The organism is Gordonia otitidis NBRC 100426 (assembly GCF_000248075.1).
Lineage (GTDB): Bacteria > Actinomycetota > Actinomycetes > Mycobacteriales > Mycobacteriaceae > Gordonia > Gordonia otitidis.
This window is the reverse complement of the sequence record NZ_BAFB01000012.1, coordinates 1-42,935: the sequence shown is the minus strand read 5'-3', so window position 1 is coordinate 42,935 and position 42,935 is coordinate 1. Positions and strand designations below refer to the sequence as shown.

General features: G+C 66.2%; 41 protein-coding genes and 1 pseudogene. 25 read left to right on the top strand and 17 right to left on the bottom strand.

Features of this window, described 5'->3' with window-relative positions; genetic code table 11:
- Both GOOTI_RS01860 and alc read right to left on the bottom strand, forming a co-directional pair.
- The coding region (locus GOOTI_RS01860) for an alkaline phosphatase D family protein (RefSeq protein WP_039993117.1) at nucleotides 1-782 on the bottom strand (782 nt) is incomplete at its 3' end.
- A gap of 194 nt (nucleotides 783-976) precedes the next feature.
- Nucleotides 977-1,960: an allantoicase gene (alc, locus tag GOOTI_RS01855; protein WP_007236849.1), complete on the bottom strand. Its 984-nt coding sequence runs from the start codon at nucleotides 1,958-1,960 to the stop codon at nucleotides 977-979.
- Between the two features lie 226 nt (nucleotides 1,961-2,186).
- Here alc and GOOTI_RS01850 point away from each other — a divergent pair, with 226 nt between their 5' ends.
- On the top strand, nucleotides 2,187-2,684 hold the full coding sequence (locus GOOTI_RS01850; RefSeq protein WP_007236848.1) for a MarR family winged helix-turn-helix transcriptional regulator: 498 nt from the start codon (nucleotides 2,187-2,189) through the stop codon (nucleotides 2,682-2,684).
- Nucleotides 2,681-4,372: an MDR family MFS transporter gene (locus GOOTI_RS01845; RefSeq protein WP_007236847.1), complete on the top strand. Its 1,692-nt coding sequence runs from the start codon at nucleotides 2,681-2,683 to the stop codon at nucleotides 4,370-4,372. Before GOOTI_RS01850 ends, GOOTI_RS01845 begins: the two co-directional genes overlap by 4 nt.
- Before the next feature lie 122 nt (nucleotides 4,373-4,494).
- Here GOOTI_RS01845 and GOOTI_RS01840 read toward each other — a convergent pair whose 3' ends face one another.
- Nucleotides 4,495-4,977: an inorganic diphosphatase gene (locus GOOTI_RS01840; RefSeq protein WP_007236846.1), complete on the bottom strand. Its 483-nt coding sequence runs from the start codon at nucleotides 4,975-4,977 to the stop codon at nucleotides 4,495-4,497.
- A 137-nt stretch (nucleotides 4,978-5,114) separates the two neighbouring features.
- Between GOOTI_RS01840 and dacB the strand changes: the two genes are divergently transcribed.
- The 3 genes from dacB to tilS are packed head-to-tail and all read left to right on the top strand — an operon-like array spanning nucleotide 5,115 to nucleotide 8,589.
- The gene (dacB, locus tag GOOTI_RS01835) at nucleotides 5,115-6,521 is read left to right on the top strand and encodes a D-alanyl-D-alanine carboxypeptidase/D-alanyl-D-alanine endopeptidase (RefSeq protein WP_083835824.1); all 1,407 of its coding nucleotides are present in this window, start codon (nucleotides 5,115-5,117) and stop codon (nucleotides 6,519-6,521) included.
- Nucleotides 6,518-7,651 carry an Rv3626c family coenzyme F420 biosynthesis-associated protein gene (locus GOOTI_RS01830; RefSeq protein ID WP_007236844.1) on the top strand — a complete coding sequence of 378 codons (1,134 nt, stop codon included), beginning with the start codon at nucleotides 6,518-6,520 and terminating at the stop codon, nucleotides 7,649-7,651. The genes dacB and GOOTI_RS01830 overlap by 4 nt, the downstream gene beginning before the upstream one ends.
- Nucleotides 7,630-8,589: a tRNA lysidine(34) synthetase TilS gene (gene tilS, locus GOOTI_RS01825; RefSeq protein ID WP_039993112.1), complete on the top strand. Its 960-nt coding sequence runs from the start codon at nucleotides 7,630-7,632 to the stop codon at nucleotides 8,587-8,589. Before GOOTI_RS01830 ends, tilS begins: the two co-directional genes overlap by 22 nt.
- Nucleotides 8,590-8,597: 8 nt before the next feature.
- Here the strand turns inward: tilS and GOOTI_RS01820 are convergent, their stop codons facing one another.
- The 8 genes from GOOTI_RS01820 to GOOTI_RS01785 form a co-directional block, all read right to left on the bottom strand.
- Complete coding sequence (locus GOOTI_RS01820; protein ID WP_007236842.1) at nucleotides 8,598-9,272, bottom strand: DUF3159 domain-containing protein; 675 nt, start codon at nucleotides 9,270-9,272, stop codon at nucleotides 8,598-8,600.
- A gap of 42 nt (nucleotides 9,273-9,314) precedes the next feature.
- A complete protein-coding gene (locus GOOTI_RS01815) occupies nucleotides 9,315-10,970 on the bottom strand; it encodes an FAD-binding dehydrogenase (RefSeq protein WP_007236841.1) in 1,656 nt (551 codons plus the stop codon).
- A 74-nt stretch (nucleotides 10,971-11,044) separates the two neighbouring features.
- Complete coding sequence (locus GOOTI_RS01810) at nucleotides 11,045-12,478, bottom strand: sulfatase family protein (protein ID WP_007236840.1); 1,434 nt, start codon at nucleotides 12,476-12,478, stop codon at nucleotides 11,045-11,047.
- Nucleotides 12,479-12,566: 88 nt separating this feature from the next.
- Nucleotides 12,567-13,526, bottom strand: a complete 960-nt coding sequence (locus GOOTI_RS01805) for a formylglycine-generating enzyme family protein (protein ID WP_039993129.1) — start codon at nucleotides 13,524-13,526, stop codon at nucleotides 12,567-12,569.
- Nucleotides 13,527-13,573: 47 nt separating this feature from the next.
- The gene (locus tag GOOTI_RS01800) at nucleotides 13,574-13,894 is read right to left on the bottom strand and encodes a DUF202 domain-containing protein (RefSeq protein ID WP_007236838.1); all 321 of its coding nucleotides are present in this window, start codon (nucleotides 13,892-13,894) and stop codon (nucleotides 13,574-13,576) included.
- Nucleotides 13,891-14,271, bottom strand: coding sequence for a YidH family protein (locus tag GOOTI_RS01795; RefSeq protein ID WP_007236837.1), 381 nt, complete (start codon nucleotides 14,269-14,271; stop codon nucleotides 13,891-13,893). The genes GOOTI_RS01800 and GOOTI_RS01795 overlap by 4 nt, the downstream gene beginning before the upstream one ends.
- Before the next feature lie 284 nt (nucleotides 14,272-14,555).
- The gene (locus GOOTI_RS01790; protein ID WP_039993127.1) at nucleotides 14,556-15,170 is read right to left on the bottom strand and encodes a TetR/AcrR family transcriptional regulator; all 615 of its coding nucleotides are present in this window, start codon (nucleotides 15,168-15,170) and stop codon (nucleotides 14,556-14,558) included.
- 198 nt (nucleotides 15,171-15,368) lie between these two features.
- On the bottom strand, nucleotides 15,369-16,112 hold the full coding sequence (locus tag GOOTI_RS01785; RefSeq protein WP_233425394.1) for a DUF8020 domain-containing protein: 744 nt from the start codon (nucleotides 16,110-16,112) through the stop codon (nucleotides 15,369-15,371).
- 403 nt (nucleotides 16,113-16,515) lie between these two features.
- Here GOOTI_RS01785 and hpt point away from each other — a divergent pair, with 403 nt between their 5' ends.
- The 14 genes from hpt to lysS all read left to right on the top strand — a co-directional run bounded on the left by hpt (nucleotide 16,516) and on the right by lysS (nucleotide 30,169).
- The gene (gene hpt / locus GOOTI_RS01780; RefSeq protein WP_007236834.1) at nucleotides 16,516-17,091 is read left to right on the top strand and encodes a hypoxanthine phosphoribosyltransferase; all 576 of its coding nucleotides are present in this window, start codon (nucleotides 16,516-16,518) and stop codon (nucleotides 17,089-17,091) included.
- A 232-nt stretch (nucleotides 17,092-17,323) separates the two neighbouring features.
- Nucleotides 17,324-19,762 carry an ATP-dependent zinc metalloprotease FtsH gene (gene ftsH, locus GOOTI_RS01775; protein ID WP_039993107.1) on the top strand — a complete coding sequence of 813 codons (2,439 nt, stop codon included), beginning with the start codon at nucleotides 17,324-17,326 and terminating at the stop codon, nucleotides 19,760-19,762.
- Between the two features lie 11 nt (nucleotides 19,763-19,773).
- On the top strand, nucleotides 19,774-20,412 hold the full coding sequence (gene folE, locus GOOTI_RS01770; RefSeq protein ID WP_007236832.1) for a GTP cyclohydrolase I FolE: 639 nt from the start codon (nucleotides 19,774-19,776) through the stop codon (nucleotides 20,410-20,412).
- Between the two features lie 50 nt (nucleotides 20,413-20,462).
- Nucleotides 20,463-21,326 (top strand): dihydropteroate synthase, encoded by an 864-nt coding sequence (folP, locus tag GOOTI_RS01765; RefSeq protein ID WP_039993123.1) that lies wholly within the window; start codon nucleotides 20,463-20,465, stop codon nucleotides 21,324-21,326.
- Nucleotides 21,319-21,699 (top strand): dihydroneopterin aldolase, encoded by a 381-nt coding sequence (gene folB / locus GOOTI_RS01760; RefSeq protein ID WP_007236830.1) that lies wholly within the window; start codon nucleotides 21,319-21,321, stop codon nucleotides 21,697-21,699. Before folP ends, folB begins: the two co-directional genes overlap by 8 nt.
- Nucleotides 21,696-22,232: a 2-amino-4-hydroxy-6-hydroxymethyldihydropteridine diphosphokinase gene (gene folK / locus GOOTI_RS01755; protein ID WP_007236829.1), complete on the top strand. Its 537-nt coding sequence runs from the start codon at nucleotides 21,696-21,698 to the stop codon at nucleotides 22,230-22,232. Before folB ends, folK begins: the two co-directional genes overlap by 4 nt.
- The gene (locus tag GOOTI_RS01750) at nucleotides 22,229-22,771 is read left to right on the top strand and encodes a DUF3180 domain-containing protein (RefSeq protein WP_007236828.1); all 543 of its coding nucleotides are present in this window, start codon (nucleotides 22,229-22,231) and stop codon (nucleotides 22,769-22,771) included. The genes folK and GOOTI_RS01750 overlap by 4 nt, the downstream gene beginning before the upstream one ends.
- A 90-nt stretch (nucleotides 22,772-22,861) precedes the next feature.
- Entirely contained in the window at nucleotides 22,862-24,313 is a 1,452-nt protein-coding gene (locus GOOTI_RS01745) for a DUF6779 domain-containing protein (protein ID WP_007236827.1), read from the top strand.
- A 161-nt stretch (nucleotides 24,314-24,474) separates the two neighbouring features.
- On the top strand, nucleotides 24,475-25,524 hold the full coding sequence (locus tag GOOTI_RS01740) for a Rossmann-like and DUF2520 domain-containing protein (RefSeq protein WP_039993105.1): 1,050 nt from the start codon (nucleotides 24,475-24,477) through the stop codon (nucleotides 25,522-25,524).
- A 76-nt stretch (nucleotides 25,525-25,600) separates the two neighbouring features.
- Complete coding sequence (panC, locus tag GOOTI_RS01735; RefSeq protein ID WP_007236825.1) at nucleotides 25,601-26,515, top strand: pantoate--beta-alanine ligase; 915 nt, start codon at nucleotides 25,601-25,603, stop codon at nucleotides 26,513-26,515.
- A 116-nt stretch (nucleotides 26,516-26,631) separates the two neighbouring features.
- On the top strand, nucleotides 26,632-27,084 hold the full coding sequence (panD, locus tag GOOTI_RS01730) for an aspartate 1-decarboxylase (RefSeq protein WP_007236824.1): 453 nt from the start codon (nucleotides 26,632-26,634) through the stop codon (nucleotides 27,082-27,084).
- A 10-nt stretch (nucleotides 27,085-27,094) separates the two neighbouring features.
- A complete protein-coding gene (locus tag GOOTI_RS01725; RefSeq protein WP_007236823.1) occupies nucleotides 27,095-27,904 on the top strand; it encodes a type III pantothenate kinase in 810 nt (269 codons plus the stop codon).
- Between the two features lie 208 nt (nucleotides 27,905-28,112).
- On the top strand, nucleotides 28,113-28,544 hold the full coding sequence (locus tag GOOTI_RS01720) for a hypothetical protein (protein ID WP_007236822.1): 432 nt from the start codon (nucleotides 28,113-28,115) through the stop codon (nucleotides 28,542-28,544).
- Between the two features lie 80 nt (nucleotides 28,545-28,624).
- Nucleotides 28,625-30,169, top strand: coding sequence for a lysine--tRNA ligase (gene lysS, locus GOOTI_RS01715; protein WP_007236821.1), 1,545 nt, complete (start codon nucleotides 28,625-28,627; stop codon nucleotides 30,167-30,169).
- Nucleotides 30,170-30,188: 19 nt separating this feature from the next.
- Here lysS and GOOTI_RS01710 read toward each other — a convergent pair whose 3' ends face one another.
- Both GOOTI_RS01710 and GOOTI_RS01705 read right to left on the bottom strand, forming a co-directional pair.
- On the bottom strand, nucleotides 30,189-31,706 hold the full coding sequence (locus tag GOOTI_RS01710) for a bifunctional aminoglycoside phosphotransferase/ATP-binding protein (protein WP_007236820.1): 1,518 nt from the start codon (nucleotides 31,704-31,706) through the stop codon (nucleotides 30,189-30,191).
- Nucleotides 31,703-32,521: a helix-turn-helix domain-containing protein gene (locus GOOTI_RS01705; protein WP_007236819.1), complete on the bottom strand. Its 819-nt coding sequence runs from the start codon at nucleotides 32,519-32,521 to the stop codon at nucleotides 31,703-31,705. The genes GOOTI_RS01710 and GOOTI_RS01705 overlap by 4 nt, the downstream gene beginning before the upstream one ends.
- Before the next feature lie 66 nt (nucleotides 32,522-32,587).
- Between GOOTI_RS01705 and GOOTI_RS01700 the strand changes: the two are divergent.
- Nucleotides 32,588-33,180, top strand: a pseudogene (locus GOOTI_RS01700) (VOC family protein).
- Here the strand turns inward: GOOTI_RS01700 and GOOTI_RS01695 are convergent.
- A complete protein-coding gene (locus GOOTI_RS01695) occupies nucleotides 33,161-34,834 on the bottom strand; it encodes a FadD3 family acyl-CoA ligase (RefSeq protein ID WP_007236817.1) in 1,674 nt (557 codons plus the stop codon). The pseudogene GOOTI_RS01700 and the gene GOOTI_RS01695 sit on opposite strands and share 20 nt — an antisense overlap.
- A gap of 42 nt (nucleotides 34,835-34,876) precedes the next feature.
- Between GOOTI_RS01695 and GOOTI_RS01690 the strand changes: the two genes are divergently transcribed.
- The 5 genes from GOOTI_RS01690 to GOOTI_RS01670 all read left to right on the top strand — a co-directional run bounded on the left by GOOTI_RS01690 (nucleotide 34,877) and on the right by GOOTI_RS01670 (nucleotide 40,456).
- The gene (locus GOOTI_RS01690; protein ID WP_039993103.1) at nucleotides 34,877-36,169 is read left to right on the top strand and encodes an acyl-CoA dehydrogenase family protein; all 1,293 of its coding nucleotides are present in this window, start codon (nucleotides 34,877-34,879) and stop codon (nucleotides 36,167-36,169) included.
- A 130-nt stretch (nucleotides 36,170-36,299) separates the two neighbouring features.
- Nucleotides 36,300-37,130, top strand: a complete 831-nt coding sequence (locus GOOTI_RS01685; RefSeq protein WP_007236815.1) for an SDR family oxidoreductase — start codon at nucleotides 36,300-36,302, stop codon at nucleotides 37,128-37,130.
- Between the two features lie 34 nt (nucleotides 37,131-37,164).
- A complete protein-coding gene (locus tag GOOTI_RS01680; protein WP_007236814.1) occupies nucleotides 37,165-38,322 on the top strand; it encodes an acetyl-CoA C-acetyltransferase in 1,158 nt (385 codons plus the stop codon).
- 132 nt (nucleotides 38,323-38,454) lie between these two features.
- On the top strand, nucleotides 38,455-39,975 hold the full coding sequence (locus GOOTI_RS01675) for an aldehyde dehydrogenase family protein (protein ID WP_007236813.1): 1,521 nt from the start codon (nucleotides 38,455-38,457) through the stop codon (nucleotides 39,973-39,975).
- Between the two features lie 79 nt (nucleotides 39,976-40,054).
- Nucleotides 40,055-40,456, top strand: coding sequence for a DUF7832 domain-containing protein (locus GOOTI_RS01670; RefSeq protein ID WP_233425393.1), 402 nt, complete (start codon nucleotides 40,055-40,057; stop codon nucleotides 40,454-40,456).
- 3 nt (nucleotides 40,457-40,459) lie between these two features.
- Here GOOTI_RS01670 and GOOTI_RS01665 read toward each other — a convergent pair whose 3' ends face one another.
- The 3 genes from GOOTI_RS01665 to GOOTI_RS01655 form a co-directional block, all read right to left on the bottom strand.
- The gene (locus GOOTI_RS01665) at nucleotides 40,460-41,092 is read right to left on the bottom strand and encodes a response regulator (protein WP_007236811.1); all 633 of its coding nucleotides are present in this window, start codon (nucleotides 41,090-41,092) and stop codon (nucleotides 40,460-40,462) included.
- On the bottom strand, nucleotides 41,089-42,396 hold the full coding sequence (locus GOOTI_RS01660; RefSeq protein ID WP_051997833.1) for a sensor histidine kinase: 1,308 nt from the start codon (nucleotides 42,394-42,396) through the stop codon (nucleotides 41,089-41,091). The genes GOOTI_RS01665 and GOOTI_RS01660 overlap by 4 nt, the downstream gene beginning before the upstream one ends.
- On the bottom strand, nucleotides 42,387-42,935 hold a 549-nt coding region (locus GOOTI_RS01655), incomplete at its 5' end, for an ABC transporter permease (protein ID WP_007236809.1). The genes GOOTI_RS01660 and GOOTI_RS01655, both read right to left, overlap by 10 nt.

Here is a 42,935-nt window from a genome sequence, read left to right as displayed (position 1 = left end):
TCATGATTCTCCGCACCGTCTTTGTACGAGTTGTCGGCCGACTCGTGGTCGTCCCACATGCAGATGAAGGGGTGCGCGGCATGTGCACGGGCGAGGTCGGGATCCTGGTGGTATGCGCCCTGCCGGATGCGGTAGTCGGCGAGGGTCACCGTCGCGTGAGTGGGCTCGACCTTGCGCACTGTCTCCCCGAATGCGCCTGTGTAGCCGCCTGATTCGTATTCGTAGGTGTAGTCGCCGAGGTGCAGCACGAAGTCGATGTCGTCGCGATCGGCCATCGCCCGATACGAGATGAAGTGCCCTGCTTCGTAGTTGGAGCACGAACAGACCGCGAACCGGAGCCTGTCGATGTCAGCAGCGGTCGCGGGGGCGGTTGCAGTTCTGCCCACCGGCGACACAGCTCCGGCGGCCGGACCGTCGAGGACGGTGAATCGGTAGAAATAGCGGGTCGAAGGTGCCAGGCCCCCGGCGTCGACTTTGACCGTGTGATCCCGCTGAGCCGACGTCGTCGTGGTTCCGGACGAGACGATGCCGGAGAACGACGCATCGCGTGCGACCTCCCATCGCAGCGTCGACGGGGCGCCGATGCCCGACCCGGGCGTCGCTTGCGGTACCGGGGTCACCCGGGTCCACAGGATCACCCGGTCGGGCAGCGGGTCGCCCGACGCGACCGAATGGACGAAAGCGTTCGTGGCCGGTGTCGCCATCGCAGGGACAGCGGTCGACGCGACGGCCGCCGTACCCGCCGCGACGGACGCCGACCTCAGGAACGTCCTGCGCGACATGTGCGCCGCGGTGGGAGAGAAGGAGGTTTCGACGCTTTTCCGGGGTCTGGGAGCCACGAGGTGTCAGTCAAAACCCGACAGGTGTCCGGATCGGGTGATTCAGGTGAACGCCGGGTGACCACATCCGGCTCTCGCCGACACAACGGAGGGAATGTGTGATCTGGCAGACCCCGCATCCGGCGGTCGGCGCGGGCTCAGGCCTCGCCGCGCTCCCACTGCTCGATGAGTCCCGCCTGGGATTCCTCGGTGAGTAGTCCGTAGAGCTTGAACCGGGCCATGCCGCCGTCGGGGAAGATGTCCATGCGGGCCTCGGTCATCGGTCGGTCGAGATCGATCACGAACCGATGGCGGGTGTCGGGCTGCAGTTCGGTTCGTGGCAGCACGTCGAACCACTCGCCGTCCTCGCCGTCACGTCCGCGGACCGTGGCAGCACCCGGCGCATTGCCGATGAAGTAGCTGGTGTCGAGTTCGACGAGACTGACCCGACCCTGACCGGCGAGACGTACCTGCACCCAGTCGTTGCCGGAGTCACGGCGACGACTGGTCTCCCAGCCCTCACCCATGTGGCGGGCGCGACCCGGCATCAGCAGGTTGTTCGGAGAACTGTAGAACATGTTCGAGCACGCGGTGATCAGGCCGCCGTTCTCCAGCGCCGCGAGGTCGAAGTGACCGTAGCGGAAGAAATGCGGATTGGGCACACCGCGGCCGTGTACGCGGAACCGCGCGATGCCGCCGTCGGGGTGCATGGTCAGCCGGACGTGCGTGAAGCGGTCCTTGGCGTCGACCTTGAACGGGTTACGGGTGTCGCCGTCGACCGGACTCTTCTCGACGATCGTGGTCCACTCGGCGTCGTCGACGAGTTCCTGTGCCGACACCACTCCCTCGACGGCGGTGGCCTCCACCGAGATCTCCGGCGGGTAGTTGCCCTTGAACCACGAGGTGTCGACGACGACGCCGTAGATCACGCCGGGAGCGCCGAGCCGGATGATCGCCTGGTCGACCCCGTCCCGGCGACGCCTGCGGGTTTCCCAGCCGTCGTAGATCTGACCCTTGTGCCCGAACGTGGCCGGACGATATTCGGCCGGACCGGTCGTGATCAGATTCTGCACCTCGGCGAACAGGTCGTCGTTAGTCCACACCACCGCGCCACCGAGGTCACGTAATGCCAGATCGGGCATCGAGGTGAAATGGGGACGACTACCGCTGGGTGGTGGGGGCTGAGGAGTCACGGATGTTCATCCTAGTGGGCTGTTGCCTGGCACCGAATTCGAGCGCATACTTGCGGGCGACATTTACTTGTAACCCGCAACTATTTGCGGAGGATCGCACATGTCTGTTTTGTCCATTCGATACTGCCCACGGGCTTCGAGGGGTCTGCGTGCGTGACGACGACGGTGGGAGAGGATGAGCGTACTCGAGCCGGAGTCAATCGACCAGCTCTTCGATACCCTCGCCCGCTATCTCCGGATACGCGATCGGGCGGTCCACACGACGTTTCGCACGCCGGACGGCGAGTTCGAGACCGCCGCGTTCCGTGGGTTGTTCCACCTCGACCGCCACTCGATGCGGTCGAGTGAGCTCGCCGCAGCGCTCAATGCCGACCCGTCAACCGTCTCACGGCATGTCGCGCAACTCGTCGAACTCGGTCTGGTGCGACGCGAGGCCGACCCCGACGACGGCCGCGCCACCCTGCTGGTGATCACCGACGCCGGCCGGGAGCGGGTGCAGGGCATGCGGTCGATGCGGCGAGAAGCCTTCAACGGCGCGATGTCGGACTGGACACAAGAAGAACTGTCGACGCTGGTCGGATTGCTCGACCGGTTCGTCGACGCCGCGGAGCAGCTCATCGTGCCCGCACATGACGACGCCAAGGGGCACGAGAACGTGAAGGGATCGAGATGACAGACGGGACACAGGCCACGACGCCGTCGGGTGAACTGGCAGGGGCCGGGCTCACACACCGGCAGATCCTCACGATCCTCGCGGGTCTGATGCTCGGCATGTTCCTGGCCGCGCTGGACCAGACGATCGTGTCGACCGCCATCCGCACCATCGCCGACGACCTGCACGGCTACGACATGCAGGCGTGGGTGACGACGGCCTACCTCGTGACGTCGACGATCGTCACGCCGCTCTACGGCAAACTGTCGGATCTCTATGGCCGCAAACCCTTCTTCCTGCTTGCCATTTCGATCTTCGTCGTCGGATCCCTACTGTGCTCGATGGCGACGTCGATGTATGAACTCGCAGCGTTCCGTGCGCTCCAGGGGCTCGGTGCGGGTGGGTTGTTCACCCTGGCGCTGACCACCATCGGAGACATCGTCCCGCCCCGCGAACGAGCCAAGTATCAGGGCTATTTCCTCGCGGTGTTCGGTACGTCGAGCGTGTTGGGGCCTGTCCTCGGTGGATTCTTCGCGGGCCAGTCGTCGATCCTCTGGGTGTCGGGCTGGCGCTGGGTGTTCCTGGTCAACGTGCCGATCGGCATCTTCGCGTTGGTCGTCGTCGCCAAGGTGCTCAACTACGACCAGCAGAAGGGGCAGAACGGCCGCACCGACTACTGGGGTGCCTTCGCGCTCGCCGTCGGTATCGCACCGCTGCTGATAGTCGCCGAACAGGGCCGCACCTGGGGATGGTTCTCGGGATGGTCGTTGCTGTGTTACGCGATCGGCATCTTCGGCATCGTGCTGTTCGTCTGGATCGAACACAAGATGGGCGACGACGCTCTGATCCCACTGCGCGTCTTCAAGAATCCGGTCTTCGCACAGGGCATCGTGATCTCGATGGTCGTCGGTGCCGTGATGTTCGGCGGGATCTCGATGCTGCCGCAGTACTTCCAGGTGCTGCGCGGATCGTCGCCGATGGTCGCCGGACTGCAGATGCTGCCGATGGTCCTCGGCCTGATGTCAGGGTCGATCGCCTCGGGCCAGATGATCTCGCGCACGGGCAGATACAAGGTGTTCACCATCGTGGGTGCCGTGTTGATCACGGTTGCCACGTTCCTGCTGCACCTGGTCTCGACCTCGACGCCGGTGTGGATCGTCATGCTCATGGCGTTCCTGCTCGGCTTCGGTCTCGGCAACCTGATGCAGCCGATCACCCTCGCGATGCAGAACATTCTGCCGCCCAAGGACATGGGCCTGTCGACCGGCACCGCGACCTTCTTCCGTCAGATCGGCGCAACTCTCGGTGTGGCCGTGTTCTTCTCGCTGCTGTTCAGCCTCATGGGTCCGAACATCTCCGACGAGATGGTCTCGGCGGCCAAGACCCCCGAGTACCGGGCTGCAGTCGTCAAGGCCGCGGGCAGCGACGACCCGCAGGTCAGTGGATTCGCCAAGAGTCTCATCGCGGCGTCGCAGAACCCCGACGGTGCGGGCGGGTCGTCGGACTCGGTGATGAGCGATACGTCGATCATCGAGAACCTGCCTGCCGAGCTGGGAGATCCGATCAAGGAGGGCTTCGCGAAGTCGATGGACTCGGTCTTCCTGACCGTGTCCATCGTCTCACTGCTCGCGATCATCGGAACCGTCACGTGGAAAGAACTGCCACTTCGACGCGGGACGCCGACGCGCGAGCCCGCGGCCGGCGAGTGAGCTGAACCGACCCCTGAACCGACGAATCCACCTCATCTGTGTCTATCAACCTTCGGCGGTGCCGAAGGTGACGCGCGACAGATGAGGTGGATTCGCTCGAGGATGTGGCGGCAGTGCGCCGATCAGTGTCCGGGGAACCGATCGACGGCGGCCTGCGCGACCTTCTCGGCCTCGGCCTTGCCGACCCAACCGCCGGGGGTGACCTCTTTGCCGGGCTCGAGATCCTTGTAGTGCTCGAAGAAGTGCGAGATCGCGTTCAGTTCGTACTCCGAGACGTCGCCGACGTCCTGGATGTGATCCCACCGGACGTCCTTGGCGGGAACGCAGAGCAACTTGTCGTCGCCGCCCGCCTCGTCGGACATCGTGTACATGGCAACGATGCGTGCCTTGACCACCACACCCGGGTACACCGACTCGGGGAGCAGGACCAGCGCGTCGAGCGGGTCGCCGTCCTCTCCGAGGGTGTCGTCGATGTAGCCGTAGTCGGCGGGGTAGCCGAAAGCGGTGTAGAGGTAACGGTCCAGGAAGACCTTGCCGGTCTCGTGGTCGACCTCGTACTTGTTGCGACTTCCCTTGGGGATCTCGATGGTCACATCGAATTCCACGGTTCCTCCTTGATCGTGGCGCCTCGGGCGGGAATCGGTGCGCCTTCGGCGGGTGTCGGCAGCCACGGTCCGGCTGCGCGAATCGCCTCAACGATACTGTGGGGCGTCGGAAGAGATCGGGCGAGACCGGAGGTCGAGTGGGCGCGAGGAAGCAGCACGGTCGGGTGCGGGGTCGTCGGCGCGCGCTCGTGTGGACTCTGGTGTCGGTGATCGTGCTGGCCTTGATCGCGTCGAGCGCGTCGTTCGTGGCGTTTCGCATGGACTCCGCCGACGACCTGCCCGCCGGTGTGCCTCCGCGCCCTGCGCCGATCACGGCGACACCCGCGATCAACCCCGTGTCCACGCAGGCTCCGCAACCGACGGCCGACGGAGTGACCAGGCAGATCGCCGCGGCCGCCCGCGCGCCGCAACTCGGCGAGTTCACCGGTCAGGTCAGTGACTCACTGACCGGAGCGATCCTGTGGTCGAAGAGTCCGAACACCCCGCGGGTGCCCGCGTCGAACACCAAGATCCTGACCGCGGCGGCCGCGCTGCTCGGCCTACCCCACGATGCGCGCTTGACGACGAGCGTGGTGGTCGGCTCCGACGGACAGGTCATCGTCAAGGGCGCGGGCGATCCGACGCTCTCGGCTCAGCCGACGCGTGCGCAGACCTTCTACACCGATCCGGGCAGGATCAGCGATCTCGCCGAACAGATCCGTAAGTCCGGCGTCACGGTGACCTCGGTGGCCGTCGACACCAGCGCCTTCAGCGGTCCGACGATGGACAGCAGCTGGAGCAGAGCCGACATCGCCGGCGGCGACATCGCGCCGATCGAATCACTGATGACCGACGGTGCCCGCATCGATGCACTCAACGAGTACTCACCGCGCGTCGACGACCCGGCGATCACCGCGGGAGAGCAACTCGCCAAGGCACTCGACGTCGATGCCCCGGTCCGCAGTGTCACGGCACCAGCGGGCGCCCGGACCATCGCTTCCGTTCGATCGGCACCCCTGGTGACCAGGGTCAACGACATGCTCCGCTACTCCGACAACGTGCTCGCCGAAGCCCTGGGCATCGAATTGTCTGTCGCCCGCGGCGGCCCCGCGACGCTGGCGGGTGGCACGTCGGCCGTCACGCAGACGCTCGCCGACAACAAGTTCGACGTCGCCGACGTGACGTTGCGCGACACGTCGGGCCTCTCGTACCGCAATCTCGTTCCCGCGGCACTGCTCGACAAACTCATGGCCAGCGCGAGTGGACCCACCGGCGCCGACCAGCCCGTCGACACCAAGATCCGGCCGATGCTCGACGGACTGCCAGTCGCAGGCGGCACCGGCACGTTGGCCGATCGGTTCACCGTCGGAGAAAACCCCGGCGCGGGCTGGGTGCGAGCGAAGACAGGAACACTGACCGGCGTCAGTTCGTTGACCGGCATAGTGCAGACGGTCGACGGTCGGGTGTTGTCGTTCGCGTTGATCTCGGGAGGAACTTCTCCCGCGGACGCGCGTCCGGCTCTCGACGCAGTCGCAGGCAAGTTGAGGGAGTGCGGATGCCGATGACCGAGTCGACCGACGACGAGGAAAGTGGTCTCGACGAGCGCGGTGAGTCGATCGGCGCGCGGATCGACTGGTCGCTCGCGGCATCTGTCGGGAAGCGGCTGGTGCGGCCGGGGCCCAGGGTCACCGAGTACACACTGGCAGCCGCTCAGGCCGAACTGGCCGACGCCGCGGTGCGCGCCGAGGCTCCGGTCCGCGAGGTCACCGGACTCGCGGACGGTCTGCAGGTCCCGAGCGCGCTCGTTCTCGACCGTCGCGGCTGGGTCGACGCCGCGTCGCAGTCGATGCGTTCGATGCTCGACGGTGAGAGTGCCTCCGGCGGTGGGCTTTCCGGCAAGGTTGGGGGTGTGCAGGCGGGTGGCCTACTGGCTTTTCTCGCCGGCGCGATCCTCGGACAGTACGATCCGTTCACGTCACACGACCCAGAGCCCGGCGAAGCGGTTGCTGCGGCCGACACCGGTGTGCTGATGCTGGTGACGCCGAATATCATTGCGGTAGAACGCAACCTGCGGGTCGTGCCGTCGGATTTCCGTCTCTGGGTGTGTCTGCACGAGGTGACTCACCGTGTGCAGTTCTCGGCCAACCCCTGGCTGCGGCAGTACATGCTCGACAACGTCGCGGTGCTCACCACCGACGCCGGCGAGTCGGTGACCGACGTCGTCGCACGGATCAATACGGCGGTTCGCGGTGCCGGCGCCGGGAGCGGAGCGAGCGGGCCGAATACTACCGGTGCCAAGCGGGAGAAGGGCATCATCGGTGTGATGCAGATGCTGCAGACGCCCGAGCAGTACGAGGCGTTCACGCGCATGATGATGTTGGGCACCCTGCTCGAGGGGCACGCCGACCATGTCATGGATGCGGTCGGTCCGTCGCAGGTTCCGACGGTCGAGCAGATCAGGGCCTCATTCGACAAGCGACGGACGGCGCCCAGGAATCCGGTGCAGCGCATCATCCGCGCGCTGATCGGGATGGATGCCAAACTGGCGCAATACATTCGGGGTAAGGCCTTCGTCGACGAGGTGGTCGGCACCGTCGGAATGGAGCGCTTCAACACCATCTGGACGAATCCGGAGACGTTACCTCGACCGGACGAGATCGACGAGCCGTCGCGATGGATTGCACGCGTGCTGTGACCCGCGCGGTCGCTGAGTTCGCGACCGCACACCTCGCGGGCGGCACGCAGGTCTGCGTGGGCCTGTCGGGCGGGCCGGATTCTCTGGCACTCACCGCCGCCGCGCTGCGGGCGGGGCTGACGGTCCGTGCGCTCATCGTCGACCATGCGTTGCAGCCGACCTCGGCCGCCGTGGCCGCCGATGCGGCGCGGACCGCTGCGGATCTCGGTGCGTCTGCACAGGTCTTGCGCGTGAGCGTCGGAACCGACGGCGGCATGGAAGCCGCGGCGCGCGACGCGAGGTACGCGGCGCTCGAGGATGCGCGCGACGGGCTGCCGGTACTGCTCGCGCACACCATGGACGACCAGGCCGAGACCGTGCTGCTCGGTCTCGGCCGCGGGTCGGGGGCGCGCTCTCTCGCGGGGATGCGCGCCTGGCGCGCACCCTGGGGACGGCCGCTGTTGGGTGTGCGTCGGTCAGAGACGGTCGGGACCTGCACGGAACTGGGGTTACCCGCGCACGCCGACCCGCACAACCGCGATCCGCGATTCACCCGCGTTCGGTTGCGGGCCGAGGTGATTCCGCTGCTCGACGACGTGCTGCACGGTGGGGTGGTGCAGGCGCTGGCACGTACAGCCACGGCGCTGCAGTCCGACGTCGCGGCACTCGACGAGATCGCCGACGACGCCTTCTCGAGGTCGGCGCGGGGAGGCGGAGCAGACACCGAACTCGACGTCGATTCAGTCGCCCGACTGCCGGACGCCGTGCGAACACGGGTGGTGCGGCGCTGGTTGCTCGAGGTCGGGGCGACCGAACCGACGACGCGGGTGATCGAGGCCGCCGACGACGTGGTGCGCGGGCTACGCGGAGGACAGGTGGCCGTCGGGGGCGGGCCCGACCACCGGCTGGTGGCGGTTCGCGTCGACGACGTCCTGCGGGTCCGCGGCATCACCCGGTGAGCGGGGGGTCAGCGGGTGTTGCCCGACGCGGACGCCGACTTGACACTGGCGCGCACCCAGATTCCGGTACCTGCCACGGCCACGATGAGCGCGGGCTTGTTCAGGATCAGTGCGAGTGCGCCGAGCAGGACCACGTTGTTCGCCAGGTAGACGGGGCCCATGATCAGCACGTGGGCGAGGCAGAACAGTGCCCACACCAGCGTGAGGCGCCGATGGAATCGGACCCGATCGGCGGGGTCGGAGAGTTGACCACTCTGCGGCTCGAGTCGGATCTTGCGGCAGATGGGCAGTGAGAGCGGTGACGGGGTTGCCAGACTGACACCGAAGACTACGGTCAGCGCTGTGTACAGGATCAGCGGCGGCAAGAAGAAGTCTCTGCCCTCGCCGGTGGCTGCGGCCATGGCTGAGAACACGAGGATCAAGCCCGCTGAGATGGCGACGGTCAGGGGCTTGTCGCCATGCCAGAGTCGGAGACCGGCGATGACCGCGGCAGTCACGATGGCCGCGACGATTCCGACAACGATGTTGCCGAGTTGGTAACCGATGATGAAGGCGAGGATGGGTGCGCCACCGTCGATGAGGTGTCGAACGGCGCCCACCTCGCGGATCTTCGTTCGCATCCAACGTAAGGCCCCGATGGTCTCGTCAGTGGTGTCCGGTGGAGGGCTTGCTGCGGCAGTCATGTTGTGTCCTAACGATGGTATGGGAGGGGAGAGAGGGATGGTTCACAGTTGTGCTGCGACTGCGCGGCCCGCAGTCCGGCCGGAGAACAGGCATCCACCGAGGAAGCTGCCTTCCAGAGCGCGATAGCCGTGCATTCCGCCACCGCCGAACCCCGCGACTTCGCCCGCCGCGTACAGGCCATCGACGGGAGTTCCGTCCGTTCGTAGTGCCCGTGCGCTGAGATCGGTGTGGATGCCGCCAAGGGTCTTGCGGGTCAGTAGGTTGAGTCGAACCGCGATGAGGGGACCAGCCTTGGGGTCGAGAAGTCGATGCGGCGACGCAACTCGCGTGATCCTGTCGGGAAGGTATCTGCGCGCGTTGGCAATTGCCGCCATCTGGTGGTCCTTGCTGAACTTGTTGTCGAGTTGACGGTCGCGGGCGGTGACCTCGTCTCGAACGGTCTCCACATCGAGCAACGCCGAGCCGGTGAGGTCGTTCATCGCCGTGACAAGGTCGTCAAGGTTGTCGCGCACCAGGAAGTCGACGCCTCGCCGGGTGAATGCCTCGACAGGTCCGGGAACCCCACCGCGGGCTCGTGTGGTCAAGAGCTTGAGATCTTTCCCGGTCAGGTCGGGGTTCTGTTCCTGGCCGGAGAGACCGAATTCCTTTTCGATGATCTTCTCGGTGCAGATGAACCAGCTGTAGTCGTGCCCGGTGGCCAGAATGGCCTCGGTGGTGCCGAGGGTGTCCGAGCCCGGGTAGATCGGGGCGGGCAGACGTTTGCCGGTGGCGTCCAACCACAGCGACGATGGTCCGGGCAGGATTCGTATCCCGTGGTTGGGCCAGACCGGGTCGTAGTTGGTGATGCCTTCTGTGTAATGCCACATGCGGTCCTGATTGACCAGGCGCGCACCCGCTGCTTCACTGATCTCGAGCATTCGGCCGTCGACATGCGCGGGAACACCCGACAGCATCCGCTCGGGGACGGGTCCGAGCCGTGCGGGCCAGTGTTTCCGGACCAACTCCGGGTTTCCCCCGATACCGCCCGAGGTGACGACGACTGCGTCGGCGCGAAACTCGAACTCCGACACGATGGTCCGGTTGGAAGCGACGCCCCGCGCGGTAGGCGAGTCCGCGAGTACTCGGCCCCGAACGCCGGTCACCGCTCCGTCGCGTGTGGTGATCTCGTCGACGCAATGCCTGTGGGCGAAGCGGATTCGTCCGCCTGACGCCGCGATACGACTGGTGAACGCCTCGACCAGTGCGGGACCGGTGCCCCAGGTGATGTGAAAACGGGGCACCGAGTTCCCCGGCCCCAGTGCCGTTGCGCCACCCCGCTCGGCCCAGCCCACGACCGGAAAGAACGAAATTCCCAACTCGGAGAGCCACTGTCGCTTCTCCTCGGCGGCGAAGTGGACGTAGGCCTCGGCCCAGCGCCTCGGCCACGCGTCCTCGTCCGGCCTGTCGAAGCCGGCGGTGGCCTGCCAATCGGTCCACGCGAGGTCGAACGAGTCGTGGATGCCCACGCGGCGTTGTTCGGGACTGTCGACGAGGAACAGACCGCCGAACGACCAGAATGCCTGGCCCCCGATGTTGGCTGCGTTCTCCTGGTCGAGGATCAGGACGGACTTGCCGGTGGCCGCGATCTCGGTGGCGGTGACCAGACCCGCCAGTCCTGCTCCGACGACGAGGACGTCGGCCTCTGGTGAATGTGTCATGGGATCTCTCTACGTGTGCTCGGTGGTTGTCTGTGTGTGCGAGTCGGGAAGGTCGTCTTGCACACGGTGCGGTGTCAGACCGCGGGCGGCGGGGTCTCGCCGGGGGTACCGAGGGTTGCTGCGACAGCGGGACCACCGAATCGCTCGACGAGTGCGGCCTGGTCGGCTTTGGCCTGTGCGTCTACATCCGTTGGGTTGCAGATGGATTCGATCTCGGCGAGGAGCGCCGCGAGCGTCTCCCGGTAGGCCGGGTCGTGTGCCAGATCCTTCGTTTGGTTCGGATCGGTTGCGACGTCGTAGAGTTCGTCGTCGTACCCCACATAGTGGTGCAGGACGTAGTCGCCCTTGCGCAACAGGAACGCGCCGCTGGCCGCCCCCATCGCGTGGTACTCGCTCATGACGGCACGCTCGGGATCGGGTGACTCGGCGATCTGTAGGAGCGATGTGCCTGGCCGCGGTTCGCCGGTCGCGGCGACTCCGGCGGCGTCGAGGATCGTCGGGTAGAGATCGAGGAGGCTCGTCGGGGTGGAGTTGACCGTGCCTGCTTCGACGCCTGGTCCCGCGATGATCAGCGGCACTCCGGCTGATTCGGTGTAGAGCAACGACTTTCCCCACAGCCCACGGCTCCCGACCATGTCGCCGTGGTCGCTGGTGTAAATGACCAGTGTGTTCTCGGCCTGTCCGCTGGCATCGAGTGCGTCGAGAATGCGTCCGACGTTGTGGTCGAGATAGCTCACCAAACCGTAGTAGGCGGCAGCGGCGCGTCGACGCTCCTCCTCGGTGTTGGCGTCGTCGAGGCCGGGTAGGACTCCTGCGAAGGCCTCGACCCACGGGTGACGGGCGTGACCGTGCTCGGGCCGCATGGTCGGGGTGGGCATGTCGTCGGGGTTGTAGAGTTCGAAGAACTCGGGTGGTGCGAGGTAGGGGAAATGCGGCGCGAGCAGTCCCGAGTACAGTACCCACGGTTCGTCGTGGTTGTGCTCGTCGGCGAGCCACTCGCACGTGCGGTCGGTGACCGCGGCGTCGTAGCGTGTGTAGTCGGATTCCGCACCACCGGAGAAGGACACCATGAGAGGCGCATTGTCTCTGCGCGGCAACGGATCTCGTACTGATCCCCAGATCTGTCCGACACCGTCCTTGAGGTGCATCGGCAGGTGCTGCACGTCGAATCCGGTCGGATCGTTCTCGTTGCGATAGTGCAGCTTTCCGATCGACTCGACACGCCGCCCCACCTTCTGTAGCTCGTGTCCCCAACTCTCGACAGCGCCGTCGTATCCCATGGCGTTGTCCCAATACCGCGTCTGGTGCGGGTACAGGCCGGTGGCGACCGAGGCGCGGGACGGCACGCAGATGGGACTCGCGCAGTAGGCATCGCTGAATCTCGTTCCCCGCGCGGCGAGGCGGTCCATGTTCGGTGTTGCGACGAGCGGGTTGCCTGCCGAGCCCATGATCTTCGGATTGTGCTGGTCGGACATGATCAGCAGCACGTTCGTGGGGGTGGAGGACATGGTTGTCTCACTTCCTTTTGTGGGGCGTGGATTGCGGGTTTTCAGGTCGTCGGTGGAATGACCGAACGGAAAGAGAAGTGCGTGTGTATCAGCGGGCGATGCGGAAGCCGATGTTCCCGCTGCTGCCGTCGGCGGAGTTCGAGGTGCGCGCCGAGACTCGGTAGCGATTGCAGTAGCTGTCGTGGCACATGTGTGAGCCGCCGCGCATGGCGTATCGGGACTCCGGCGCTTCATGTGGAGTGCCGGAGTGGTCGACGCGCCATGGGTCGGCCGTCCATTCCCAGACGTTGCCGACCATGTTGTAGAGGCCTAATCCGTTGGGCTCGAACGCTTCTACCGGCGCCGTCGATCGGTATCCGTCGGCGGCGGTGTTGCGAGCCGGGAAGGAGCCCCGCCAGATGTTGCACCGAAAGCTCTCGTCCTCATCGAGCTCGTCACCCCACGGATAGCGCGCTCTGCTCAGCCCGCCTCGTGCGGCGTACTCCCACTCGGCTTCGGTCGGCAGGCGCACACCGGCCCATCGGCAGAAGGCGCGGGCATCGTTCCATGAGACGTGCACGACGGGATGGTCGGCTCTCTCGCTGACATCGCTGCCCGGACCTTCTGGTGCCCGCCAGGTGGCATCGGTGACCGCGCACCACCACGGGGTGCCCTCGGGTCGGGGCGAGGCGCGTCTCAGTGCTGCGGGAAGAAAACCGGCGAACACGAAGGACCACCCGAAACGCTCTGCGTCGGTGACGTATTCGCTGTTCGTCACGAACTCGTCGAACTCGGCGTTGGTGACGGTGTGTGCGGAGATGGCGAACGCGTCGACGGTCGTCGATCTGATCGGACCTTCGCCGTCGGCGGCGTGGCTCGACGGTCCGTCGTCACCCATCCAGAACTCCGCGGCAGGCAGCGCGATCAAGCGGTCGAGAGCCAGCGCATGGTCTGTCGTTCGAATTCGTTGCGGTGCTTCGTGGTCGCTACTGCTCGGCGGTGAAGGTCGACGTCCGGGAGCGCAGCATGTGCTGGCGTCCCCGTCCGGTCGGTCGGACGCTGTGCGCATGTCTTCTCCGAGTACGGGTGTCATCGAGAAACTCTCCGTCCTGTGGTCTAGCCGACGACTGCGACAATCGCGGTACAGGTGCAGGCGACGGCAACGAGTGCCGTGATGGTGGCGAGGTGGAAGTGGGTAGGTGCCGAGATGCGCTGCATCAGCACGCGACTGCGTCGGAAGCAGATGAACGCCAACACGACGACACACGCAGCGGCCGCGGCGACGCAGAATGCGGCAGCGACCGGGGCTCTGACGACAGCGGCGTGCGCGAGCAGGAAGACTGTCACTACGGCGGTCAGCGTCGTTCGACGCCAGGCAAGCGCGGTGCGCTCGACGGCAAGGCCGGGATCCGCGGGCCACGGCGACTGTGTCGTCATGACAGAACCAGCGCGAGAACAGCCGCGATCGCGATGAGGACGACGCCGACGGCGACGAGCGGCACGACCAGATTCCCGGGGAGTTCCGTCCCTTGATGCATTGCCCGGTTGACTCGCCTCCACTGTCGAAACGCCAAGCAGCACAACACAAGGGCCAGGACTGCGCACGACAGGGCTATCGCGCGCCGGTAGTCGGCTGTCGCGAACTGCGCTGCGAGCGACTGGAGGGCGACGCCGCCCGCGAGCAACCCGAGCGAGGTACGGATCCATGCGAGGAAAGTGCGTTCGTTCGCGAGCGTGAAGCGATAGTCGACGACATCGGCGGCTGCCTCATCGGTTGCCGTGCCGTCATCGCTGCCGCACTGCTGCGCAACCATGGCTCACCTCAAAGAAAGAAGACTGTGTGTATGAAACAAGACGTTATGACTGGAAACATACGCGATGTCCAAGCCGAGGACAAGAGTCGTGGATCACCGGGACGGGCAACTATGAGCTGCGCCATAACTAGCCAGGCTGATATGTCCGCAGATGGTTGCCGGTAGCGATCGCGCAGTGGGTGTTGTCGCTTCGCCGGGTCAGAACGCGGCGCACGATGGACACGGGCGGCACCCGGTCGAGAGTCCGACCGGTCAGCGAGTGACCCGCTTAGGGAGTAACCCCGTCAGGAAGTCGGTGGCTGGGCGCCCTCGGCGTCGAATCCGGACGCCCAATACCGACCATGGAGCGAGAGGTTGAGGAGTTCGTCCGTGATGTCGTCGATCGGGGCTCGGGGATCTGATTCGAGCCACCACGCGAGAACGGTTGCGATTTCGCCGACCCAGGCGCGCGCGAGGATCTCGGGGTCGATGCGCATACGCACGCCTTCTGCGTCGGATCGGTGGGTGAAGTACTCGGTCACGCGGGCGGAGCGATCGTCGACGAAGCGTCGCAGCCCGAGGCCGTCCCCCTCACCGCGCAGGATGACGCGGTAGGTGTCGCGCTCCTGTGCGGCGTGGTGGAACAACGCGGTGATCGCTTGCCCGGTGAATCCGCGCCCGTCCTTGCCGAACACCGGTTCCAGACGTACCTGCATGTCTGCGATGACCTCGTCGACTATCTGCTCGAAGAGTGCATCTTTGTCTGTGTAGTGCGCGTAGAAGGTCGCGCGGCCGAGGTCTGCTCTGGTGGTGATGTCCTCGACGGTGATCGACGAGTATCCGCGCTCGAGCACGAGTGAGATGAAGGCTTGGCGGAGTTGCCGACGAGTGCGTGCGATCCGGCGATCTTGAGACGCCACGAATCGCGACCACCCTTCATTCTTCTCCGCAGTTCTCTGCGGTATCCGTCCTCGGCCGATGCCGCGATTGACGTCGGCGCGCCTGACCACTCACCGGCGTCGACGTCGGTGTGGCCAATACTAGGACGCCGGCCGATGCGACGTTCAGCTACCCGCGGGCTCGCGCGTCGCACCGGCCGGAATCGGGGGCCCCTCGGCTCAGACCGGCGACGTGATGGTCTGGAAGTACTGAATCGCCGCCACGATGAGCGTTCCGCCTCCGCCGAGGATCACCCCGACGATCGAGCCGACGCCCGCGCCGATCGGGATACCCGCGAACACGCATCCGAGCGGTGTGAGGGTCACGCCTGCGATGGCGCAGCCGGCGATCCCTCCCACCACGGCGCCGATCGCGAGACCGACGAGCGATGAGATGGTCATTCCCGCGTTGAGGACACCGTTGAAGCGGTCGAGAGCCTCGTTGTCACGCTGCTGCCGTGTCTGCTTGGGCGGGGCCTGCTTGGCGGCGACCTGTCGCACCGCATTGACCTGTCGAGGGTCGAGCGGATGTGCGCGCGAGACGTCGCGAGACGGAGTCAGCGAGACGGATTTGCCGGAAACGGCAGCGTCGATCGGATACTCGAGGTACTCGCTGCGATACCGCAAACCCATCCGGAATAACGCCTGGCCTGCGGAATTCTTGACGACGACGTCATTGCCTTCGCGTGAGATCGAACCGTCGGAAACCGACAGATTCACTCCCGTGGGGGTCTGTGACAGTTGATAGTGCACCGAGGGGGGCGGAGGGGCGGCCTGAGCGATCGAGTGCACCAGGGGGATGGTCAGGACCGCCGCAGCGAGGACCGCGATCAGTCGGGTGAGAGTGATTGTGGTGGAGGGTCTTACGAAATCCGGCAGTACCGAGTGGTGCGTGGGTGTCGAACCGCGTCGTTGATGGTTCATCGGTGTTCCGTCCATATCCTCGATCCGATTGGTGGCGGATTCGGCGTAAGATCCCGCGGCCCCGAGCGGTTTTACCGATCTGAATCCCGGAACATCATTGTTTAGATGCATTAATAGAATTGATCGACGATGTCCCGAAGTGGATTCTCATCGGAAATACGGGAATGTGCGGGAAACCCGCCGCAAAGGTGACGCCTGATACGGTTTGTTATCTCCCCGTGATACGAATGTCCTGTTAACGGAGGATGAATGTCGTCCGATCGGGGGATCGTTCTCGACCTATTTGTTCGTTGTCGGATCGCCCCGATCTCGAGGCGCGGGTCCTCGGGTGGATGGGGGAGGCTTCGGCATCGCTCGGCACCGACTGCGACCCGCGGCTACCCGACATGTCAAGCTGGTATCCGTGCATTCCGAGATCGAGATCGAGCACCACTACGGTGACGACATCGAGGCAGTCCTCATCACGGAGGAACAGATCAAGGCTCGAACCGCCGAGCTGGCTGCGTCGGTGGCGGCGCGCTACACGGACCTGCAGGACGATCTCGTCCTGATCGGTGTCCTCAAGGGCGCGATCATGTTCATGACCGACTTCGCCCGTGCGCTGCCCATCCCCTCGCAGATGGAGTTCATGGCGGTGTCGAGCTACGGCTCGGCGACCTCCTCGTCCGGTGTGGTGCGCATCCTGAAGGATCTCGACCGTGACATCGCCGGCCGGGACGTGCTGATCGTCGAGGACATCATCGACTCGGGACTCACGCTGTCGTGGCTGATGAAGAACCTCGCCACGCGGCAGCCACGGTCACTCGCCGTCTGCACGTTGCTGCGCAAACCCGAAGCGGTCCGATCCCCGGTCGAGGTCGCCGACATCGGGTTCGACATCCCCAACGAATTCGTCGTCGGATACGGCCTCGACTACGCCGAGCGCTATCGCGACCTGCCCTTCATCGGCCGCCTGCGGGCGTCGGTGTACGAGAAGTGACGTCCGGGGAGCGCGGACGATCGCACACGCCGAGCCGACGGTGAGGTCGAAACGACGACGGCCGACGATTTCACCGCGGGGAACGGTTTCACCTGCATGATCGTTGACCGGTAGCCTCTATGTGTACGACCGAACCCTCGGGTGGCGTTCACATCGTTGGAAAACCGATGGGAAGGACAGTGGTAACGGCGCCGGGCGGCCCCACGCAGAGCCTGGACCTCCACCAATGCGCATGAACCAGAACCGAAAGACAGTCTTCCGCAATCTCGCGATCCTCGCGGTGATCGTGCTGGCCTTGTGGGGCTGGTACGCGCTACGCGACGGTGATCGCGGATACACCGGGGTCGACACCTCTGTCGCGCTGACTCAGCTCAACACCAAGAACACCAAGTTCATCCAGATCGACGACCGCGAGCAGCAACTGCGGATCGAGACCAAGGAGCCGATCAAGGTCGACGGCCAGGACGTTTCGAAGATCACGACCAAGTACCCGGCGTCCGCGGGCGAGCAGGTCTTCGACTCGGTCAAGTCGACGGGGGCCGGCTACCAGACCAATGTCACCCAGCAGTCGGTGTTCTGGCAGATCATGATCTTCCTGCTGCCGATGCTGTTGCTGTTCGGGCTGTTCTTCTTCGTCATGAACCGCATGCAGGGCGGCGGCAAGGGTGGCGTGATGGGCTTCGGCAAGTCCAAGGCCAAGCAGCTGTCCAAGGACATGCCCAAGACCACGTTCGCCGACGTCGCAGGCGCCGACGAAGCGGTCGAAGAGCTCTACGAGATCAAGGACTTCCTACAGAACCCCGCGCGCTACCAGGCGCTCGGCGCGAAGATCCCGCGCGGCGTGCTGCTCTACGGCCCGCCCGGAACCGGTAAGACGCTGCTCGCGCGAGCCGTCGCGGGTGAGGCGGGCGTGCCGTTCTTCACCATCTCGGGTTCGGACTTCGTCGAGATGTTCGTCGGTGTCGGCGCGTCGCGTGTGCGTGACCTGTTCGAGCAGGCCAAGAACAACAGTCCCTGCATCATCTTCGTCGACGAGATCGACGCGGTGGGCCGTCAGCGTGGGGCAGGCCTCGGCGGTGGACACGACGAACGCGAGCAGACACTCAACCAGCTGCTCGTCGAGATGGACGGCTTCGGCGACCGGTCGGGTGTCATCTTGATCGCGGCCACCAACCGCCCCGACATCCTCGACCCGGCGCTGCTGCGTCCCGGCCGTTTCGACCGACAGATTCCGGTCGGCAACCCCGACATCGCCGGGCGTCGCGCGATCCTGAAGGTGCACGCCAAGGGCAAGCCCATCGCAGAGGACGCCGACCTCGACGGCCTCGCCAAGCGAACACCGGGAATGTCGGGCGCCGACCTCGCCAACGTCGTCAACGAGGCCGCGCTCCTCGCCGCCCGCGAGAACAAGACGGTGATCACCGCCGAGATGCTCGAAGAGGCTGTCGACCGCGTGATCGGTGGACCGCGCCGCAAGAGCCGCATCATCAGCGAACACGAGAAGAAGGTCGTTGCCTACCACGAGAGCGGTCACACGCTCGCGGCATGGGCGATGCCCGATCTCGATCCGATCTACAAGGTCACGATCCTCGCCCGCGGACGGACGGGCGGCCACGCCCTCGCCGTTCCCGAGCAGGACAAGGACCTGATGACCCGTTCGGAGATGATCGCTCGCCTGGTCATGGCGATGGGTGGTCGTGCGTCGGAGGAACTCGTCTTCCACGAGCCGACGACCGGCGCGTCGTCGGACATCGACCAGGCAACCAAGATCGCCCGCGCGATGGTCACCGAATACGGCATGAGCGCCAAGCTCGGTGCTGTCCGCTACGGCCAGGAGCAGGGCGACCCCTTCCTCGGACGCAGCATGGGTGCACAGAGCGACTACTCGGCCGAGGTGGCCAGCGAGATCGACGACGAGGTACGTCGACTCATCGAGGCCGCACACACCGAGGCCTGGGCAATCCTCTCCGAGTACCGCGACACCCTCGACATCCTGGCCAGTGAACTCCTGGAGAAGGAGACGCTGACCCGCAAGGATCTCGAGCGGATCCTCGCCAACGTCGAGAAGCGCCCGCGGATCACCACGTTCAACGAATTCGGTGAGCGCACCCCGAGCGACAAGCCCCCGGTGAAGACTCCCGGGGAGCTGGCGATAGAACGCGGCGAGCCGTGGCCACCGCCACCGCCGGAGCCCGTGCGTGAGCCCGTCGGTGCCGGGAGTGCACCGGGCGGAACACCGCCGTCGGGGTATGTGGGTGGACAGCAGCCCTATTACGGAAGTCCGTATCCGACGCCCGGGCAGGGCTATGCACCTCCCTATCCCGAGCAGGGGAACAACCCCCCTGGCTCCCAGGGAAGTGGAACGCGACCCGATTACGGCGCACCCCGCGACTGGTCCGCCCCCGGGTGGCCGCCCCAATCGGGTGGTTACCAGGCAGGCGGCGGCTACCAGCCGGGGGGATACCGTCCCGACGGTCAACAGCAGGGCGGCTACCAGCCCCAGGGCTACCCGAGCGGCGGAAACCCGAACGGCGCCAACGGTAATCAGCAAAACGGCCACGAGTACGGCCCCTATGGTGGTCAGCACGGCACCGGTCACAACGGTGGAGGGCAACACCGCGACGACGGTGAGGGGTCGCCACGCAACGGTTCACACGGAGACGGAGCCTGAGGGTCGGATCGATGACAATCAGCGAGGGTCACGACATTGCGACTCACGAGGACGCATCGCACGCGACGACGGTCGACGGCGGACGCTTCTTCGATCAGCAACGCGCCGAGGCGGCGGTACGCGAGTTGCTCATCGCGGTCGGCGAGGATCCCGACCGCGAAGGGCTGCGTCGCACGCCGACTCGTGTCGCCAACGCCTATCGAGAGATGTTCGCGGGCCTTTACACCGACCCGTCGGAGGTGCTCGCGACGATCTTCGACGAGGACCACGACGAACTGGTGCTGGTCAAGGACATCCCGATGTACTCGACGTGTGAGCATCATCTGGTGTCGTTCCACGGCGTCGCCCACGTCGGTTACATCCCCGGACCCACCGGCCAGGTGACCGGACTGTCGAAGTTGGCGCGGGTCGTCGACCTGTACGCCAAGCGCCCGCAGGTGCAGGAGCGACTGACGAGTCAGATCGCCGATGCCCTGGTCAATCGGCTCAATCCGCGGGGTGTGATCGTCGTGATCGAGGCCGAGCACCTGTGCATGGCGATGCGGGGCATACGCAAGCCCGGTGCGCGCACCACCACATCGGCGGTGCGTGGCATCTTCAAGACCAGCGCCGTGTCACGCGGCGAGGCACTCGACCTCATCACCCGGTGACCGACGACCCGGTCGACGCCGGAACCCGCGATTCCGCGCGTACGCAGGTGATGGGGATCGTCAACGTCACCGCGGACTCGTTCTCCGACGGCGGCAGATATCTCGACCCCGACCGGGCCGTCGAGCACGGGCTGCGTCTGCACGCCGACGGCGCCGACATCATCGACGTCGGTGGCGAATCCACCCGACCCGGCGCGATCCGAGTGGACGAGGCCGTCGAGATCAAACGTGTCGTACCGGTGATATCAGCACTCGCCGACGAAGGTGTGCAGGTGTCTGTCGACACGATGCGCGCCGCGGTCGCGGAGGCCGCCATCGATGCGGGGGCGACGATCGTCAACGACGTCTCGGGCGGCCGTGCCGATGCGGGCATGGCGTCACTCCTCGCCGAGGTGGGGCTGCCCTGGATTCTCATGCACTGGCGTCCCGCGGCAGCCGAGTCCGATGCCGGGCGTCGATTCACTCATCGCGTCGACGACACCGGCGGATACCGCGATGTCGTCGCCGAGGTCAGTCGTGAGCTGCTGGGCCAGGTCGACGCCGCGGTCGACGTCGGCGTCGATCCCGACAACATCATCCTCGATCCCGGACTGGGATTCGCCAAGACGGCGCAACACAATTGGGCGCTGCTCAATGCGCTGCCGACCCTGGTCGGCCTGGGTTTCCCCGTGTTGGTCGGGGCATCGCGCAAGCGTTTCCTCGGAACCCTGCTCGCCGTCGACGGCGACGCCCGCCCGCCGGAGGGACGCGAGATCGCGACCGCGTCGATCAGCGCGATTGCCGCGATCCACGGCGCGTGGGGCGTGCGCGTGCACGACGTCGCGGCGAATCGCGACGCGGTCACCGTGGCAGCTGCATGGCGCGCGGGGGGCCGCGACCGGCACACCGTCCATGGGGAGCAGCAGGATGGCTGACCGAATCGAACTGCGCGGCCTGCGCGTGCGGGGCAACCACGGTGTCTTCGACCACGAGCGGCGCGACGGCCAGGACTTCGTCATCGACGTCACGCTGTGGACCGACCTCCGTGCCGCGGCAGAGTCGGACGACCTCGCCGACACCGTCGACTACGGCACACTCGCGCAGCAGGTTCACGACGTCGTCGCAGGAGAACCGCGCAACCTCATCGAGGCCGTCGGCGGAGAGATAGCCGAGCAGATCATGCTCGACGACCGCATCCACGCCTGCGAGGTGGTCGTACACAAGCCTTCGGCGCCGATCCCGTTGGATTTCGCCGACGTCGCCGTCGTCACCCGGCGGTCCCGGAAGTCCGCGGGTGGTCTGCGGTGACGCGCGCCGTCCTGTCCGCGGGCACCAATCTCGGCGACCGTGCAGCCCGACTGCACGAGGTCGTCGATGCGCTCGCCGGCGACCTCGTCGCAGCGTCGAGTATCTACACGACGGCCCCGTGGGGTGGCGTCGAGCAGCCCGACTTCTACAACATCACGCTCATCGTCGACGGCCCGGTCTCCGCACGCGACTGGTTGCAGCGGGGATTCGACCTCGAGCGCGCCGCGCACCGAACGCGTGAGGTCCGTTGGGGTCCGCGGACGCTCGACGTCGACGTGATCTGCGCGAGCGACGAAGCGGGGACGCCGATCATCAGCGCCGACGAGGAGCTGACCCTGCCACATCCCCGCGCGGCGCAGCGTGCCTTCGTGCTGGTGCCCTGGCTGGAGATCGAACCGGATGCGACGCTGTGGACGCCTGACGGCCCCCGCTCGGTCGTCGACCTCGTCGAGGCCCTGCCCACCGCCGAGCGCGAGGGTGTTCGCAGGCTGACGACGAACGGCGGACCCGCCAGCAGCGAGGCAGTCGGATGACCGCGCCGAACCCGTCGACGCCGCCGGAGTCCGACGAGCCGGGGCTCGGACCCACCCGGCCTCGCGACCTACTCATCATCGCGGTCTTCGTGGCCCTCATCGCCTGGATACTCGTTCGCTACAACTACTCGGCGCTGCCCCCGTTGCCGCTGCTGGCCGGACTCGTGCTGTACGTCCTCGCGGCGATCGAGACGGCCATAGCCTTCGTCGTGCGCGCACGCGTCGCCGACCGTCAGGTGGGCCGCGCCCGTGGACAGTTGCACCCGCTGACAGCTGCGCGGGTGTTGGCATTGGCCAAGGCGTCGGCCATCCTGGGCGCCGTTGCCGTCGGTGTGTGGGTGGGCATGCTGGTGTTCCTGTGGAGTCAACACGGCGTCACCTCCGCCGAACACGACAAGCCGGGCGCGATCGTCGGAGCGTTCGGGGGCCTTGTTCTCGTCGTCGCGGCGCTCTGGCTCGAGTACTGCTGTCGAGCACCCGACGACCCGACCGACCAGACGACACAACCGCGTGCGGACGGGCATCCCGGACCCGCGTGAGCGACCGACATCCACATATCAGCGTGCGAATCATGACTCTCCGCACCCGCCTCGCCGTCGCGCGGGCCGTCAGAGGGTAAGTTCACGGTCATGACGACCTCGACTGGCCGTGCCGCCGACTCACGCCGTTCCGGTCGCGTCGGGCAATGGCTGGTGGGTCTTCTCATCGTGCTGGCCGTGGTGGCCAGTGTGCTGATGCTCTTCACCGACCAGATCTCGGTGCTCGGATCGCTGGCGGTGATCGCGGCGCTGTGGGCCGCGGTGATCGCAGCGATTCTCATCACGAGGTACCGCCGGCAGGCCGAGAGCGCCGAGAGCAAGAGCCGCGATCTCCGACTGGTCTACGAGTTGCAACTCGAGCGAGAGATCGCTGCGCGTAGGCAGTACGAGCTCGACGTCGAGTCGACGATCCGCAAGGAGATCAGCGACGAGGCCGGCGTCGAACTCGCCGAACTCAAGGCGCAGGTCCTCGCACTTCGTTCGAGTCTCGAGATGCTGCTCGGCGAATCGTTGCCCGATCAGCGCGCAGCACTACCGAACGAAAAGCTCCGTGAGTTGGCGTCGGGTCTCGGCGGGCTCGGCGCGCAGTCTGGCCGTTCGCAGCCCGACTACGGCAGCGGTTCGGTGTATCCCGGCACCTACGGCTCGACCGATTTCACCGCCCACGACGACGGGGCCCTCGCCGCACGCGATTTCGAGCAGACCGCACCCGGCGCAGAACACCGACGTCGCGATTCCCGGCCGTTCGATGCTCCGAGGCGTTTCGGCTCCGACGTCGACCCCAACGAGTTGACCGAGGTTCTGCCCGTCGTGCAGGGTGATGCGCCGATTTCGGGCCGGATCGCCACCGAGGTCCCGCTCGATGAGATCCGCGCCGACGAGGTCGAGGCTGTGGGAGTCGACGAAGTGATCGCCGACGAGGTCCCCGAGGACGCGACAACCTACGCCGAGACACCCACCGAGGACTCTCACGCAGGCGCAACGGAGTCTCGCGCGGGCGAAACCCCTCACGACGACAGTGCACGCGGCGATGCGTCCGCAGCGGACTACGTAGCCCCCGGCGACGTCGCCGAGGAGGTCGTCGTCGACGTCGTCGAAGAACAACCGTCGCCGCGGGCCCCGTACACCTCCGGAACTCTTGACACCGCCGAGTCGTCGACGCCTCAGTCGGCTGCCGACCAGGGACCGACGACGTCGGCGCCGTTCTCCGGCGGGTTCTACGTCGGGCCGTCCCGAGCCGCCACGTCGGAGCCGTCGGAGCCGGGAGCCACCGAAGCCGATGCCGAGGTCGCAACCGACGTCGAGGTCGCATCGGAAGCCGAGGTCGCACCTGACGTCGAGGTCGCACCCGAGACGTCGTCGGGTCGGCACGAGACCGGCGACGACGCGACTCGCACCTATGGTGGCGGCCGGCGGCGTCGTGATGAGGACGACGACCACGACGCGGCGCACACCGCAGGGCTTCCGGTTGCCGAGTTGCTCAATCAGCTTCGTCAGTCCCCCAGCGGTGGGGGCGGCGGACGTCGGCGTCGCGAGGACTGACGTCGGCAAGTGCCGCTCCACCTCGTCGAGTGGAGTCGATGCCCCGCCCAGGTGACGAGTCTCACAGGCATTGGCTCGGCGGCGCGTCGAGCGCCTAGCATTGCGGTGCACGTCCGGTACCCACGCCAGAGTTGGGACTGGAACGACCTGGGAGGACACCGGTGACCTCACCGAACGGCGAATCCGCCGTGCCCTCGACCCCTGATGGCGGGTCGAATGAGAGGCGCAGTGACGCGGGGCGTCTGGGGCATTCCTCCTCCGCGGAGTTCGCCGGGGTCAGCAACCCACCCACGCCCGCCCGTCTGACTGTCGGAATCGTCTCGGCTGGGCGAGTCGGGACGGCACTCGGTGAGGCCCTCGAGCGGGTTGGTCATGTGGTGGGCGCAGTTGTCGCTCGATCTCCCCGGTCCCGTCAGCGCGCAACGCAACGGCTCCCCGAATCGCAGATACTCGACCTCCCCGAGGTCGTCGCGCGAGCCGAGCTCCTCATCATCGCGGTGCCTGACGCCGACATCCGCGACGTCGTCGCCGACATCGCCGACAGTGGACGGTTGCGTCCGCGCACCCTCGTCCTGCACACCGCGGGTGCACACGGTGTCGAGATCTTGGCGCCGCTCACCGCCCTCGGTGCGCTTCCGCTCGCCGTACACCCCGCGATGACGTTCGTCGGATCCGACGACGACACCGCCCGACTACAGCAGGCATGCTTCGGTGTGACCGCTGCCGACGAGGTCGGTCTGGCCATCGCGTCGGCGCTCGTGCTCGAAATGGGCGGCGAACCCGTGCGCATCGCGGAGGCCGACCGAACCCTGTACCACGCCGCACTCGCACACGGCGCGAATCATCTCGTGGCACTGGTCTGCGACGCTGTCGCTGCGATGAACGCAGCCATCGAGGGTACGGCGGGCGAGGCGAGCCGTGATGCGGCCACCGTCGACGGGAACTCCGAGCGGCTTGCCGAGCGCATCCTCGCCCCATTGCTCACTGCGGCATTGCGCAACGTGCTCGACCTGGGGCCGGATGCACTCACCGGACCGGTTGCTCGGGGCGACGCCGGTGCCGTCGCCGATCATCTCGCCGAGCTGCGTGCGCTGCCGGGCGGCGACCGTCCCACAGCGATTGCCGAGGCCTACCGCATCCTCGCGCGGCGGGCAGCCACCTACACCGATGCGCCCCAGCCGCTCATCGAGGTACTGGAGCGACGAGAGTGACCACTTCGACGTCGACTACCCGGATATCGACTACGACTGGGGCGCAGGGTGTCCCGCGTCGTGTGAGAGGAGAACGATGACCGCCCCGCTGAGCCCGGACGCCTACACGCGAGGTGAGCTGACGGTGCATCACGATCCCACGACGGTGCACCGGGTGAGTCAGGCGCTGCGGCGTGCCGGCAGGCGTGTGGTGTTGGTGCCGACCATGGGCGCCCTCCACGCGGGCCACCTGCAACTGGTCGACGCTGCAAAGAGTGTCGGCAACGCGGTGGTCATCGTCTCGATCTTCGTCAACCCGTTGCAGTTCGGCGAGAACGAAGACCTCGACGCGTACCCACGGAGCTTCGACGACGACGTCGACTTGTTGCGTTCTGCCGGTGTGGAATTGGTGTTCGCGCCGACTGTCGCCGACATGTATCCGCTCGGTCCGCGCACCACGGTGGTGCCGGGGCCCGCGGGAGAGATACTCGACGGCGCGGCTCGCCCGGGACATTTCGCAGGGATGCTCACCGTCGTGTGCAAGCTGCTCAACATCGCCACGCCGCATGCCGCGTTCTTCGGCGAGAAGGACTATCAGCAACTGGTGCTGATCGCGCAGATGGTTGCCGACCTCAACCTCGACGTCGACATCGTCGGTGTTCCGACGGTGCGCGAGGCCGACGGGCTCGCGTTGTCGTCGCGCAACCGCTACCTGACGCCCGAACAGCGCGAGATCGCCACCACGTTGTCGGCCGCGCTCACCGCAGGCGCGCACGCGGCCCCCGGCGGTAAGAGCGCGATACTCGCTGCCGCACAAGCGGTTCTGGCGACATCGCCCGAGCTCGAACTCGACTATCTCGCACTCCGCGACCGTGCTCTCGGCGAAGCGCCGGAGAAGGGCGAAGGTCGACTACTCGTCGCCGCCCGACTCGGCCGGGCACGCCTGATCGACAATGTCGGTGTGTCGATCGGGATCGATCCGGAAGACATCGGGAACCCCGATGCGTACTGACCCCGACGATCGGACGACGAGTGCCGGTCGGGCTCGCCGCGACCACCCCAACAGACTCTGCAGCCCGCCCTCCACACAGCAGCAGCCGCTGCGCGTCAACACAGAGGAATGACAGCATGTTTCGCACCATGATGACGTCGAAGATCCACCGGGCGACCGTCACCCAGGCCGACCTGCACTACGTCGGTTCGGTCACGATCGATGCCGACCTTCTCGACGCCGCAGACCTACTCGAAGGCGAACAGGTCACCATTGTCGACATCACGAACGGCGCGCGGCTCGAGACCTACGCCATCGCGGGTGACCGTGGCACCGGCGTCATCGGGATCAACGGTGCCGCAGCGCATCTGGTTCATCCCGGTGACCTCGTGATCATCATCGCCTACGGAATCCTCGACGAGGCCGAGGTGCGTGAGTACAGCCCGCACGTCGTCTTCGTCGACGAGGCCAATCGGGTGCTGGAGAACGGCTCGGACCCCGCGCACGCACCCGGGGGCTCGGGTCTGTTCGACCCGCGTCACCCCGAAGCGGATTCGGCGCGAACCGATTTCGCCGAGACCGGGGTGTAGGTTCGCGCAGATGTTACTCACCGTCGAGGTCGGGAACACGAACATCCATCTGGGGGTGTTCGCGGGTTCGGGTGATCACGCCGCTCTGGTGCGCGATTGGCGGATTCACACCGACCCGCACCTGACCGCCGACGAACTCGCCATGACGATCCGGGGTCTGCTCGGCGGCGACATCGAGCAGATCACGGGCGTTGCCGCGTTGTCGACAGTGCCGTCGTTGCTGCGTGAGCTGCGCGTGATGGTCGCGAGGTACTACGACGGCGTCCACCACGTCCTGCTCGAACCCGGTGTACGAACCGGAGTGCCGCTCCTCGTCGACAACCCCAAGGAGGTCGGCACCGATCGCGTTGCCAACTGTCTCGCCGCGCACCATCTCTACGGAGGCCCGTGCATCGTCGCCGCATTCGGCACGGCCACCGTGGTCGATGCGGTCTCGGCGAAGGGGGAGTTCCTCGGTGGCGCGATCGCGCCGGGAGTGAATCTGGGCGTCGAAGCCCTCGCCGAGCACACCGTGACCGTGCGTCGGGTGGAGTTGATGCCGCCACGTGGCGTGTTGGGCAAGAACACCGTCGAGGCGTTGCAGTCGGGCATCCTCTACGGCTTCGCGGGACAGGTCGACGGTCTCGTGGACCGTATCCGCCAGGGCGTCGACGGATTCGACGCGCGCGACGTGACGGTGGTGGCCACCGGGTCGCTGGCGCCGCTGATCTTCCCGGAGAGCCGCACGCTCACCGAACACCACTCGTATCTGACCCTGGAGGGTTTACGGCTGGTCTCGGAACGAGCCAAGCAGCAGGGACGAGCCCGCGGTAGTCGTTGAGTCACTGTCACCCCGGGTCCGGGGATGGCGGCCATTCGGCCCACGAGGCGCACAACCCTGCATCGGTCTGGCCTCGGGCCGCGAGCTGTGGCACACTTGTCGCCGTGATCATGAGCTGTGAGGAGTGTTGTCAGGGCTGAGTCCGCTTCATGCGGCCGCCCTTCGTCGACGCCCCCGCTCGTTTTCGATCACTCGAGGTATCTCTCTCATGACCGCATCGGTCCAGTTCACCCAGCACGTCCACGCACCGATCTCGGCTCACGCCCCCAGCGCCCCGCTATCGGTCCAACCGACCGCATATCGCGCCGCCGTGGCGGCGGGTGCTGTCCCGGTCGACATCCGCAGCCACCGCAAACGCTCACTCGACGGTGCGTTGATCGGGGCACTCGCCGTCGAGGCAACCGAGGTCCTCGACCTGCTCACGCCGGGATCGCCGAAGGCTCTACAGACGGCCACACATGATCGACGCTGGATTCTGGTCAGCGACGACGGACATGAGGCCGAGTGGTTGGCGTGGCACCTACAGGCACGTGGAGTCACCGGTGCCGTGTTCGTGGTCGGCGGGTTCACGCGGCTACGCCGCGACCGCATCAACGGCAGCATCAGCCCCGCCGAGCTGGCGATGTTCTCAGCGCACTGACGGTGCGGTGGGTGCGGTGACAACACTCGCCGCAGGGCGCGATTTTCACCGACCCCACGTCGGCCGATAGTCTTCGATGCGTGAGCGAACCCGTGACCACGACGAACGCGACGGATGACGACCAGACGCCCGAGCAACTCCGCATCCGGCGCGAGAAGCGTGAGCGCATCCTCGCCGAGGGTGGGCAAGCGTACCCGGTGTCGATCGGACGGACGCACAGCCTTTCCGAGATCCGCGCCGCCCACCCGGACCTCGAGGCAGGCACCGAGACCGGGCTGCAGGTCGGGGTCGCCGGTCGTGTGATCTTTCTGCGCAACAAGGGCAAGTTGTGCTTTGCGACGTTGCAGGAAGGTGACGGCACTCAACTGCAGGCCATGATCAGCTTCAACGGTGTCGGTGAGGAGTCGCTCGCGCGATGGAAATCCGACGTCGACCTCGGTGACATCGTCTACGTCCATGGCGAGGTCATCAGCTCCCGTACCGGAGAACTGTCGGTGATGGCCGACGACTGGGCGATGGCATCGAAGGCGTTGCGGCCGTTGCCGGTTGCGCACAAGGAGATGAACGAGGAGACGCGCGTCCGCCAGCGTTACGTCGACCTCATCATGCGTCCCGAGGCCCGCGAGATCGCACGCACGCGCATCGCGGTGATCGCCGAGCTGCGCAAGGCGCTCGTGACGCGCGGGTTCCTCGAGGTCGAGACCCCGATGCTGCAGACACTGCACGGTGGCGCGGCCGCTCGCCCCTTCGTGACTCATTCCAACGCATTCGACATCGACCTCTATCTGCGAATCGCACCGGAACTGTTCCTCAAGCGTGCAGTGGTCGGCGGTATCGAGCGCGTCTTCGAGATCAACCGCAACTTCCGCAACGAGGGCGCCGACTCGACGCACTCGCCCGAGTTCGCGATGCTCGAGACCTACCAGGCCTACGGCACCTACGACGACGCCGCGACCATGACCCGCGAGATCGTCCAGGAGGTCGCGCTCGGCGCACTCGGCACGCTCACACCGGAGATGCCCGACGGCAGCACCTACGATCTGTCGGGCGAGTGGACCTCCCTGGAGATGTACCCGTCGTTGTCGGAGGCGCTCGGTCAGGAGATCGTGCCCGACGGCGGGCCGGAGCACCCCGGCACAACCGTCGACGAACTCCTCGCCATCGCCGAACGCGTCGGCCTCGAGGTGCCGAAGGACAAGGGGTACGGACACGGAAAGCTCGTCGAGGAACTGTGGGAGCACATGGTCGGCGAGAAGCTTTCGCAGCCGGTGTTCGTGCGCGACTTTCCCGTCGAGACGTCGCCGCTCGTCCGCGCTCATCGCAGCGTGCCAGGCGTCGTCGAGAAGTGGGACCTCTACGTTCGCGGGTTCGAGCTGGCCACCGGCTACTCGGAGCTCGTCGACCCGGTCATCCAGCGTGAACGGTTCGTCGACCAGGCCCGCCTCGCGGCCGCAGGTGACGACGAGGCCATGCGGCTCGACGAGGAGTTCCTCGCCGCGATGGAGTACGGCATGCCTCCGACCGCCGGCACGGGCATGGGTATCGACCGGTTGCTGATGGCACTGACCGGCCTTGGAATCCGCGAGACCATCTTGTTCCCTCTGGTCAAGCCGATGCGCGACTGAGCTGACGCCAACGCGGCACTCAGTTCGTGACGTCGTCGAATCCACACGCGGCGACCACGGTCGCGATGTCGCCGGAGGACTCGACCCGCCGCCATTCACCACTGGGCGGTTCCAGGGCCGCGGTCTGCCTGCGGGCGACGTCGGCGTCGGCGTCGGAGGCATCCGCCTCGCGGTGCTCGATTCGTGAGATGCGTTCCCCCTCGGACAGTTCCAGCCAGATGCCGGTGAAGTCGACGCCCGCGTGGCGGGCGACGTCGGCTATCGACGCGGACTGGTTCGTCCGACCGAACACGGCGTCGGCGATCACGCTCATCCCCGCGGTGAGGTCGTCCTCGGCAACACGAAACATCCCGGTGTAGACCGCAGCCCGAGCTGAGTCCGTGTACGCCGAACGTGGGAGTTCGTCCTCGATGCTCACGCCTGCGAGCCTCTTGCGGAGCACGTCGGTCCGCAGGATGCGCGCGCCGGGTGCGGGATCGACGCTGCCGCCGATCGCTCGCGCGATGGTCGACTTCCCGGTCCCCGACCCGCCGCCGATCGCGATGAGTCGGGGTGTCCGGGACTCTGTGAATCCCCGTGCGAGAGAGAAGTACTCGTGTGCCCGTGTGACGTCTCCCTCGGCGGCCGCGACATGTGCACGAACCGTCGCACGCACCGCAAGCATCACCGGCAAGAGGCAGAACGCGCGCTCGTCATCGGTCCGACCGTCGACGTCCGCGTGGTCGAAGTATGTGTTGACGACGACGTTGGCCTCGTGGCGCAGCCCACGCGCCCAGAGATCCATCGCGAGAAACGCAAGGTCGTACAGAACATCGGTGGTGGCCATCTCGGCGTCGAATTCCAGGCAGTCGAACGGAGTCGGCTCGCCGTCGATGATCGCGACGTTCGCGAGATGCAGGTCGCCATGGCAGCGGCGTACTCGACCGGCACGCGCCCGTTCGTCGAGCAGTTCGCGATGCTCGGTGACCAATGCCGTGATGCGGTCGGTGAGTTCGGTTGCCGCAGCGGGGTCGATGATCTGCGGGAACACCGACATACTCGCGAGATTCCCGTCAACGACGTCCTGTAGTCGTTGTGCCCCAAGCGGATCCTCACTGATTTCCGACGTGCGATGGAGCGCGACGATCCGCACCGCGAGCCGCTGCAGCAACTCGTCGCTGAGACCCCCTGAATGCGCGTGCGTGATGAGCAGCGCATCGTCGTCGAATCGCTTCATCTCGAGCACGTGGTCAACGACCTCGCCGGAGCCGTCGAGCGAGAGCGCACCGGTCGCGCTGCGGCGGATGGTGTGCACTGCCACGTAGAGACCAGGTGCGAAGCGGCGGTTGAGCCGGAGCTCGTCGTCGAGCGCGTCTCGACGACGTTGTGGGGTGCTGAAGTCGAAGTAGCGCAACCGAACCGGCCGTTTGAACTTCCATGCGCGGTCGCCGTTGAGAATGATCACCGCACCATGCGTGACGATTCTCCGCGTGGGAGTGGCCGGATCGATGACGCCGACCCCGGCGAGCAGTTCCTCGGTTGGCTCCGTATCGGTCACGAGTCCACAGCCTTCTCGACGCTGCGTCGGTACTCGCCGGGAGGCAGTCCGAGCGTGTGACGAAAGTCGGCCGAGAAGTGTGCCTGGTCGGTGTATGCGAGATCTGCGGCGACCTCGGCGAGGGTGATCTCGGGATCGGCGCGCAGACGCTCAGCGGCCTCCTGCAGTCGGTATCGCCGGATAACCGCGAGCGGCGAGAGCCCGATGTACCGATCGGCCACACGTTGGACGCTGCGCACGGACATCGACAATCGGCGGGCGAGATCGTCGACGCGAATGATGCTGCGGTCGCCCGCTATCAGGTCGACCATCTCATTGGCGAGTAGCGCCGAATCCGGCGCTCTCGTCGTCCGCTCGCGCAGCCACGACGAGAAGCGAGACGCGGCTTCGGCGATCTCTGGCGATCCGACACTCATTGCGGCAGAGATGGAGTCGAACAGCTCGGTGGCGTGGTACTGAAGGGCGTCGTCGCGCAGTTCCCGCGGGGATATGTCGAGCGCCGCAGCGCCTGCCGGCCGCAGCAGCGCACCCACTGCCCACCCCGTTCCCGTCAGATCCCGATGCGAGCATCGCGTCGTCGGACCGACGATCGTGACACCTTCGGGTTCGACGACGAGGTTGCATGCGGGAAACGGCAGGACATTCTGCCGCGAGGTCCTGCCCGGCGCGAGATTCCACTGCGGTATCCAGAACCATGCGACGATCGGTGCGAGGTCGTCGGCCGCGGCGAGGCGGTCGAAGGTGGGGAGGCGGGCGGGGTAGAGCACCCCGCGCGTGTCGGGGCCGCCGGTGTGGTGCGCTCCGCGGGCGGGCATGGACTCCACGATAGTCGTCGCAAATCTACAAGCCTTGTGGCGCGCGTCATCCCTACCGTGACGAGCATGACATCACACGAGAACGCCACCGGACAAGAGAACGACACCGGCTCCACTCTGCACGGCGCCACCGGCGCGCACACCACCGACGGCATTCCACATGGGCTCACGAGTCTGACCCGTTCCTCGTCGTACCGCGCGCTCAGCAGGCAATCGACTTCTACGCCAGCGTGTTCGGCGCACGTGTCGTCGACGTGACCGAATTCGACGGTGTGGTCGCACATGCCGACCTCGACTTCGGTACGGGCCACCTGCAACTCGGTGAACCCAACGAAGCGTACGGGCTGATACCGGCACCTGACGGCCCCGCGGCCTGCTACTCATTGGGGTTCTACTGTGCCGACGCCGACGACGTGGTCGCTAGGGCCGAGGCGTCCGGCGCGACGATCCGTGAACCGCTCACGACGTTCGTCTCGGGCGACAGGTTCGCGTCGGTGCTCGACCCGTTCGGCGTGCGCTGGTCGGTGATGACCCGCGTCGAGGATCTCTCCGAGGAGGAAAGCGCCCGCCGCGTCGCGGAATGGGCAACCGCGCAGGCGAAGTCATGGTCCGGGGACACGTCTAGGTCCCGACGGCGTGTCAGTGCAGTTCGCGTTTGAGGATCTTGCCGGACGCGTTGCGTGGGAATCCGTCGACGAACACCACCGAGCGCGGCACTTTGAAGTTGGCCAAATGTGTGCGGGCGTAGGTGAGTACGTCGTCCTCGGTGAGCGTGGCGCCCTCGCGAAGGGCTACGAATGCACGGCCGACCTCTCCGAGTCTGTCGTCGTGCACCCCGATGACAGCGGTTTCGGTCACCCCGTCGAGGCGGGCGAGCGTCTGCTCGACCTCGGCGGGGTAGACGTTGAAGCCGCCGCAGATGTACATGTCCTTGAGTCGGTCGGTGATCCGGAGATTCCCGCGTTCGTCGATGACCCCGACGTCACCGGTGTGCAGCCAGCCGTCGGCGTCTATGGTCGCGGTGGTTGCTGCTGGATCGTCGAGGTATCCACGCATGACCATCGCTCCGCGGGCGAGAACCTCGCCCTGATCGGACACTGCGATCTCCATCCCCTCGAACGCACGCCCGCATGTCGTGGCCACCGTGACATCGTCGTCGTCCGGTCGGCAGGTGGAGATGAACCCACTCGACTCGGTCTGTCCGTATGCGGTGATCACCGTGTCGACACCGAGGTCGCGTTGAATGCGTTCGACCAGGACCACCGGCACGATAGCTGCGCCGGTGACCACCAGCCGGAGCGACGACAGGTCGTGATCGGGACGTGATGGATCGTCGAGGATGGTCTGGAAGATCGTCGGCGCTCCAGGGAAGACGGTCGCACGCTGTGATTCGACGAGCCGCATGGCGTCGGCGGGGGAGTAGACCGCGAGTGGAATCATCGTCGCGCCGAACAGGATCGCCGGAAGGATGCCCGCCTTGTATCCGAAGGTGTGGAAGTACGGGTTGACCATCAGGTAGCGATCGGTTGGGCTCAGGCGTCCGTTGGCCCCCCATGCGCGCGAGCCCGCGATGGTCTGCTGATGCTCTGCCAGAACACCTTTCGACTTCCCGGTGGTTCCCGAGGTGAACAGGATGTCGGAGATGTCGTCTGGTGCGACAGCTGCTGCTCGACGATCCGCCTCCGCACGTGTCTGCGCATTCCCACGCGCCAGGAAGGACGACCAGTCGACGGCTCCTTCGGGCGCATTGGTCGACTCCCCGAGCGGCACGCGGACGACGAGTTCGGGCAGCGATCGACGATGCTCGGCGAGCAGGTCGTCGGCATGATCGACTCCGAGAAAATCTCCGGACACGACGACCGCCGCGACCTGCGAGCGCTCGATCACGTCGACGGCCTCGGTGGTCGTGTACCGGGTGTTGAGGGGCACAAGCACCCCGCCGGCGTACTGGATGCCGAGCGCCGCGATGGGCCAGTGGTAGCTGTTAGGCGACCAGATCGCCCCCCGGTCACCAGGGCTGAACCCCGAGGCGACGAGCGCTGCGGCGAAATCGCGTACCCGCTCCAGCAGGTCCGCATAGGTCAGCTCGACCGTCTGGCCCCACTGGGTGTCGACGACGGCTTGTTGAGTCGGCCACGTGCGTGCCGCGTGCGCCAGCGCCGCCGGTGTCGACTGGGCGCTCCCTGCTGCCGAGCGTGCGCTCTCTGCCGCCGAGCGTGCGCCTTCTGCCGCCGACTGTGCGCCTTCTGCCGTCGAGTGTGCGCCTTCTGCCGCTGACTGAGCGTCGCCGCCGTTGGTCACCGTCGCCTCCATGTCCCAAACCTAGCAAATGCTTGGTAGGTTATGCTAGCGACCATGACGTCGATCAACCTCGCCGATCGGACCGTTGACCTGGGTGAATGGGCTCGACGTACCCCGGACGCCACGTTTGAGTTCACCCGGGCCGTTCGCGAGTGGCTCGCGCAGAATCTCGTCGGCGAGTTCGCCCTCCTCAAGGGCAGGGGCGGTCCGGGGAGTGAGCACGAGTTCTTCGCCGAGCGTCTGGCATGGGACCGGCACCTCGCGGCGTCGGGGTGGACATGCCTCGGGTGGCCCACGAGGTACGGGGGCCGGGGCGCGACACTCGAGCAACGAATCATCTTTCATCAGGAGTATGCGCGTGCGAATGCGCCTGCGCGGGTGAATCACCTCGGAGAGGAACTTCTCGGCCCGACGCTGATCGAGTTCGGCACCGAGGAACAGAAGCAGCGCTTCCTCCCCGGCATCGTCGACGTCACCGAGCTCTGGGCGCAGGGATACTCCGAGCCGGGCGCGGGGTCTGATCTGGCAGCGGTGTCCACCACCGCACGGTTGGCCGACGATGGTCGCTGGCACGTGAACGGGCAGAAGATCTGGACCTCGCTCGCTCACGTCGCACAGTGGGTGTTCGTCGTAGCGCGCAGCGAGCCGGGCTCGTCGCGGCACACGGGTCTGAGCTTCCTCATCGTGCCGCTCGATCAGTCGGGCGTCACGGTTCGTCCCATCCAACAGTTGACCGGCACGTCGGAGTTCAACGAGGTCTTCTTCGACGACGCGACCACCGAGGCCGACCTGATCGTCGGTGCGCCGGGCGAGGGTTGGGCCGTCGCCATGGGACTGCTGCAGTTCGAACGCGGCGTCTCGACACTCGGTCAGCAGGTGGGATTTGCCCGCGAACTCGACGCAGTGACCGAGATGGCAAGGGCCAACGGCACGCTCGACGATCCCGAGATCGCCACACGCCTCGTCCGAGCCCGGATCCGGCTACGTGCGATGAGGGCCAACGCTCAGCGGACCCTCGACGGGGACGCGGCGTCGTCCGGCGGCACGTGGGGTGCGGCCGCCGCTGCCGGCGCTGCGTCGGTCGCAAAACTGTTGTGGGCCAATTGGCATCGCGACCTCGGGGAGCTGGCAATGGCCGTGGCGGGCCCCGCGTCGTTGATCGGGCCAACAGAAACGGTCGAGGGGCGCCGTAACGAGATCGCCGATCCGGAGCATGTCGAACTCGACGAGTGGCAGCGGTTGTTCCTGTTCACCCGCGCCGACACCATCTACGGCGGCTCGAACGAAGTGCAGCGCAACATCATCGCCGAGCGTGTTCTCGGCCTTCCCCGCGAGGCACGAGAATGAGATCGGCACAGCGAGGCACGAGCATGAGATCGGCACAGCGAGGCACGAGCATGAGATCGGCACAGCGAGGCACGAGCATGAGATCGGTACAGCGAGGCACGAGCGTGCCGACAGAGGAGGTTCACGCGCAATGACGCAGACGACATCGGGATCGCTCGATCGGACACGATCCCCGTTGGGTACGCCCCCCGAGGAAACACCCGGCCACGGATTGCTGTTGGGACGCAAGGTGGTCGTGACGGCCGCGGCGGGTACCGGTATCGGATTCGCGACGGCGCGCCGCGCGCTGCTCGAGGGTGCCGACGTCGTGCTGAGTGACTGGCATGAGCGTCGACTCGGCGAGGCGGCGGACGAACTCCGCAGAGAGTTCGACGGTCAGACCGTCGAGCAGGTGGTGTGCAACGTGCAGTCCACCGACGACGTCGACGCGCTGATCTCGGGTGCCGCAGACAGACTCGGACGTATCGACGTGTTGGTCAACAATGCGGGCCTCGGTGGCGAGACACCGGTCGCCGACATGACCGACGAGGAGTGGGACCGCGTCATCGACATCACGCTCACCGGCACCTTTCGCGCCACCCGCGCAGCGTTGCGCTACTTCCGCGCCGTCGAACACGGCGGGGTGATCGTCAACAACGCGTCGGTCCTCGGCTGGAGAGCCCAACGCGGACAGGCGCATTACGCTGCAGCCAAGGCGGGAGTGATGGCGCTGACGCGGTGCTCGGCCGTCGAAGCAGCCGACGTCGGTGTGCGCATCAACGCCGTTGCACCGTCGATCGCGAAGCATCCGTTCCTCGCGAAGGTGACCAGCGACGAACTTCTCGACGAACTCGCACAGCGCGAGGCGTACGGCCGAGCGGCCGAAGTGTGGGAGATCGCAGCCACGATTGCGATGCTCGCCAGCGACTACACCACGTATCTCACCGGCGAGGTGGTGTCCATCTCCAGTCAGCGCGCCTGAGCGGCGTCAACCTTCCATCACCACAGGAGTTTTCATGAGCACACCGCAGGCATACATCGTGGATGCGATCCGCACACCGGTCGGCAAACGCAACGGGTCGCTGGCGAAGACGCACCCGGCCGACATGGGCGCGCACGTCATCCGTGCGTTGGTCGAGCGCACGGGACTCGACCCGGCAGTTGTCGACGACGTCGTCTTCGGGTGCGTCGACGCCATCGGTCCGCAGGCCGGCAACATCGCACGCACCGCGTGGCTCGCGGCCGGGATGCCTCTCGAGGTGCCCGGGACGACCGTCGACCGGCAGTGCGGCTCGAGTCAGCAGGCAATCCACTTCGCGGCGCAGGGCGTGATGAGCGGGACCCAGGACGCCGTGGTGGTCGGTGGTGTGCAGAACATGAGCGCCATCCCCATCTCGCAGGCGATGATTGCCGGTCAGGAGTTCGGATTCACCACGCCGACAGCGGAATCCGTGGGCTGGCGCGAGCGATTCGGTGATGCCGAGGTCTCCCAGTTCGTCGGGGCGGACCAGATGGCACGCACGTGGGACATCAGCCGCGAGGACATGGAGGCCTGGGCGCTGCAGTCTCATCAGCGGGCGAAGGCCGCCATCGCCGCAGGGCGGTTCGACGACGAGACTGTCGCACTGGGCGATTGTGTGGTCGACGAATGCCCGCGCGAGACGTCACTGGAGAAGATGGCCGGACTGGCTCCCCTCGCCGAGGGGTCGCGGCTGACGGCAGCGGTCGCGTCGCAGATCTCCGACGGGGCGTCGGCCGCTCTGGTGGTCAGCGAGAAGGCACTTGCCGAGTACGGACTGACGCCGCGCGCCCGCATCCATCACCTCTCGGTTCGCGGTGACGACCCGGTGATGATGCTGTCGGCTCCCATTCCCGCGACCAAGTACGCCCTTGCCAAGGCCGGTCTGAGCATCGACGACATCGACGTCGTCGAGATCAACGAGGCATTTGCCTCGGTGGTCCTTGCCTGGTTGAAGGAGACCGGTGCCGACCCTGCGAGGGTCAACCCGAACGGTGGCGCGATCGCGCTCGGACATCCACTCGGCGCCACAGGTGCGAAGCTCTTCGCGACTCTGCTGAGCGAGTTGGAGCGGACCGGCGGCCGCTACGGTCTCCAGACCATGTGCGAGGGCGGCGGCACCGCGAACGTCACGATCATCGAGCGCTTGGGCTGACAGAACTGACAGACGAGGCCCGGACCCCACTCTCGCCAAGATGTGACCGGCGACATAGCATGGTGATACGCATGTCGGGTGTCGTCTCACGCGACGGTGCCCCGACCATCAGTGAACCGGCAAGGAGCCATCATGACCAAGCCTGCGGATGCGACGACCCGAGCCGGAAGGCGCATCGAGAGAGGCGTCTCGTCCGAGGCCCATACGATGACCGAACTCCTCGAGATCCAGCAGGCCGCATTCCTGCGTGACGGCATCCCCGACGCCAATACGCGCATCGACCGCATCATCCGACTCGGTTCGCTGCTGCTCGACAACTCCGACGAGATCTGCGCCGCCCTGACAGCCGACTTCGGTACTCGTCCAGCCGAACTGAGCATCACGGCCGATGTCGCGGGATGCCTGATCGACATCACACATCAGCGGCGTGGCGTGAAGGAGTGGATGAAGGAGACGCCGTCGGCGCGAGTGCAGGGACTGATCGGATTCAAGCAGCGCGTGCGTCACGACCCGCTAGGGGTCGTCGGCATCATGGGGCCGTGGAACTTTCCACTCCAGCTGACGTTTGTGCCCGCCGCGTCGGCCTTCGCGGCGGGTAATCGGGTGCTGATGCGACCCTCGTCGATCACCGCCCGCACCACCGAGCTGATCGCACGACTCGCGACCGACTACTTCTCGATCGAAGAGCTCGCGGTCATCACACCCACGCACGGTTCGGGTTCCGACTTCGCGAAACTCACCGTCGACCACATGTTCTTCACCGGTTCGCCCGAGGTCGGTTCGTCGGTGGCGCAGGAAGCGGCCAAGAACCTCGTCCCGGTGACCCTCGAACTCGGCGGCAAGAATCCTGCGGTCGTCGACGTCTCCGCCGACATCGGCAAGGCCGCGAAGATGCTCGCCGACGCCCGTATGGCCAACGGTGGTCAGGTGTGCCTGTGCCCGGACTATGTCTTCGTCCCCGAGGCTGCGCTGGACGAGTTCGTCGACACCGTCATCGGGCACTGGACCGAGAACTTCCCGACGATCTACGACAACCCGGACTACACCTCGACGATCAACCAGAAGAACTACGACCGCATCGTCGGCCTGATCGACGACGCCGTCGAGCTGGGGGCACAGAAGCGGCAGGTCATCCCGGGTGGGGAGCAACTTCCGTCGGCGGAGCGTCGCAAGATCCCGCCGACACTGCTGACCGGGGTGAAAGCGGGTATGAAGATCGCCGAGGACGAGGTCTTCGGACCCGTGTTGAGTGTCTACCCGTACCGCGATCTCACGGAAGCGATCACACACATCGCGTCGAACCCGCATCCGCTGACGATGTATTGGTGCGGCGACGACAACGACAACTTCAAGCGTCTCGCCGACAACACCAGGAGCGGCTCGATCAACGGCAACGATTTCGCGCTGCACATGTTCGGTGCGGAGTTGCCCTTCGGCGGTGTCGGCCGCAGCGGCATGGGCGCCTACCACGGCAAGGCAGGCTTCGAGACCTTCAGTCATGCACGCGCAGTGGCATTTTCGACGATGCCGGTCACGGTCGCAGAGATGATCTCGCCACCGTTCACCGCGCGCGACAAGCGCATGGCGAAGGGGCAGCTCAAGATGTGGAGCGCGCTCACCAAGCGCGCGCAGAAGAAGGCGCGCAAACGCTGAGAGCGCGGTGCGTCGACGCGCAGTAGTCGGGCGCGCCGGTTGTCATCGATCGTCGGTGCGAGTGGGTACCCTCGCCGACGTGACCTACGACGATGCGACTTATCACAGCGACGACACCGAGGAATACGGCTTGCCCGAGGAGTCGTCTGTGACGCACATACTGGCCTTCCTTGCGTGGTGTGCGCAGCGACGTCTGCTGGCCGATTACCATGCCACGGAATCGATTGCGCTGATCGAACGGACATCGAGTCCTGTGGAGATCGCGGAGACGTACTTCGATTGTCAGATCGACCCGTCGATGCTCACCGAGGAGGGAAACCGGTTCGCGCAAGAGCGGTACGGCGACTACCTCGACCGGATCGAAGCCTTGCCAGCGGTCGCAGAGTACGAGTCGCTCTACCACCTTCCGACGACGTGGCAGACCGTCGACCTCTACCTTCCTGTTCTCGACGATCTCTTTGCGCGGTGGAGCCGGACGTGATGCTCAGCGGATGAGCCCGCGTTCGAACGCAACCCGCACCGCTGCGGCGCGATCGGTGACGCCGAGTTTCGGGTAGAGCCGCAACAGGTGCGTTTTCACCGTCGCCTCGCTGATCATGAGTTCGGCGGCCACCTGCCGGTTGGTGCCACCACCGGCGATGGCACGCAACACTTCTCGCTCTCGTGCGGTGAGGGTGTCGGCTCGGTTGCGGCCCATCAGGCTGCCGGCGACCTTCGGGTCGAGGACGCTCTGCCCTGCTGCCGCTCGGCGCACCGCCGCGATCAGGTCGTCGCGGGGCGTCGCTTTGAGGAGATACCCGTCGGCGCCCGCATCGACGGCGGCGTGGATGTCGGTGTCGGTGTCGTAGGTCGTCAGCACCAGGATGCGCGGCCACTGGGTGTCGGCGGCGCGGAGAGCGCGAATCGCGTCGACACCGTCGGAGCCCGGCATCCGCAGGTCCATGAGCACCACATCAGGTGTCGCTGCAGCGATTCTGGCGAGCGCCTCGTCGCCACTCGAGGCCTCGCCGACGACGGCCATGTCGGGCTCGCGCTCGAGCATCCCCCGGATGCCGTCACGGACGACCGGATGATCGTCGACGACGACGATGCTGATGGTTCTCGGCCCCGAATTCATGCGCGTGCTCCCGGCGTCGCGATCGGAATCGATACCGACACCACACAACCCGACCTCGGCTCGGATTCGACGACGACACTCCCGCCGAGTAGTTCGGCGCGCTCGCACATGCCCGTCAGCCCGAACCCGCCGTGCATCGAACGCTGCACCGCACCGACGTCGAAACCGCATCCGTCGTCACGGATGTCGAGCAGCAGCATGTCGTCGAGATAGGTGAGCGTCACCACGACGTGCCGGGCCCCCGAGTGCCTCGCGATGTTCGCGAGGGATTCCTGGAGGATGCGCAGCACCGAGTCGTCACTACCCGCGAGTTCGCGGGCGTCGCCATCCACCCGAAGCACCGCCGAGACCCGAGTGCGTTGCGAGAACGCGGAGAGCTGCTCGCGTACGGCGGTCGGCAGCGACTGTGCGTCGAGTGTCACCGGGCGGAGAGCGTTCACCGCGCGTCTCGCCTCACCGAGACCCTCACGCGCCAGGGCTTTCGCGTTCTCCAACCGGTCGTGCGTCGCGCGCGACAATTCGTTCTCGTCGACGGACTCCAATTGGGTGACCACGGCGACGAAACCCTGTGCGACGGTGTCGTGCAACTCGCGGGCGAGTCGGGAACGCTCGTCGCGGATACCGGCCAGACGCGCCTGCTCGACGAGCTCGGACTGCAGATGTGCGCTGCGCGAACGCTCCGCGAGTAGTTCTTCGGTGAGATGATTGCGGCGGATCACCGACGTCTCGCGCGCCTCGATCACGGCCACGAAGGCGACACCGATCACCACGTTCAGGATCCACGCGAGGATCGACGCCCATAACGGGTCGGCCAGGTTCTGCCAGCCGTAGCGCTGCGTCGCAGTCATGAGCACACAGGACACGCTGATGGACAACAGCATCGGGAAGCCGGTGAACAACGACGCGTAGAGCATGTAGCCGGCCCAGGAGGCGATACCTGCTATCGGTGTCGCGGCGATGGCCGTCGCGATCAGGGCCGTGTTGACGACGACGATCGCCACGCGCCGCCACATGGCACTGATGTCGACGCGAATCCAGAACTCGGTGAAGACGATCAGCGCGAGCATCACCGACGCGCTCACCAGATGCCGCGTGAACGACGCCGGGACGAGCTGTGCCACGACCAGCGAGACGACGTAGAGGGCGCGCAGGGTCCACACCTCGGCGGCCGGTGGCACGATGGTGTCGGGCCAGGTCAGCTCGGGTCGGTTGTCGCGCCAGAGACCCTGCGGTTCGCGCCCTGGGTCACGGCGGAACAGCCCGCGTGTGAGCGCCGTGGTGGTGAACGGGCTGGTCACTCCCACTTGAAGGTCCGGATCGCGATTGCGGTGGTCACTACGCCCCACACCAGTAGTGTGCCGAAGTACCCGACCGGGGGCCACCCCGTCGTCGCGGTGTCGACAAGGGTCTGCGTCCCTGCGCCCGAGGGGGTCAGGTTCGAGATGACGTTCATCCACCCCGGCATCGTCGACCGCGGAATCCACAGTCCGGCGAAGAACATCAACACGAAGAACACCGCGGTGCCGAACCCGGCCGCGACCTTCGCGTTCCGGAACAGCGAGGCGATCACCATCCCCAGACCGAGAAATGCCGAGCCGGTGAGGACGTAACTCACGACGAATCCGACGGGATGTCGCGGCCACTGGCCCGAAATGATGCCGGGCACCACGACGATCACGGCGAGACAGACGATCGAGACGGCTGAGATCAGCACGAACTGAGCGATCAGCAGCAGTCCTGGTGACGCAGGAGTGGTGCGTAACCGCTTGAGAATCCCCATTTCTCGGTACCGCGTCAGTACATCGGGCAACGCCTGGACGGCGAGCATCGCGAGCACGAAGAG

What these genes read in the sequence shown, in the direction of transcription:
- alc (WP_007236849.1), bottom strand. Translation starts at nt 1,960, where the DNA reads ATGCCCGATCTGGCATTACGTGACCTCGGTGGCGCGGTGGTGTGGACT.
- GOOTI_RS01850 (WP_007236848.1), top strand. Translation starts at nt 2,187, where the DNA reads ATGAGCGTACTCGAGCCGGAGTCAATCGACCAGCTCTTCGATACCCTC.
- GOOTI_RS01845 (WP_007236847.1), top strand. Translation starts at nt 2,681, where the DNA reads ATGACAGACGGGACACAGGCCACGACGCCGTCGGGTGAACTGGCAGGG.
- GOOTI_RS01830 (WP_007236844.1), top strand. Translation starts at nt 6,518, where the DNA reads ATGACCGAGTCGACCGACGACGAGGAAAGTGGTCTCGACGAGCGCGGT.
- tilS (WP_039993112.1), top strand. Translation starts at nt 7,630, where the DNA reads ATGGATTGCACGCGTGCTGTGACCCGCGCGGTCGCTGAGTTCGCGACC.
- GOOTI_RS01820 (WP_007236842.1), bottom strand. Translation starts at nt 9,272, where the DNA reads ATGACTGCCGCAGCAAGCCCTCCACCGGACACCACTGACGAGACCATC.
- GOOTI_RS01815 (WP_007236841.1), bottom strand. Translation starts at nt 10,970, where the DNA reads ATGACACATTCACCAGAGGCCGACGTCCTCGTCGTCGGAGCAGGACTG.
- GOOTI_RS01810 (WP_007236840.1), bottom strand. Translation starts at nt 12,478, where the DNA reads ATGTCCTCCACCCCCACGAACGTGCTGCTGATCATGTCCGACCAGCAC.
- GOOTI_RS01805 (WP_039993129.1), bottom strand. Translation starts at nt 13,526, where the DNA reads ATGCGCACAGCGTCCGACCGACCGGACGGGGACGCCAGCACATGCTGC.
- GOOTI_RS01800 (WP_007236838.1), bottom strand. Translation starts at nt 13,894, where the DNA reads ATGACGACACAGTCGCCGTGGCCCGCGGATCCCGGCCTTGCCGTCGAG.
- GOOTI_RS01795 (WP_007236837.1), bottom strand. Translation starts at nt 14,271, where the DNA reads ATGGTTGCGCAGCAGTGCGGCAGCGATGACGGCACGGCAACCGATGAG.
- GOOTI_RS01785 (WP_233425394.1), bottom strand. Translation starts at nt 16,112, where the DNA reads ATGAACCATCAACGACGCGGTTCGACACCCACGCACCACTCGGTACTG.
- ftsH (WP_039993107.1), top strand. Translation starts at nt 17,324, where the DNA reads ATGAACCAGAACCGAAAGACAGTCTTCCGCAATCTCGCGATCCTCGCG.
- folE (WP_007236832.1), top strand. Translation starts at nt 19,774, where the DNA reads ATGACAATCAGCGAGGGTCACGACATTGCGACTCACGAGGACGCATCG.
- folP (WP_039993123.1), top strand. Translation starts at nt 20,463, where the DNA reads ATGGGGATCGTCAACGTCACCGCGGACTCGTTCTCCGACGGCGGCAGA.
- folB (WP_007236830.1), top strand. Translation starts at nt 21,319, where the DNA reads ATGGCTGACCGAATCGAACTGCGCGGCCTGCGCGTGCGGGGCAACCAC.
- GOOTI_RS01750 (WP_007236828.1), top strand. Translation starts at nt 22,229, where the DNA reads ATGACCGCGCCGAACCCGTCGACGCCGCCGGAGTCCGACGAGCCGGGG.
- GOOTI_RS01745 (WP_007236827.1), top strand. Translation starts at nt 22,862, where the DNA reads ATGACGACCTCGACTGGCCGTGCCGCCGACTCACGCCGTTCCGGTCGC.
- panC (WP_007236825.1), top strand. Translation starts at nt 25,601, where the DNA reads ATGACCGCCCCGCTGAGCCCGGACGCCTACACGCGAGGTGAGCTGACG.
- panD (WP_007236824.1), top strand. Translation starts at nt 26,632, where the DNA reads ATGTTTCGCACCATGATGACGTCGAAGATCCACCGGGCGACCGTCACC.
- GOOTI_RS01725 (WP_007236823.1), top strand. Translation starts at nt 27,095, where the DNA reads ATGTTACTCACCGTCGAGGTCGGGAACACGAACATCCATCTGGGGGTG.
- GOOTI_RS01720 (WP_007236822.1), top strand. Translation starts at nt 28,113, where the DNA reads ATGACCGCATCGGTCCAGTTCACCCAGCACGTCCACGCACCGATCTCG.
- GOOTI_RS01705 (WP_007236819.1), bottom strand. Translation starts at nt 32,521, where the DNA reads ATGCCCGCCCGCGGAGCGCACCACACCGGCGGCCCCGACACGCGCGGG.
- GOOTI_RS01695 (WP_007236817.1), bottom strand. Translation starts at nt 34,834, where the DNA reads ATGGAGGCGACGGTGACCAACGGCGGCGACGCTCAGTCAGCGGCAGAA.
- GOOTI_RS01690 (WP_039993103.1), top strand. Translation starts at nt 34,877, where the DNA reads ATGACGTCGATCAACCTCGCCGATCGGACCGTTGACCTGGGTGAATGG.
- GOOTI_RS01685 (WP_007236815.1), top strand. Translation starts at nt 36,300, where the DNA reads ATGACGCAGACGACATCGGGATCGCTCGATCGGACACGATCCCCGTTG.
- GOOTI_RS01680 (WP_007236814.1), top strand. Translation starts at nt 37,165, where the DNA reads ATGAGCACACCGCAGGCATACATCGTGGATGCGATCCGCACACCGGTC.
- GOOTI_RS01675 (WP_007236813.1), top strand. Translation starts at nt 38,455, where the DNA reads ATGACCAAGCCTGCGGATGCGACGACCCGAGCCGGAAGGCGCATCGAG.
- GOOTI_RS01665 (WP_007236811.1), bottom strand. Translation starts at nt 41,092, where the DNA reads ATGAATTCGGGGCCGAGAACCATCAGCATCGTCGTCGTCGACGATCAT.